General features: G+C 57.1%; 67 protein-coding genes and 3 tRNA genes (1 of these 70 running past the window's edge). 53 read left to right on the forward strand and 17 right to left on the reverse strand.

Annotated features, from left to right (window positions below; genetic code table 11):
- The first annotated feature begins 358 nt into the window (after positions 1 to 358).
- Positions 359 to 547, forward strand: a complete 189-nt coding sequence (locus ACUVSA_RS06925; protein ID WP_445891522.1) for a hypothetical protein — start codon at positions 359 to 361, stop codon at positions 545 to 547.
- Here ACUVSA_RS06925 and nfi read toward each other — a convergent pair.
- A complete protein-coding gene (gene nfi, locus ACUVSA_RS06930; protein ID WP_445891523.1) occupies positions 529 to 1,203 on the reverse strand; it encodes a deoxyribonuclease V in 675 nt (224 codons plus the stop codon). The genes ACUVSA_RS06925 and nfi overlap by 19 nt on opposite strands.
- A gap of 14 nt (positions 1,204 to 1,217) precedes the next feature.
- On the reverse strand, positions 1,218 to 3,425 hold the full coding sequence (locus ACUVSA_RS06935; RefSeq protein WP_445894371.1) for a vitamin B12-dependent ribonucleotide reductase: 2,208 nt from the start codon (positions 3,423 to 3,425) through the stop codon (positions 1,218 to 1,220).
- Positions 3,426 to 3,868: 443 nt separating this feature from the next.
- On the opposite strand from ACUVSA_RS06935, the gene ACUVSA_RS06940 reads away from it, so the two are divergent.
- From ACUVSA_RS06940 to ACUVSA_RS06950, 3 genes are all read left to right on the forward strand, one after another.
- A complete protein-coding gene (locus ACUVSA_RS06940) occupies positions 3,869 to 4,666 on the forward strand; it encodes a TatD family hydrolase (RefSeq protein ID WP_445893257.1) in 798 nt (265 codons plus the stop codon).
- A gap of 164 nt (positions 4,667 to 4,830) precedes the next feature.
- Positions 4,831 to 5,466 carry a Maf family protein gene (locus ACUVSA_RS06945; protein WP_445894276.1) on the forward strand — a complete coding sequence of 212 codons (636 nt, stop codon included), beginning with the start codon at positions 4,831 to 4,833 and terminating at the stop codon, positions 5,464 to 5,466.
- Between the two features lie 264 nt (positions 5,467 to 5,730).
- Positions 5,731 to 6,432, forward strand: a complete 702-nt coding sequence (locus ACUVSA_RS06950) for a YggS family pyridoxal phosphate-dependent enzyme (protein ID WP_445893259.1) — start codon at positions 5,731 to 5,733, stop codon at positions 6,430 to 6,432.
- 602 nt (positions 6,433 to 7,034) lie between these two features.
- Here the strand turns inward: ACUVSA_RS06950 and rlmB are convergent.
- From rlmB to ACUVSA_RS07000, 10 genes are all read right to left on the reverse strand, one after another.
- Positions 7,035 to 7,811 (reverse strand): 23S rRNA (guanosine(2251)-2'-O)-methyltransferase RlmB, encoded by a 777-nt coding sequence (rlmB, locus tag ACUVSA_RS06955; RefSeq protein ID WP_445894277.1) that lies wholly within the window; start codon positions 7,809 to 7,811, stop codon positions 7,035 to 7,037.
- Positions 7,812 to 7,865: 54 nt separating this feature from the next.
- Complete coding sequence (gmk, locus tag ACUVSA_RS06960; RefSeq protein ID WP_445894278.1) at positions 7,866 to 8,483, reverse strand: guanylate kinase; 618 nt, start codon at positions 8,481 to 8,483, stop codon at positions 7,866 to 7,868.
- A gap of 1 nt (position 8,484) precedes the next feature.
- Positions 8,485 to 8,766: an extracellular matrix/biofilm regulator RemA gene (gene remA / locus ACUVSA_RS06965; RefSeq protein WP_445892703.1), complete on the reverse strand. Its 282-nt coding sequence runs from the start codon at positions 8,764 to 8,766 to the stop codon at positions 8,485 to 8,487.
- Between the two features lie 8 nt (positions 8,767 to 8,774).
- A complete protein-coding gene (locus tag ACUVSA_RS06970) occupies positions 8,775 to 9,662 on the reverse strand; it encodes a YicC/YloC family endoribonuclease (protein ID WP_445892704.1) in 888 nt (295 codons plus the stop codon).
- Positions 9,659 to 10,225 (reverse strand): DUF4416 family protein, encoded by a 567-nt coding sequence (locus tag ACUVSA_RS06975; protein WP_445892705.1) that lies wholly within the window; start codon positions 10,223 to 10,225, stop codon positions 9,659 to 9,661. The genes ACUVSA_RS06970 and ACUVSA_RS06975 overlap by 4 nt, the downstream gene beginning before the upstream one ends.
- Positions 10,222 to 11,244 (reverse strand): D-glycero-beta-D-manno-heptose-7-phosphate kinase, encoded by a 1,023-nt coding sequence (rfaE1, locus tag ACUVSA_RS06980; protein ID WP_445894279.1) that lies wholly within the window; start codon positions 11,242 to 11,244, stop codon positions 10,222 to 10,224. Before rfaE1 ends, ACUVSA_RS06975 begins: the two co-directional genes overlap by 4 nt.
- A 19-nt stretch (positions 11,245 to 11,263) precedes the next feature.
- Entirely contained in the window at positions 11,264 to 11,434 is a 171-nt protein-coding gene (locus tag ACUVSA_RS06985) for a Trm112 family protein (RefSeq protein WP_445894280.1), read from the reverse strand.
- Positions 11,435 to 11,447: 13 nt separating this feature from the next.
- Positions 11,448 to 11,945 (reverse strand): DivIVA domain-containing protein, encoded by a 498-nt coding sequence (locus ACUVSA_RS06990; RefSeq protein WP_445894281.1) that lies wholly within the window; start codon positions 11,943 to 11,945, stop codon positions 11,448 to 11,450.
- A 36-nt stretch (positions 11,946 to 11,981) separates the two neighbouring features.
- Positions 11,982 to 12,284 (reverse strand): YggT family protein, encoded by a 303-nt coding sequence (locus ACUVSA_RS06995; protein ID WP_445892709.1) that lies wholly within the window; start codon positions 12,282 to 12,284, stop codon positions 11,982 to 11,984.
- A gap of 263 nt (positions 12,285 to 12,547) precedes the next feature.
- Positions 12,548 to 13,489, reverse strand: a complete 942-nt coding sequence (locus ACUVSA_RS07000; RefSeq protein WP_445894282.1) for a DMT family transporter — start codon at positions 13,487 to 13,489, stop codon at positions 12,548 to 12,550.
- A 419-nt stretch (positions 13,490 to 13,908) separates the two neighbouring features.
- On the opposite strand from ACUVSA_RS07000, the gene ACUVSA_RS07005 reads away from it, so the two are divergent.
- From ACUVSA_RS07005 to rplQ, 47 genes are all read left to right on the forward strand, one after another.
- A tRNA-Thr gene (locus ACUVSA_RS07005) sits at positions 13,909 to 13,983 on the forward strand.
- A 108-nt stretch (positions 13,984 to 14,091) separates the two neighbouring features.
- A tRNA-Tyr gene (locus ACUVSA_RS07010) sits at positions 14,092 to 14,176 on the forward strand.
- Positions 14,177 to 14,286: 110 nt separating this feature from the next.
- A tRNA-Thr gene (locus tag ACUVSA_RS07015) sits at positions 14,287 to 14,363 on the forward strand.
- Between the two features lie 133 nt (positions 14,364 to 14,496).
- A complete protein-coding gene (tuf, locus tag ACUVSA_RS07020) occupies positions 14,497 to 15,690 on the forward strand; it encodes an elongation factor Tu (RefSeq protein ID WP_445894283.1) in 1,194 nt (397 codons plus the stop codon).
- A 44-nt stretch (positions 15,691 to 15,734) separates the two neighbouring features.
- Positions 15,735 to 15,884, forward strand: a complete 150-nt coding sequence (gene rpmG, locus ACUVSA_RS07025; protein ID WP_445892712.1) for a 50S ribosomal protein L33 — start codon at positions 15,735 to 15,737, stop codon at positions 15,882 to 15,884.
- A 68-nt stretch (positions 15,885 to 15,952) separates the two neighbouring features.
- Positions 15,953 to 16,249 (forward strand): preprotein translocase subunit SecE, encoded by a 297-nt coding sequence (gene secE, locus ACUVSA_RS07030; protein WP_445894284.1) that lies wholly within the window; start codon positions 15,953 to 15,955, stop codon positions 16,247 to 16,249.
- 48 nt (positions 16,250 to 16,297) lie between these two features.
- On the forward strand, positions 16,298 to 16,828 hold the full coding sequence (gene nusG, locus ACUVSA_RS07035) for a transcription termination/antitermination protein NusG (protein WP_445892714.1): 531 nt from the start codon (positions 16,298 to 16,300) through the stop codon (positions 16,826 to 16,828).
- Positions 16,829 to 16,912: 84 nt separating this feature from the next.
- Positions 16,913 to 17,335 carry a 50S ribosomal protein L11 gene (rplK, locus tag ACUVSA_RS07040; RefSeq protein ID WP_445892715.1) on the forward strand — a complete coding sequence of 141 codons (423 nt, stop codon included), beginning with the start codon at positions 16,913 to 16,915 and terminating at the stop codon, positions 17,333 to 17,335.
- 54 nt (positions 17,336 to 17,389) lie between these two features.
- Positions 17,390 to 18,094 carry a 50S ribosomal protein L1 gene (gene rplA, locus ACUVSA_RS07045; protein WP_445894285.1) on the forward strand — a complete coding sequence of 235 codons (705 nt, stop codon included), beginning with the start codon at positions 17,390 to 17,392 and terminating at the stop codon, positions 18,092 to 18,094.
- A 214-nt stretch (positions 18,095 to 18,308) separates the two neighbouring features.
- Positions 18,309 to 18,830, forward strand: coding sequence for a 50S ribosomal protein L10 (gene rplJ / locus ACUVSA_RS07050; protein ID WP_445894286.1), 522 nt, complete (start codon positions 18,309 to 18,311; stop codon positions 18,828 to 18,830).
- A 21-nt stretch (positions 18,831 to 18,851) separates the two neighbouring features.
- Positions 18,852 to 19,238, forward strand: coding sequence for a 50S ribosomal protein L7/L12 (gene rplL, locus ACUVSA_RS07055; protein ID WP_445894287.1), 387 nt, complete (start codon positions 18,852 to 18,854; stop codon positions 19,236 to 19,238).
- Positions 19,239 to 19,412: 174 nt separating this feature from the next.
- Positions 19,413 to 23,531 (forward strand): DNA-directed RNA polymerase subunit beta, encoded by a 4,119-nt coding sequence (gene rpoB / locus ACUVSA_RS07060; RefSeq protein WP_445894288.1) that lies wholly within the window; start codon positions 19,413 to 19,415, stop codon positions 23,529 to 23,531.
- Between the two features lie 46 nt (positions 23,532 to 23,577).
- A complete protein-coding gene (gene rpoC, locus ACUVSA_RS07065; protein ID WP_445894289.1) occupies positions 23,578 to 27,699 on the forward strand; it encodes a DNA-directed RNA polymerase subunit beta' in 4,122 nt (1,373 codons plus the stop codon).
- Positions 27,700 to 27,840: 141 nt separating this feature from the next.
- Positions 27,841 to 28,212, forward strand: a complete 372-nt coding sequence (rpsL, locus tag ACUVSA_RS07070) for a 30S ribosomal protein S12 (protein WP_445892721.1) — start codon at positions 27,841 to 27,843, stop codon at positions 28,210 to 28,212.
- 90 nt (positions 28,213 to 28,302) lie between these two features.
- Positions 28,303 to 28,773, forward strand: coding sequence for a 30S ribosomal protein S7 (rpsG, locus tag ACUVSA_RS07075; protein WP_445894290.1), 471 nt, complete (start codon positions 28,303 to 28,305; stop codon positions 28,771 to 28,773).
- 159 nt (positions 28,774 to 28,932) lie between these two features.
- Positions 28,933 to 30,126 (forward strand): elongation factor Tu, encoded by a 1,194-nt coding sequence (tuf, locus tag ACUVSA_RS07080; protein ID WP_445894283.1) that lies wholly within the window; start codon positions 28,933 to 28,935, stop codon positions 30,124 to 30,126.
- Between the two features lie 75 nt (positions 30,127 to 30,201).
- A complete protein-coding gene (rpsJ, locus tag ACUVSA_RS07085) occupies positions 30,202 to 30,510 on the forward strand; it encodes a 30S ribosomal protein S10 (protein ID WP_445894291.1) in 309 nt (102 codons plus the stop codon).
- Between the two features lie 43 nt (positions 30,511 to 30,553).
- Complete coding sequence (gene rplC / locus ACUVSA_RS07090; protein ID WP_445894292.1) at positions 30,554 to 31,186, forward strand: 50S ribosomal protein L3; 633 nt, start codon at positions 30,554 to 30,556, stop codon at positions 31,184 to 31,186.
- A 41-nt stretch (positions 31,187 to 31,227) separates the two neighbouring features.
- A complete protein-coding gene (gene rplD, locus ACUVSA_RS07095) occupies positions 31,228 to 31,848 on the forward strand; it encodes a 50S ribosomal protein L4 (RefSeq protein WP_445892724.1) in 621 nt (206 codons plus the stop codon).
- Positions 31,848 to 32,141: a 50S ribosomal protein L23 gene (locus ACUVSA_RS07100; RefSeq protein WP_445892729.1), complete on the forward strand. Its 294-nt coding sequence runs from the start codon at positions 31,848 to 31,850 to the stop codon at positions 32,139 to 32,141. Before rplD ends, ACUVSA_RS07100 begins: the two co-directional genes overlap by 1 nt.
- A gap of 81 nt (positions 32,142 to 32,222) precedes the next feature.
- On the forward strand, positions 32,223 to 33,044 hold the full coding sequence (gene rplB, locus ACUVSA_RS07105; protein WP_445892725.1) for a 50S ribosomal protein L2: 822 nt from the start codon (positions 32,223 to 32,225) through the stop codon (positions 33,042 to 33,044).
- A gap of 19 nt (positions 33,045 to 33,063) precedes the next feature.
- On the forward strand, positions 33,064 to 33,351 hold the full coding sequence (rpsS, locus tag ACUVSA_RS07110) for a 30S ribosomal protein S19 (protein ID WP_445894293.1): 288 nt from the start codon (positions 33,064 to 33,066) through the stop codon (positions 33,349 to 33,351).
- Positions 33,351 to 33,683, forward strand: a complete 333-nt coding sequence (gene rplV / locus ACUVSA_RS07115) for a 50S ribosomal protein L22 (RefSeq protein WP_445892727.1) — start codon at positions 33,351 to 33,353, stop codon at positions 33,681 to 33,683. Before rpsS ends, rplV begins: the two co-directional genes overlap by 1 nt.
- Before the next feature lie 31 nt (positions 33,684 to 33,714).
- Positions 33,715 to 34,341 (forward strand): 30S ribosomal protein S3, encoded by a 627-nt coding sequence (gene rpsC / locus ACUVSA_RS07120; RefSeq protein ID WP_445894294.1) that lies wholly within the window; start codon positions 33,715 to 33,717, stop codon positions 34,339 to 34,341.
- Positions 34,342 to 34,425: 84 nt separating this feature from the next.
- Complete coding sequence (gene rplP, locus ACUVSA_RS07125) at positions 34,426 to 34,842, forward strand: 50S ribosomal protein L16 (RefSeq protein ID WP_445894295.1); 417 nt, start codon at positions 34,426 to 34,428, stop codon at positions 34,840 to 34,842.
- Positions 34,839 to 35,039, forward strand: coding sequence for a 50S ribosomal protein L29 (gene rpmC, locus ACUVSA_RS07130; protein WP_445894296.1), 201 nt, complete (start codon positions 34,839 to 34,841; stop codon positions 35,037 to 35,039). Before rplP ends, rpmC begins: the two co-directional genes overlap by 4 nt.
- 11 nt (positions 35,040 to 35,050) lie before the next feature.
- On the forward strand, positions 35,051 to 35,314 hold the full coding sequence (gene rpsQ / locus ACUVSA_RS07135; RefSeq protein WP_445894297.1) for a 30S ribosomal protein S17: 264 nt from the start codon (positions 35,051 to 35,053) through the stop codon (positions 35,312 to 35,314).
- A gap of 68 nt (positions 35,315 to 35,382) precedes the next feature.
- Complete coding sequence (gene rplN / locus ACUVSA_RS07140) at positions 35,383 to 35,751, forward strand: 50S ribosomal protein L14 (protein WP_445892758.1); 369 nt, start codon at positions 35,383 to 35,385, stop codon at positions 35,749 to 35,751.
- A 24-nt stretch (positions 35,752 to 35,775) separates the two neighbouring features.
- Positions 35,776 to 36,108 carry a 50S ribosomal protein L24 gene (rplX, locus tag ACUVSA_RS07145; protein WP_445892757.1) on the forward strand — a complete coding sequence of 111 codons (333 nt, stop codon included), beginning with the start codon at positions 35,776 to 35,778 and terminating at the stop codon, positions 36,106 to 36,108.
- Between the two features lie 32 nt (positions 36,109 to 36,140).
- Positions 36,141 to 36,680: a 50S ribosomal protein L5 gene (gene rplE / locus ACUVSA_RS07150; protein ID WP_445892756.1), complete on the forward strand. Its 540-nt coding sequence runs from the start codon at positions 36,141 to 36,143 to the stop codon at positions 36,678 to 36,680.
- 27 nt (positions 36,681 to 36,707) lie between these two features.
- Positions 36,708 to 36,893, forward strand: coding sequence for a type Z 30S ribosomal protein S14 (locus ACUVSA_RS07155; protein WP_445894298.1), 186 nt, complete (start codon positions 36,708 to 36,710; stop codon positions 36,891 to 36,893).
- A gap of 28 nt (positions 36,894 to 36,921) precedes the next feature.
- Positions 36,922 to 37,320, forward strand: coding sequence for a 30S ribosomal protein S8 (gene rpsH, locus ACUVSA_RS07160; protein ID WP_445892754.1), 399 nt, complete (start codon positions 36,922 to 36,924; stop codon positions 37,318 to 37,320).
- A gap of 20 nt (positions 37,321 to 37,340) precedes the next feature.
- Positions 37,341 to 37,886, forward strand: coding sequence for a 50S ribosomal protein L6 (gene rplF, locus ACUVSA_RS07165; protein WP_445894299.1), 546 nt, complete (start codon positions 37,341 to 37,343; stop codon positions 37,884 to 37,886).
- A gap of 14 nt (positions 37,887 to 37,900) precedes the next feature.
- Positions 37,901 to 38,272, forward strand: a complete 372-nt coding sequence (gene rplR, locus ACUVSA_RS07170; protein ID WP_445894300.1) for a 50S ribosomal protein L18 — start codon at positions 37,901 to 37,903, stop codon at positions 38,270 to 38,272.
- 25 nt (positions 38,273 to 38,297) lie between these two features.
- Positions 38,298 to 38,816, forward strand: coding sequence for a 30S ribosomal protein S5 (gene rpsE, locus ACUVSA_RS07175; RefSeq protein WP_445894372.1), 519 nt, complete (start codon positions 38,298 to 38,300; stop codon positions 38,814 to 38,816).
- Between the two features lie 3 nt (positions 38,817 to 38,819).
- On the forward strand, positions 38,820 to 39,002 hold the full coding sequence (rpmD, locus tag ACUVSA_RS07180; protein WP_445892751.1) for a 50S ribosomal protein L30: 183 nt from the start codon (positions 38,820 to 38,822) through the stop codon (positions 39,000 to 39,002).
- 32 nt (positions 39,003 to 39,034) lie between these two features.
- Positions 39,035 to 39,478 carry a 50S ribosomal protein L15 gene (gene rplO / locus ACUVSA_RS07185; protein ID WP_445894301.1) on the forward strand — a complete coding sequence of 148 codons (444 nt, stop codon included), beginning with the start codon at positions 39,035 to 39,037 and terminating at the stop codon, positions 39,476 to 39,478.
- 13 nt (positions 39,479 to 39,491) lie between these two features.
- Positions 39,492 to 40,799: a preprotein translocase subunit SecY gene (gene secY, locus ACUVSA_RS07190; RefSeq protein ID WP_445894302.1), complete on the forward strand. Its 1,308-nt coding sequence runs from the start codon at positions 39,492 to 39,494 to the stop codon at positions 40,797 to 40,799.
- Between the two features lie 108 nt (positions 40,800 to 40,907).
- Positions 40,908 to 41,549 carry an adenylate kinase gene (locus tag ACUVSA_RS07195; protein WP_445894303.1) on the forward strand — a complete coding sequence of 214 codons (642 nt, stop codon included), beginning with the start codon at positions 40,908 to 40,910 and terminating at the stop codon, positions 41,547 to 41,549.
- Positions 41,550 to 41,557: 8 nt separating this feature from the next.
- Positions 41,558 to 42,310, forward strand: coding sequence for a type I methionyl aminopeptidase (map, locus tag ACUVSA_RS07200; RefSeq protein ID WP_445894304.1), 753 nt, complete (start codon positions 41,558 to 41,560; stop codon positions 42,308 to 42,310).
- A gap of 82 nt (positions 42,311 to 42,392) precedes the next feature.
- Positions 42,393 to 42,614: a translation initiation factor IF-1 gene (gene infA / locus ACUVSA_RS07205; protein ID WP_445892746.1), complete on the forward strand. Its 222-nt coding sequence runs from the start codon at positions 42,393 to 42,395 to the stop codon at positions 42,612 to 42,614.
- A gap of 34 nt (positions 42,615 to 42,648) precedes the next feature.
- Positions 42,649 to 42,762 carry a 50S ribosomal protein L36 gene (rpmJ, locus tag ACUVSA_RS07210; protein ID WP_123289415.1) on the forward strand — a complete coding sequence of 38 codons (114 nt, stop codon included), beginning with the start codon at positions 42,649 to 42,651 and terminating at the stop codon, positions 42,760 to 42,762.
- 15 nt (positions 42,763 to 42,777) lie between these two features.
- The gene (rpsM, locus tag ACUVSA_RS07215) at positions 42,778 to 43,149 is read left to right on the forward strand and encodes a 30S ribosomal protein S13 (protein WP_445894305.1); all 372 of its coding nucleotides are present in this window, start codon (positions 42,778 to 42,780) and stop codon (positions 43,147 to 43,149) included.
- 15 nt (positions 43,150 to 43,164) lie between these two features.
- The gene (gene rpsK / locus ACUVSA_RS07220; protein ID WP_445892744.1) at positions 43,165 to 43,557 is read left to right on the forward strand and encodes a 30S ribosomal protein S11; all 393 of its coding nucleotides are present in this window, start codon (positions 43,165 to 43,167) and stop codon (positions 43,555 to 43,557) included.
- A gap of 57 nt (positions 43,558 to 43,614) precedes the next feature.
- The gene (gene rpsD, locus ACUVSA_RS07225; RefSeq protein ID WP_445892743.1) at positions 43,615 to 44,241 is read left to right on the forward strand and encodes a 30S ribosomal protein S4; all 627 of its coding nucleotides are present in this window, start codon (positions 43,615 to 43,617) and stop codon (positions 44,239 to 44,241) included.
- Between the two features lie 128 nt (positions 44,242 to 44,369).
- On the forward strand, positions 44,370 to 45,380 hold the full coding sequence (locus ACUVSA_RS07230; protein ID WP_445894306.1) for a DNA-directed RNA polymerase subunit alpha: 1,011 nt from the start codon (positions 44,370 to 44,372) through the stop codon (positions 45,378 to 45,380).
- Between the two features lie 2 nt (positions 45,381 to 45,382).
- Positions 45,383 to 45,790: a 50S ribosomal protein L17 gene (rplQ, locus tag ACUVSA_RS07235; protein WP_445892741.1), complete on the forward strand. Its 408-nt coding sequence runs from the start codon at positions 45,383 to 45,385 to the stop codon at positions 45,788 to 45,790.
- A gap of 447 nt (positions 45,791 to 46,237) precedes the next feature.
- Here the strand turns inward: rplQ and ACUVSA_RS07240 are convergent, their stop codons facing one another.
- Positions 46,238 to 46,456, reverse strand: coding sequence for a hypothetical protein (locus tag ACUVSA_RS07240; RefSeq protein WP_445894307.1), 219 nt, complete (start codon positions 46,454 to 46,456; stop codon positions 46,238 to 46,240).
- A gap of 114 nt (positions 46,457 to 46,570) precedes the next feature.
- Here ACUVSA_RS07240 and fusA point away from each other — a divergent pair, with 114 nt between their 5' ends.
- Complete coding sequence (gene fusA, locus ACUVSA_RS07245; RefSeq protein ID WP_445892739.1) at positions 46,571 to 48,613, forward strand: elongation factor G; 2,043 nt, start codon at positions 46,571 to 46,573, stop codon at positions 48,611 to 48,613.
- Between the two features lie 167 nt (positions 48,614 to 48,780).
- The gene (locus ACUVSA_RS07250; protein ID WP_445892738.1) at positions 48,781 to 48,972 is read left to right on the forward strand and encodes a 30S ribosomal protein S21; all 192 of its coding nucleotides are present in this window, start codon (positions 48,781 to 48,783) and stop codon (positions 48,970 to 48,972) included.
- Positions 48,973 to 49,197: 225 nt separating this feature from the next.
- Here the strand turns inward: ACUVSA_RS07250 and ACUVSA_RS07255 are convergent, their stop codons facing one another.
- The 4 genes from ACUVSA_RS07255 to ACUVSA_RS07270 form a co-directional block, all read right to left on the reverse strand.
- A complete protein-coding gene (locus ACUVSA_RS07255) occupies positions 49,198 to 50,346 on the reverse strand; it encodes an acyl-CoA dehydrogenase (protein WP_445892737.1) in 1,149 nt (382 codons plus the stop codon).
- Positions 50,347 to 50,369: 23 nt separating this feature from the next.
- Positions 50,370 to 51,161 (reverse strand): enoyl-CoA hydratase/isomerase family protein, encoded by a 792-nt coding sequence (locus tag ACUVSA_RS07260; RefSeq protein WP_445892736.1) that lies wholly within the window; start codon positions 51,159 to 51,161, stop codon positions 50,370 to 50,372.
- A gap of 24 nt (positions 51,162 to 51,185) precedes the next feature.
- Positions 51,186 to 52,364, reverse strand: a complete 1,179-nt coding sequence (locus ACUVSA_RS07265; RefSeq protein WP_445894308.1) for an acetyl-CoA C-acetyltransferase — start codon at positions 52,362 to 52,364, stop codon at positions 51,186 to 51,188.
- Positions 52,365 to 53,208: 844 nt separating this feature from the next.
- Positions 53,209 to 54,194: the 3' portion of a potassium channel family protein gene (locus ACUVSA_RS07270; RefSeq protein WP_445894309.1), read on the reverse strand. Its footprint extends 103 nt past the window's final position; only the last 986 of its 1,089 coding nucleotides appear in the window; the start codon falls outside the window, past its right edge; it ends in the stop codon at positions 53,209 to 53,211.

Below are 54,194 nucleotides of genomic sequence, written 5' to 3' on the forward strand. Positions count from 1 at the left end.
TTCCCCAGCTGTTGCCTTCATGGCGACTCCTCATGCTGTTGAAGAGGGAATCCTCGACGCTCCTGGTAGGCGCAAGACGCATGGCTTTGGCGCTTCTTATTCAACATATAAGAGCTGGCCCGGGAAGTCAAGATGCGAAAAGCTTATCCGCGCTTATCCTGATATTTGCTCGAGACCCTCTTCAGCGGGAGTTGAACACCTTTGGCGGCAACACTTTTTTAAAAAATCTCTCAGGTGATCAGGCTCTCGGCGGATTGTCCGGAAACGGTCGGGTGTTGAGTCTTCCGTGGGAGGCCCTTCGGCGTCCGCGAAGCTTGCGTCATGCGAAAAAGATTGCCTCCTTCAGACGACTTCTCCCATGCGGTTTATCATTGTGCGTCAGGTCTATGGATCGAGAAGGCAGCCTGCGACAGCGGGACGAATCGCCATTCGACGCAGAGCCGTGCGGCTTTCCAAGAAAATGGCAGGCTTCGGCGAAAAGCACACTGTGGAAGCCGTTGTTGTGCAGCCTGTCGAAAGAAAATGGGCTCACCGTCTGAGTCTATGACCCATGAGGCTGTTTCGAAGCTGAGTGGCCGTGTGGTGGGCGGCGCGCAGAGGCTCCGGTAGGCGATATCGGCGGATGCATTGTTCAACGAGCCAAAGGGCGGACTCGCAATCCGCCAAATGGCCGGGTGAAATGTAGAGGGGTTTGACGCCCGTTTTGGAGCGATAGACGTACCCGACCTGGGTACCGTCAAGCCACAGAGCCCGTCGTGCCCCTCGCTCGGCTTCCAAGGGCTCGTGGTCTCCACACAGCCGTGTCTTGGCACATCCCACGGTGGGCTTTTCCAAAAGAACCCCCAAATGGCAGGCCAGGCCGAAGCGCCGAGGATGGGCCAGACCTTGGCCGTCGCACATGAAGATGTCCGGTGGCCGCCGAAGCTGTGTGTAGGCTTTGAGCACAGCGGGGATTTCGCGAAAACTCAACAGTCCCGGCACGTAGGGAAACCGAATGTCCGCTTTCACATGCACGGATTCCAGAGGCTGCAGACTCGGCCATGTAAAGGTGACGATTACGGCGATCAGCTGGTTGGTTTCCTTGATGTACGAGAGATCCGCAGCGCCGAGAACGGAAAAGGCTGCCGGCAGGGGACGCAAAGCCACCCTGCCGGCCAAATGTTCTTGCAACTTGCGCGCTTCCGGTGGGGACAAACGATCCACGAAGCCTCCGCCCCTTACGTACACCGAGAAAAGCCGCAGGCTCGGCACACGATACATCCCCCGTCGTATTCCACCGAAGCCCCGCAGTCTGGGCAGGCTCCCATTTCCTGCAGCGCCGAGGCTACATTGGCCTGCGCATGTCGGTTCAATACCTTGGCAATGGCATCGGTACAGGAAAGGATCTGTTCGCCGTTTTGCCAAACAGGCGATGGGCATCGAATGCCCATGAGCTGCCGAATGATGGCTTCGATGCGCACGCCGGATCGCAGGGCCAAAGAGATGAGGCGGGCCGTTGCTTCAATCTGCGAATAAGCACACCCGCCGGCCTTGCCCATCTGGGCGAACACTTCACAGAAGCCGTATTCATCGCGGTTGATGGTCACATAGAGTTTGCCGCATCCTGTGTTGATCCGTTCCGTGGCCCCAATGGTCTTGTCCGGTCGAGGCCGAGGTTCAACCTGACGGAATTCCGGCTTTTTCTGAATGTTCAACACCTGGATGTCCCGGCTGCCGTCCCGGTAAACGGTCAGGCCCTTGCACCCGAATTTAAAGGCCTGAAAGTAGGCGTCGTAAATGTCTTCCGACGTGGCGCTGTTGGGAAAATTGATGGTCTTGCTGACAGCGTTGTCCGTGTATTTCTGAAAAGCCGCCTGAATGCGAATGTGCCACTCGGGGCTGATGTCGTGGGCCGTGACGAACACACGACGCACATCTTCGGGAATTTCGGAAAAAGTCTGAAGACTTCCTTGGACGGCGATCTTTTTCATGAGGCTCTCGGAAAAGAATTTGCTTTCCTGAGCGACCTTCTGAAAGAGGGGGTGGACTTCCAACAGTTCCTCACCGTCCAGAACCTTGCGGACAAAGGTGATGGCAAACACCGGTTCTACACCGCTGGAACACCCCGCCAAAATGCTGATGGTTCCCGTAGGAGCAATAGTCGTCGTGGTGGCATTCCTCATGTAAGGCCAAACACCGCCCACCTCCGGATCATAAACAGATCCCTTGAAGTTGGGAAAATTGCCCCGCTTCTTAGCCAGGTCGGCGGAAGCTTCTTTGGATTCCCGTTGAATGAAGGCCATGATCTGTTCGGCCGTCGCCACCGCCTCCTCGGCATTGTAAGGAATCCCCAAGGCTATGAGCATGTCGGCAAAGCCCATGACCCCCAAGCCGATTTTGCGATTGGCCAAGGTCATGTCGCGAATGTTGGGCAAAGGGTATTTGTTGACGTCGATCACATTATCAAGAAAATGCACGGCGTGCCACACCACACTTTTCAGGCGCTCGTAGTTCACGCCTCCGTCCTGCACCATGTGCAATAAGTTGATAGAGCCGAGATTGCACGATTCGTAGGGCAGAAGGGGTTGTTCTCCGCAAGGATTGGTGCTCTCGATCTGCCCGACGTGGGGAGTGGGGTTGGACCGGTTGATGGCGTCAATGAAGATGACCCCGGGTTCCCCGTTCTTCCATGCCGACTGCACAATGGCATCGAAAACCTTTCGGGCTGATAAGGTCTTGGTTCGTGCGCCGGTGCGCGGGTTGATGAGGTCGTAGTCCTCGTCGTTTTCCACGGCCCGCATGAAGGCGTCAGTCACCGCCACGGAAATATTGAAGTTGGTGAGCCGGTCGTTGTCATGCTTGCACCTGATGAATTTTTCGATGTCCGGGTGATCGACGCGCAATATGCCCATGTTGGCCCCACGGCGGCGGCCGCCTTGTTTGATGATGTCCGTGGCCGAATCAAAAACGGTCATAAAGCTCACCGGACCGCTGGCCACGCCATTGGTGCTTTTGACCACGTCGCCTTCCGGGCGCAGGCGCGAAAAAGAAAATCCCGTGCCTCCGCCGCTTTGGTGAATCTTGGCGGCATATTTGACCGCTTCAAAGATTTCTTCCAAGGAATCTCCCACAGGGAGCACAAAACACGCTGAAAGCTGGCCCAGTTCGGTTCCGGCGTTCATTAACGTCGGGGAATTGGGAAGAAAGTCCAAAGAGGTCATGAGGCCGTAAAACAGTTCCGCCGTTTCGCGCACCTCCTTTTCCGTCGCCCCATAAAGCGCATCCGCTTCGGCGATGGCTTTGGCCACGCGTCGAAACATCTCTTCGGGCGTTTCCAAAGGTTCGCCCTTGGGCCCCTTTTTTAGGTAGCGCTTTTTCAAAACCACGAGAGCGTTCGGACTCAGCGCAATGGCGCTTCGAGATGCGGAGCGCTTGGGGCGTTTCATGGCAGGTTCCTCAACCGCTGTGGACTTCTGCAAAGCATCTCTGGCCTTTTCCAACACGGCGACATTTTCGGATCGTTCATCCGTCATGGCTTCATAACTCCCTTGAGCGATTCAGAAAAGAAGAGATCCTTTTCCTCAGGAACGGATCCCTCGGGGTTCATGAGCGATGCATTCTAAGCCGGGATTTCTCCGGCGGTAAAGGGAAAGAATTGTTGAATCCCAAAAGGGGTAGGAGCAGCTACTGAGTCTCCCATGGAAAATCCGTTGCCATTTTAGGGGCGTTGCGTTTGTGAAGAAAAAAAGCGACCCGTGCCGCCAATATGACGTCGTCCCGCGGATGGCAAGGCCATTGCGCTCAGGGACGAGCCCAGGTATGTTTAACCTGGGCGTTTGTCGAAAGACGGCATGATCAAAGGTGGATCATACACTGAATGGATGGGCTCATGGATCAGGTTCGACCATCAAGTGCATGGCTTGTGGACACCCACGCGCATTTGGATTTTCCGGAATTAGCCACGGACCTTGAAGGGGTGTTTGCCCGGTGTCGTGCCGCGCAGGTGGCCGTGATCGTCACCATCGGCATTGACGCGGAAACAAGCCGCACGGCTGTGGAACTTAGTGGCCGCTACCCGCACGTGTACGCCACCGTGGGCCTGCATCCTCATGGGGCTCGAAGGCTGAGCGATGATGCATTGCACCACTTTGCCGACTTGGCTACCCAACCCAAGGTGGTGGCCATTGGCGAAATGGGTCTCGACTACTACAGGGACAGGCAGCCTCGGGAACGGCAAAGAGCGTGCCTGGAACAGCAGCTGGAACTTGCCGTCCAATGCCAAAAACCCGGCGTTTTTCATATTCGGGAAGCCCACGAGGATTTTCTATGCATCGTCAGACCCTATGCCGGCCGCTTACGGCCCAGTGTCCTCCATTGTTTTTCCGGAGACTGGAAGATCGCCGTTCGCTGTTTGGATCTGGGATTTTATCTCTCCATTCCAGGAACGGTCACCTACAAGAACGCTCAGGAGCAGCAACGGGTGGTGCGCCTGGCGCCGTTGGACCGTCTTTTGGTGGAAACTGATGCGCCCTATCTGACGCCCATACCCTTTCGAGGAAAACCCAACGAGCCCGCCTACGTACGCTACACGGCGGAAAAGATCGCGGAGTTGCGCCGCTGTTCCTTTGAGGAGGTGGCGGAGGCGACCAGCGGCAATGCACAGAAAGTGTTCGGGTGGACTTTTTGACCTCCTTGGGCTCTGTGGCAGGCCTTGGCGCCTGAGGGCAGGCCGCTGTGCCATGTGCCGCCCTTTCCACCGCCATGCGGCCTTTATGTATGTACCTACAGAGTGTGTTCTCAGGCAAGGCTTTGGGGCGTCAGGCCCTTCAATGCCCTCATGGATGAGCAGAAATGAAAGAAAAACCTACGCCTCTTTACGTGGTGCGCGAGCCTTTCGTGCTCGCGTCCAGATCCCCGAGGCGAAGGGAGCTTCTGGCGCAACTGGGCTTGGATTTTCAGGTGCGTCCCAGCCCAGAAGAGGAACCGTCCATCGGTGCCCGGCCGGACGAAGGAGTTCGACGGGCCGCGCTGTTTAAGGCGCGCACCGTAGCGCAGCAGGAATGGGCATCGTGGGTCCTTGCGGCGGACACCATTGTCGTTTTAGGAGGACATGTTTTCGGTAAACCATCAAGTCCGCAAGAGGCGGAGAGCATGTTACGATCCCTTTCCGGCAGAAGCCACGAGGTTTACAGCGCCGTGTGTCTGGCTCGGGCAGATCGAGGATTTTGCCGGGTGGAAACCGTACTCAGCCGCGTGGATTTTCGCGATGTGACAGAGGCGGAAATTACCGCCTACGTGCGCACTGGTGAACCCATGGACAAAGCCGGCGCCTACGGTATCCAAGGGCTCGGTGGGGCCTTTGTTCGGGCAGTCTACGGCTCCTACACCAACGTGGTGGGTCTGCCCCTTGCAGAAACCCTTGGCATGCTGCAGAAAAACGGAATCATCGCACCGTGCCTCCACCAAGACTCACGGCCCGAAAGCTAGGAGCTTGTTCGAGAATGGCTCTTGGCGACCGTTTTCATTTTATTCGGGGGGCGTTTTCGTTTCATTCAGTAGGAGCGCCGCAAGGCGCGATCCGGCGCCGCGGCTTGCGCCGCTCCTACTGCAGGTGTTTTCGGACGGTCTTCCTGGAAGCCTGCCGGAGAATGGTTTGTTCACTTCTTTCGGCTTGACACTATAGGAACGCCGCAGGGCGCGATAAAGTCTTGCGCTGTGCGCCGCTCTCTCGAGTGTTCAAAGGTTCGAGGTATGAATGACATTAAAGCCAATCTTTCCAGAATCCGTGGACAGATGGAAGAAGCGTGCCGTCGTTCGGGGCGGGACCTGCATAGTGTTCGGCTCATCGGCGTCACCAAGCAGGTTCCCGTGGAACGAATACGCGAAGCCGCGGCGGCGGGACTCAGCAGTTTTGGGGAAAACTATGTTCAGGAGGGCATTCGAAAGATCGAGGCCTTGTTCGACCTCCCTCTTGAATGGCATTTCATCGGGCATTTACAGACCAACAAGGTGAAGCAGGCGGTGCAAAAATTTTCCTGGATTCACACCGTGGACCGTTTGTCCTTAGCCCGGGAAATCGACAAACGTGCCGGAAAGCAAGGCCAGAGGGTTTCCGTGCTCCTGCAGGTGCATCTGGGGGATGAAGAAACCAAAGGGGGCGTGGCTCCCGACGATCTGGAAGCCTTGTTTAAGGCCGTGCAGGCCATGGAATGGCTGAACGTTCGGGGTCTCATGGCTGTGCCGCCCTATTTTGAAGACCCTGAGGCGGTCCGGCCTTTTTTTAGAACCTTGCGTCAATGGCTTGAAAAACTTCGTTCCCAAGCGTTGTATCCCGAAAGACTGACGGAACTTTCCATGGGCATGAGCCACGATTTCCCTGTGGCCATTGCAGAGGGCGCGACAATGATCCGCGTGGGCACGGCCCTCTTTGGCCCTCGAACCTCCAGGATCTGAGGCACCCTTCGCGTGCCGCTGCGTCGCCATTCCTTTGTCCCTTAAACGCGCAGCGTCAGAAGAAGGCCGTGCGGCCCGAAGCCGGTGAGAGAGGCGCCGACGGTCCGTCGAACGTGCAGGACCAGAAGAAGGCCTTCCATCCGTGGTTTGGCCGTCCCTTTTCGGCTTGAGGCTGGAGGAGCGCTGCTAGGCTCGATCAGGAACCGTGGATCGCGGCGCTCCTGCTTTAGGTGTTCTCGTACGTGCTGCGTCGGATCGGATAAATTCCCACATACCTGGTGGCCCACGGCGTTCCTGCTGTAGATGTTCCCGCACGAGCTTAGAAAGAGGTCGCTCGACAATGCCGATGTTGACTAATCATGGCCCCATAGCGACCTGAAAGGGCTCGACCGCCAATGGGTGAAAGCGAGTTCTCGGACCCACTCAGCATGAACTTGTCCGTAAATGGCACCTTTAGCCGACCCGGCCTTCTGACGGATTGAAAGTGCATGGCTGTGAACGAACGCAAACAAGTTCCCAGAAAAGCTCGGGGCAGCAGGCCTGCTGTGGTCGTGACCGAAAGAGGTGCGACGCGGGCTCAGGGGCTAAGCTGTTCTTGAACGTCAGGGGTGAAGAGAAGCGCCGAAGCGCCTTTGCTGGCGGCGTATTTCCGCTAAGGCCACCGCGGCGGCCACAGACGCATTGAGGGATTGCACAGATCCTGTGCCCGGAATTTTAACCAAGAAATCGCATGTCTTTTTCACCAAGGGGCGAAGCCCCGTGGCTTCGCCGCCCACCACCAAACCCACGGGCATGTTGTATTCCAGGTCGTAGATGGACGACGGGCCTTGCACATCCAGCCCCACCATCCAATAGCCGGCGGCTTTGAGCTGTTCCATGGCACGAACCAAATTGGTCACCTGGACCACCGGAAGATACGCCAAGGCTCCGGCGGACGCTTTGTAGACGGCCCCGGTGACAGGAACAGAGCGGTCCTTGGGAAGGATCACGGCGTCGGCTCCCAGAAAACAGGCGCTGCGCACAATGGCTCCCATGTTGTGGGGATCTTGAAGGCCGTCCAGAAAGACCAGAGGCCGTTGGCCCGGTTCCGGGCGTGTGAGCAGGGTTTCCAAGGCCTGGTAACGAAAAGCTTTGAGGCGAGCCGCCATGCCCTGGTGGTCGTCGTGGCCGAGGCGATCGGAAAGGCTGCGGCGATCCACCGTGGACACGGGAATGTTGTGGTCGTGGGCCAGCTGAAGGACGGCTTGAGCCCGCGGATCGTCACGGCCGCAGAAAATTTCCACGATATTTTGCGGGTGCGCTCTCAGGCATTCCCAGACGGGGTTCAGGCCGTAGATCCACAAAGCCTGTTCGCGGATGTCGACCGATGGCTTGCCCAAAGGGCGGCGGCTTTTTGAAAAATTTTTGGCCACGATACATGCCGGCGCAGGATGTTAAAAAAACGCCAAAAAAGGCCCGAGAACGCTGTGAGCGCGAAGCCTGGCGCACCGAGCGGCGCGAATGATGGCCGCCACATCGGCCACGGCCTCTTCGAGGGCATCGTTGACAACGAGGTAATCGTACCAAGGAGCTTCCCGAATTTCCATCTGAGCCGCCTCCAGGCGTCGCTGAATCACGTCCTCGGCATCCGTGGCTCGGCGACGCAGCCGCTCTTCCAAAACATCCATGGATGGGGGCAAGATGAAGAGCGTCGTGGCCTCAGGAACGACGGCGCGGACCTTTCGGGCCCCTTGAACGTCGATTTCCAGCAGAACATCCAGGCCTTGAGCGAGCCACGTTCGCACCAGGTGCCGGTCGGTTCCGTAATAGTTTCCGTAGACCTCGGCCCATTCAAGAAACCGTCCTGCTTCGATGCCCTTTTCAAAGGCTTCGTGGGACAAGAAATAATAATCGACACCATGGGTTTCCCCGGGGCGGGGCGATCGCGTGGTGGAGGAAACCGAAAAGCGCAAACGTCGATCCTGGGCTAGAACGGCCTTGACGATGGTGCTCTTCCCCACGCCGGACGGCGCCGAAAGAATAAACACGTGCCCGGGACCGTTCAACACCATGTCATTTCCCGCTCTTGGGCGATGCCCCATCCTTCTGCCCCTGATCGTGCACAAGCCTTTGGGCGATGGTTTCCGCCTGCACGCCGGACAAAATCACATGGTCACTGTCCGTGATGATGATGGCGCGCGTGCGACGCCCCATGGTAGCGTCAATGAGTTTGTTGGCTTGCTTGGCGTCTTCCTTGAGTCGCTTCATGGGCGCCGAACTGGGCGACACGATGGCGACGATCCGGTTGGCCACCACCGTGTTGCCGAACCCGATGTTAAGCAGCTTAATGTCCATAGGCGGCCTCATTCGATGTTCTGGATCTGTTCCTTAATCTTTCCAATGGCATTTTTCATGCGCACCACGGCTTGGGTCACCTTAAGGTCGGAGGTTTTCGACCCGATCGTGTTAACCTCGCGTAAGAGCTCTTGCGCCATGAAATCCAGCCGACGTCCTTCCACCGCTTCCTCGGCGGCAATCCAGCCGACCATCTGGTCGAGATGACTCTTGAGCCGCACGAGTTCCTCGTTGATGGCCGTTCGATCCAACTGATAGGCCAATTCCTGAAGCAAACGGTTTTCGTCCACCGATCCTTGAAGAGCGGCCAAAATGTCCTGCACCTTGGCGCGAAGCTTTTCTCGCAATTCCGAGGCCACCACCTGAGAGCGTTCCTCCACCACAAGCCGGTCCTGCTGCAGTTCCTGGAGGCTTTGTAAAAGATCGCGGGACAGGGCCTTCCCTTCCACGGAGCGGGCTTCCATGAGTCGATCCAGAGCCTGTTCGGTGGCTTCAGCTACGAGATGGCGGACCTCCTCGGCCTCCGGCACGGTGCTGTCCGTTTCCCAGACACCGGGCAGTTTCAAAAGGTGTTCCAGTTTGGGAGGCTCCGAGCCGGGCAGTTTGAGATGAAGGTGATAGAGCGTGTGCCAGTAGGCACGGGCGGTCTGTTCATGAATGCGTGCCGCCCTAAGCGATGAAGCCAGCGGTTCGATGGCCACATAGCAGTCCACCCGGCCTCTTCGTAACCTCTTGCGCAGGGTCTCGCGAACCACCTCCTCCAAATCCAAGCGTTCCTTGGGCAGGCGAATGAACAAATCCAGGTGCTTTCCGTTGACGCTGCGCATTTCCACGACGACTTGGTAAAGCCCGTTGTTGACGGCGGCCCGGGCGTATCCGGTCATGCTGCAAATCACAACTGCATCTCCTTTGTGCTCTGAGATCGGCGGGGCGCACGGCCCCTTCGGCGAGCCGTGAGGATGCCGCGAAGAAGTCCGAAAAAGCGGCGCGTTGCTTCCTGAGCGTAGTCGGGGTAGGTCCAGGGAAGCGGGCGATAGGCGCCCTCGCGGTAAAGAAGGGTCAGGTCTGCATAGATGCCGTCACGTAGGGGAATGCGATGAGCGGCGTTTTTTCCCGTGGCCAACACCAACCGGTCTTCGCTCAGAAGGCCGGGATCCACATTAATGGTGCGACGTTCACCATTGGCCCATTGCTTTTCCAGGAGATTGGTGCGCTCCTTGATTTCAGGAAGACGCTCGGGATCCACGAGTTCCTCGAAACTTCCAAAAAGGCGCAGGAGGCCCGAGCCCATTTCCTTTTCGTAGAACCGTGTAAAAGTGAAGTCTTGAGGCTGGCTGACGGCGTCCAGAGGCCCAAAGAGTTCGGTCAAGGCGGAAAGCACGCGGGCTTTGACATCCCGGTGAAGATAAAGGAGCCCGAAGACGAGTTTGCAGGGCTCAAAAGCCTTGGGCACACTCATCCTTCGCCGCCTCCACTGTCCTGCAGGGCCGCTCGAAGCCGAGCGTGTTCCACGGCGGCCGTGCCCACTTCTCCCACCACGATGCCCGCGGCCGTATTGGCCACAAGTGCGGCCTCCCGCATGTTCAAGCCGGCGGCGGCGGCCAAGGCTATGGCGGCAATGACGGTGTCTCCGGCACCGGTCACATCGAAGACTTTCTTGGCCACCGTCGGAATGTGCAACGGCGGCGCTCCTGCTTCAAAAAGACTCATGCCTTCAGGTCCGCGTGTGATGAGCACATGCCGGCATTGAAGCTTTTCCAAAAGAAGGCGTCCTACCGCCTCCAAAGAGATGTCCTCCGAGACGGCCACTCCCGCCATGGCCGAGGCTTCCGCGGTGTTCGGGGTCACGAGGGTCACATGGTGATAGAACTCGGCGTGAGGCACCTTGGGATCCACGAACACCGGAATGCCGAATTGTTGCGCCAGAGCCCGCACCGCGTCCATGACTTCAAGGGAAATCACTCCCTTGGCATAGTCGGACACCACCACCGCATCCACGCCACGGACCTGCGTTTCCACCGCGTGCAGAATGGCCAGAAGCCCCTCGGGCTCGACCGGGCGAATGTCCTCCCAGTCCACGCGCACCACCTGTTGATGATGCGCAATGACCCGCGTCTTGACGGTGGTGGGTCGATCATGAACGGTCACCAGGCCAAGGCAGGGAACCTGCGCCTCTTGAAGAAGATTCCGTATTTCCCGACCAAAGGCGTCGTTTCCCACCACGCCCACCATGCGGGCCTTTCCGCCCATGCTCACGATGTTATGCACAACATTACCCGCCCCACCTAAGACGTGGGTTTCCCGGCGCACTTCCACCACCGGAACAGGGGCCTCCGGAGAGATGCGGCGCACATCGCCCCACAGGAACACGTCCAGCATGAGATCGCCCACCACGAGGATGGTGCATTGAGAAAATCGATCCAACCCTTGAAGAAGCCGGTGATAGTGATGGGTATGTGAGCAGGCTGCGGCGGCCATGGATTCTGGAATGCCTCGCTTAGGCCAACGGCTTGGCTTCCTCGGGAAGCATGATCGGAATGCCGTCGCGGATTTCGTACAAAAGCCGGCACCGCTCGCATACCAGGCCATCTTGGGTTTCCGTCAGCTGAAGGTCGCCTTTGCACTGAGGACAGACAAGAATCTCCAGAAGTTCTTGGCTGATGCTCATTTTCATTCCCCCGTCAGCGATTCAGGAAGGTCACCTTGCCGTCAACGCTCTCTTCAGTCTGGTCGTCCTCTCGTTGCGCGTCCAGAAGCTGCCGGTAGGTCTCGATGGTGGATCGCAACTTGGCCTCCAGTTGAATGCGCTGGCGTTTAAGTTCACTGATGTCCCGATGGAGCTGGGCGAGGCGTCGATGAGCACTTTGAAGGATTTTTTCTGCACGAAGTTCCGCGTCGGCGATGAGCAGTTTGGCTTCCTTTTCCGCATTGGCTTTCATGATTTCGGAAGCCTTTTGCACGTTGGTGAGGACGTTGCGAATGGCCTTTTCCCGTTCGCGATGTTCGGAAACCTCTTTTGCCAGGTCCTGCACTTCCCGTTGCAAAGCGGCGTTGTGCGCCTTCACCCTGTCCAGATCGGCCTTCAACTCCTCTATGAAAAGATCTACCTCACGCGGATTGTAGCCTCTCCAGGCACGACGAAACTTTCGTTTGGAAGATTCACCGAGGGACCATTCCATAATGCATCACTTTGTTTTTGCGCCCGTGGAAACACTTTAGGTCCTTAAAACCATTGCCAATTCGCGAAGCGATGACACAAGAAATTTCTGAAGGAAAAGAACCGCCAGAATCACGATCATGGGAGTGAAATCGATGCCGCCGAAAAAGGCGGGTACGCGACGTCGAATGGCGTACAGGACAGGCTCCGTTGCGCCGTAAAGGAAGCGGACAATGGGATTGTAGGGGTCGGGATTGACCCAGGAGAGAACGGCACGGGCAATGATGATCCACATGTAGATGGTCAACACGGTATTAAAAATCTCGGCCACGGCCAGAAGAAGATTGCTGAGAACAAACATGTGTCGCTCCGCTGCACGAGTAAAAAATGGGGCCTTTTGGCTGTTTGGGCCATATGGACGGGCGAAAACTAGCCCTTTTCCGCTTTAGTGTCAACGAGGAAACCCCCTACCAATCCTCACGATACGATCATCACCAAAGCGGTTTGATTGTGTGACAGACAGCAACCTTGCGGAGGAGGAAGGAAGAGGAAGCAAAGTTTTTTAAATACGCGGCGTGAATCGTTTAGGGGGGCACATGACCGTCCTTGCGAGGCTGTGCCGAACTAGCGCGGCGAGGAGCGGAGAGGTGTTGCGGGGCGCCTGGAGGCCGCAAAACCGCTGCCCGCAATGCCTATAGCCAACAGGGCGAGCCCCGACGCGGTAGGAAGTGAGACTGTCTCATGGAAAAGAAGGAACGCCAGGACGGTCGCTCCCAGAGGTTCTCCCAAGGTCAGCACGGCAACGGCTGTCGCGCTCAAATGCTTCAGAGCCCAGGTGAAGCTTGTGTGGCCGACCATTTGGGGAACAGCGGCGAGGAGAATCAGCACGGTGTAGGTCTTCAGGGAGAAGCCGACCAAGGGAGTCTGGCTGATGAGGCACAGCCCCACAAGCACGACGCCGGCAATGCCGTAGGTCCAAAAAATGTAAATGGTCAGGGGTAGGGTGGCTCTGGTATAGCGCCCGGCAAGAAAGTAGCCGGAAGCCATCAATCCGCCCAGGAGGGCAAGCAGGTCTCCAAGAAGGGCATGGGGATCAAGGCGAAAATCCAAACCAGCCACCACGGCGCTACCGGTGACGCACGTGGCGATGGCCCCCCACATCAGAGGCCCGATGCGTTCCTTGAAGAGGAGGGAAGATAAGACGGCGGTGAAAACGGGGCTTGTGCTGACCAAAGTGACCGAACTGGCCACAGAAGTCCCTTGAAGGGATTCGATCCAGAACGCGAAATGCAAGGCCAAAAAACACCCGGAAACCCAGACGGCTTTCCATGGAATGGAACCGGCGGGTTTAGCTTTCAAGGGGAAGCGAAGCGCCCACGGCCCCACACACGCGGCAGCGAGGCTCACGCGATAGGCGGCGATGGCCAGGGATGGCGCCTCGGCAAGTCGGATGAGAATGGAGGCGCTGGAAATGGCCAAGATACCGAATGAGACGATGCTCCAGAGTTTCCAGAGCGGCGGCGATCTGTGGTGGTGCATGAGCGCTTCCGCAACGGGTCTTTTCATGCCGGTGTTTAAAGCGGTTTCCTGAAAAAGGACGCAGATCGGCCCGAAGCCCTGGTTTCTCTAAAAGAATGCCGCACCATGAGGGCGACAAGCCGTTTTCCAAAAGCCTCTCAAGGGCTCGAGCATAGCCAAGGAGGAGGCACAACACAACACCGTTGAGTGTCCGCCGAATGGACAGCCACATTTTGTGCCCAAGAGCCTGTTTGAGAACACCTTCCGTACAAGCGGCGCAAGCCGCGACGCCTTATTGCGCCTTGCGGCGCTCCTGCGGCCTCAGGCTGAAAGCACGCGGCCAAACCATTGCCTAACGGTCTTCCAGAAACCTGCTGGTGCGCTGAAGGGGCACAGTTTGGGTAAGCCGCTCAACACTTCGTTGACCATGTGTCCAAAAGTGTGCTAAAAGAAATAATCCGAATCGAGCTGGCGTAGCTCAACGGTAGAGCAGCTGATTTGTAATCAGCAGGTTGCGGGTTCGAATCCCATCGCCAGCTCCACCATCTCGGTCGACCCGGTGCACTTTTTGCTTGCCTTCGCCCGTTCCCTGTGATAGGGAGGGCTGCTCTCGCACCCGGGTTGAAAAAGCGGGAACGCGGTTTGATTGGGGAGAGGTTCCCGAGTGGCCAAAGGGAGCAGACTGTAAATCTGCCGGCGAAGCCTTCGGAGGTTCGAATCCTCCCCTCTCCACCATCTTTGAGCACATGTAGGAGATAGTGGCAACCGAAGCGGGCCATTGTCGTTCGAACTGCATGTCTAGTCGAGCACAATCCCGTCTCGCATGTCCGCCCTCTGGGGTGTGAGCCCACGTAGCTCAGGAGGTAGAGCACTTCCTTGGTAAGGAAGAGGTTCACCGGTTCGAGCCCGGTCGTGGGCTCCATTTTTTTTGGAGCCGTCAGGGGGTGCCTTTTGCCACAGACTCCGCGCCGTCCGGTTTATGCGTATCACCGTTGAGGCTTGAGGACCAAAGGGTCCAAGACGAAGACCGATCTTTGACGTGAGGAGGAAGTGCGATGGGGAAGAAGAAGTTTGAGCGGACGAAGCCGCACGTGAATGTTGGGACCATTGGTCACATTGACCATGGGAAGACGACGTTGACGGCGGCGATCACGAAGCAGTTATCGCTTCGTGGGATGGCGGAGTTTGTGCCGTTTGATCAGATTGACAAGGCGCCGGAGGAGCGGGAGCGGGGGATCACGATAGCGACGGCGCATGTGGAGTATGAGACGGACAAGCGGCATTATGCGCATGTGGATTGTCCGGGGCATGCGGATTACATCAAGAACATGATCACGGGTGCGGCGCAGATGGACGGGGCCATATTGGTGGTGGCGGCCGATGATGGTCCGATGCCGCAGACGCGGGAGCACATTTTATTGGCGCGTCAGGTGGGTGTGCCGAACATTGTGGTGTTTTTGAACAAGGTGGACATGGTGGATGATCCGGAGCTCATTGAGTTGGTGGAGTTGGAGCTTCGGGAGTTGTTGAGCAAGTATGGTTTTCCTGGGGATGATGTGCCGATCATTAAGGGTTCGGCGTTGAAGGCGTTGGAGTGTGATGATCCGTCGGCGGCGGATGCGGCGCCGATATTTGAGTTGATGGATGCGGTGGACAGTTACATACCGGATCCTGTGCGGGACATTGACAAGCCGTTTTTGATGCCCATTGAGGATGTGTTTTCCATCAGCGGCCGTGGGACGGTGGTGACGGGTCGTGTGGAGCGTGGGGTGATCTCGGTGGGTGATGAAGTGGAGATAGTGGGGTTTCGGCCGACGATGAAGACGGTGTGTACGGGTGTGGAGATGTTTCGCAAGACCTTGGATCGCGGGGAAGCGGGGGACAACATTGGGGTGTTGCTTCGCGGGATCAAGCGAGACGAGGTGGAGCGGGGGCAGGTGGTGGCGAAGCCTGGGAGTATCACGCCGCACACGAAGTTCAAGGCTGAGGTGTATGTGTTGAAGAAGGAGGAGGGGGGGCGGCACACGCCGTTTTTCCCTGGTTATCGGCCGCAGTTTTATTTTCGCACGACGGATGTGACGGGTGTGGTGGCGTTGCCTGAGGGTGTGGAGATGGTGATGCCTGGGGACAACGTGAACATGGAAGTGCATTTGATTGCCCCGGTGGCATTGGAGAAGGAACTTCGGTTTGCGATTCGCGAAGGCGGACGCACCGTGGGCGCCGGCGTGGTCACCGACATCATTGAGTAGGGCGAAGCCCGTGGGGGCTTTGCCAAAACAAAAGGTGAAGGACGATGCGAGTATTGGTCACTTTGGCGTGCCAGGAATGCAAACGGCGCAACTACACGACCACGAAAAACAAAAAGACAACCCCGGATCGTCTGAGTTTTCGCAAGTACTGCAAGTTCTGTAACGCTCATACGGTTCATAAGGAAACCAAGTGAACGTAGCCAAGACGATGAAGGCGCACAGAGTGAATCGCGGCGTGGACGAAGGTGGGCGAAGCTTGAAGATGAACAAGAAAGTCCCGGTGAAAAAAGCGAAAGACGGTTCCGGGGAAGGCAAGGACGCGATGGCCTTGAAAAAAAAGGCACCGCGCAAGGCCGGGCCCGCCGAGCCAAGCCTTTGGAACCGTGTACAGACCTATTTGCGCGAGGTGATCTACGAACTGCGCAAGGTGGTCTGGCCGTCCCCCAAGGAAACCATCGGCTCCACGTCCGTGGTGGTGATCATTGTGATCCTTTGCGGGATCTATTTGGGCTTTGTAGATTTGCTTTTGGCGCGTTTTGTGAGGTTTCTCATCGGCTAAGTCGCCGGGCCCCAGGGGGTGAGGCGCTGAGGGAGTGGGAGAAAAGGCGTGGCAAAGCAGTGGTATATTGTCCATACCTATTCCGGTTTTGAACAAAAGGTTAAGGCGAGTCTGGAAGAGCGCATCAAGGCGGCGGGCAAGTCCGAGTATTTCGGGCAGATCCTTGTGCCCACCGAAAAGGTGGTGGAACTCGTCAAGGGGGAACGCCGCTCTTCTTCGCGAAAGTTCTATCCGGGCTACATCCTGGTCCAGATGGAACTTAACGACGAAACCTGGCATCTGGTGCGCCACACGCCGAGAGTGACCGGCTTTATTGGCAGCCAAGAAAAGCCCATTCCGCTGACCGAAGAAGAAGCCCAAGCCATCCTGCAACAGATGGAAGAAGGGGTGCAAAAGCCTCGACCCAAGTACCAGTTTGAAAAAGGCGACGAAGTGCGCGTGGTGGACGGACCGTTTGCCAGTTTTCACGGTGTCGTGGACCAGGTTATTCCGGAAAAGGGTAAGGTTCGCGTGCTGGTGACCATTTTCGGCCGGTCCACCCCGGTGGAATTGGATTTTGTGCAGGTGAACCGCCTGTAGGCCCTTGGCGGGCGCCTGGGCCGCGGGGTTGGTTCGGCGCGGCGACGCCACGAGGGAAGAAGATCATAGGGGAGTTGAGTTCAGATGGCAAAAAAGGTCAGAGCAAACGTCAAACTGCAGATTCCGGCCGGCCAGGCCAATCCGTCCCCGCCCGTGGGTCCGGCTTTGGGCCAGCATGGCGTCAACATCATGGAATTCTGCAAGGCATTCAATGCCAAGACCCAGGGTCAGGAAGGCATGATCATTCCCGTGATCATCACGGTCTATGGAGATCGATCCTTTACGTTCATCACCAAGACGCCTCCCGCCTCGGTGCTGCTGAAAAAGGCGGCCAAGATCGCCAAGGGGTCCAGCGAGCCCAACCGGGACAAAGTGGGCAAAGTCACCAAGGCACAGGTGGAAGAAATCGCCAAGCTCAAAATGCCCGATCTCAACGCTCGAGACCTGGCGGCGGCCGTCCGCACCATTGAAGGAACGGCTCGCAGCATGGGCATCGTCATCGAATAATCCGTGGCTGTCGCCCCAAGGCGGCGACAGAGTGCGTCGGTTGGAGAGAAGGAAATGCCGAAGCGAGGGAAAAAATATCGCGCTGCGCTTGAAAAAGTGGATCGAACCAAGCGCTACACGTTTGAAGAGGGCCTCAATCTGGCGCTCCAGTGCGCCTACGCATCCTTTGACGAGACGCTGGACATCGCTGTCAGGCTGGGGGTCGATCCCCGCCATGCGGACCAGATGGTTCGCGGCACTGTGGTGCTTCCCAACGGCCTGGGCAGGGTGGTGCGCGTGGCCGTTTTCGCCAAAGGGGAAAAGGTCAAGGAGGCGTTGGACGCGGGAGCTGATGTGGCGGGCGGTGACGAACTCATCGAAAAGATCAAGGAAGGTTGGATGGAGTTCGACAAGGCGGTGGCCACGCCGGACATGATGGGCCAAGTGGGCAAGATCGGAAAGATCCTTGGGCCTCGAGGCCTGATGCCCAATGCCAAGCTGGGCACGGTCACTTTTGATGTGGCCAAGGTGGTCCAGGAAATCAAGGCGGGCAAGGTGGACTTTCGTGTGGAAAAGACCGGCATTGTCCACGCCCCCATGGGCAAGATTTCCTTCGGCCCGGAAAAACTCATGCAAAACATTTCCACCTTTATCGACACCCTGATTCGACTCAAACCCACGGCCGCCAAAGGGACCTATCTGCGAGGCATCGCCATTTCCACCACCATGGGACCGGGCATTCGCATCGACCCCTTGGCCGTGAAAACCATCCTGGGCTAAAGGCCAGGCAAGAAGACACTCACAGAAACTGCCGTTGGGTGCTTTCACGCATCTGAGACCGTAGGTACATCGGGAAGGTGTTTAAATCCGTTCGGGAATCCTGGCGCCGCCGAGCGGGACCTACCGAGGTGGTGAAAAGACCAACGGGATGGAGCCATGCGGACCATGCGTTTGAAGAAAGCACGCCGGCAGAGGAAAGGAGGGATGAGAGAGCTTGGATAGGGTCAAGAAAGAACAATTGGTCGCCGAGCTGCACGAAAAACTGCAGCGAGCCACCGCCGCCATTCTCACCGATTTCAAGGGCTTGAGCGTGGCCGAGATCACGGCGCTTCGCGACAACCTGGCCCAGCAGGGCGTCGAGTTCAAGGTTGTCAAGAACACGCTGATGCGCATTGCCGCCAAGGGCACGGGAGCCGAAGCGGTGGAGCCCATGCTGAAGGGGACCAACGCGGTGGCCATCGCTTACGATGACCCCACCGTGTCAGCCAAGATTCTCAAAGCCTTTGGCAAGACGAACGATAAATTGGTTCTGAAGGGCGGCGTGTTGGGCACCCAAGTGCTCACCGTGGAAGACGTGTTGGCTCTGGCGGACCTGCCCTCCCGCGAAGAACTCTTGGCCAAACTGCTGGGAACGCTGCAGGCCGTCCCCACGGCTCTGGTGCGCGTGCTCAGCGGTGTTCCGCGGGCCTTTGTGGGCGTGCTGGCTGCCATTCAACGGGAAAAAGAAAACGCATAGGACGCAAGGAGGACAAAGCTGATGTCGGAAATTACCAAGGAAGACGTTGTCAAGTTCATTGAAAATATGACCGTGCTGGAGCTGAGCCAGCTGGTGAAAGAGTTGGAAGATCGGTTTGGTGTGAGCGCGGCTGCTCCGGTGGCCGTGGCGGCCGTGGCCGCCGCTCCCGGTGCCGAAGCGGCGCCGGTGGAGGAAAAGACCGAGTTTGACGTGGTGATCACCGCGGTGGGTGACAAGAAGATCAATGTGATCAAGGAAGTGCGGGCGGTGACCAGCCTCGGGCTCAAGGAAGCGAAAGACTTGGTGGAGAACCTTCCCGGCGTGGTCAAGGAAGGCATCCCCAAGGCGGAAGCCGAGGAGATCGCCAAGAAACTCAGGGAAGCCGGAGCCACCGTGGAAATCAAATAAGGCAAGCCGCTGGCCTGCCGTGTATCGGAAGTCCCCCCGCAGGGTGGGGCTTCCGATTTTTGCCTTTATGCATGTCGGTGCCACCAAGGGTTTCGCCGGAGGCGAAATCGCGGTGGCTTTGTCGCCCTTGTGACCGCAAGGCGACGATATTTCTCAAGAGTGGCAGGAGATGTCATGGCAACTGCTTTGAGCCAAGAGTATCGGGTGCGAAAGAGTTTCGGGAAGATCAAGAAGATCGTCGACATTCCGAACCTGATCCAGATGCAGAAAGAGTCTTATGCCGGCTTTCTTCAGATGGACGTGCCTCCCGATCAGCGGTTGAGAAAAGGCCTTCAGGAAGTCTTTGAAAGCGTTTTTCCCATCGAAGACTTCAGTCAAACGGCCTCGCTTCAGTTCGTCCAATACAGCTTTGGTGAAATCAAGTATGACGTGGAAGAGTGTCTGGCCCGCGGTATGACCTACGAGGCACCCCTGAAGATCGTCGTGCGTCTGGCGGTCTTTGACGTGGACAAGGAAACGGGGCATCGCTCCATTCGGGACATCAAGGAGCAAGAAATTTATTTCGGCACCTTGCCCATAATGACCGAAAACGGCACCTTCATTATCAACGGCACCGAGCGGGTCATTGTCAGTCAGTTGCATCGGTCGCCGGGAATCTTTTTCGACCACGATCGCGGCAAGACCCATTCCAGCGGCAAGATCCTGTATTCGGCTCGCATCATTCCTCTGCGAGGTTCCTGGCTGGACTTTGAATTCGACCCTAAGGACATCCTTTACGTGCGCATTGACCGGCGTCGAAAACTTCCTGCCACGGTCTTTTTGAAAGCGTTGGGCTACGCCACCGAGGAACTGCTCAACTACTTTTACCGCACCGAAAAGGTCTTTTTGATTGACCAGGACAACGCGGAAAAGGAGCTCAACAGACAGACGCTTGAAGGCACCAAGGCTTCAGCAGACATCCTGCACCCGGTCACCGGCGAAGTGATCGCCAAGAAAAACCGAAAGCTCGGAAAACAACTTCTGAAGAAGATGGAGGAATTGGGGATCACGCGGTTGCCCATGAAGACCGAGGAGATTGTGGGGCAGGTTCTGGCCCATGACGTCATTGACTACAGCACCGGGGAAATCATTGCGGAGTGCAATGAGGAGATCACGCCGGCCCATCTGCATCTGTTTCTCGAGAAGGGCATCAAGGAGCTGGAGCTTTTGCACCTGCAGGGCCAGGATGTGAGTCCGGCGTTTCGAAACACCTTATTGCAGGACAAGGTAACCAGCCGCAAAGATGCCCTCATGGAAATCTATCGAAAGCTGCGCCCCAGCAATCCGCCCACGGAAGAGGTGGCCACGGAATTTTTCAACAACCTGTTTTTCAACCCCGAACAATACGATCTTTCCGAGGTGGGGCGTCTTAAATTGAACCACCAGCTCGGGTTGCACCATCCCCTGGAACAGCGGACCCTCACGCGGGAAGACATTCTGGAAGCCGTGCGAGGCCTCATTTACCTCAAAGAAACCCAAGGCCCTGTGGACGATATCGACAACCTGGGCAACCGCAGAGTGCGCGCTGTGGGGGAATTGCTGGAGAACCAGTACCGTATCGGGTTGGTGCGAATGGGGCGGGCCATCAAAGAGCGCATGAGCCTTCAAGAAATTGAGGCCCTTATGCCCCACGACCTGATCAACGCCAAACCCGTCTCGGCGGTGGTCAAGGAGTTTTTCGGGACAAGCCAGTTGTCGCAGTTCATGGATCAGACCAATCCGCTCTCGGAGGTCACCCACAAGCGGCGGCTCAGCGCCTTGGGGCCCGGCGGCCTGACGCGGGAAAGAGCAGGCTTTGAAGTGCGCGACGTTCATCCCACACACTACGGCCGCATCTGTCCCATTGAGACGCCGGAAGGTCCTAATATCGGGTTAATCGTTTCTCTGTCCACCTATGCGCGCGTGAACCCTTATGGCTTCATTGAAACGCCCTACCGCAAGGTGCAGGACAAGACCGTCAGCCAAGAGGTAGTATACCTCACGGCCATGGAAGAAAAGGACTACCCCATCGCGCAGGCCAACGCCCCGCTGGATGATGAGGGGCGCTTTATTCGCGATGAGGTGTCGGCGCGGGTGGCCGGGGAATTCATGCTGGTGGCCCCGGAAGAGATTCGCTACATGGACGTGTCGCCCAACCAGCTGGTGAGCGTCTCCGCCTCGCTGATTCCCTTCCTGGAGCACGACGACGCCAACCGGGCCCTCATGGGCTCCAACATGCAACGCCAGGCCGTGCCGCTCATTCAGACGCGCGCCCCTTTGGTGGGCACAGGCATGGAACGCATTGTGGCTCGAGACAGCGGCGTGGTAATTGTGGCCAAAAGGGATGGCATTGTGGAGTACGTGGATGCCACCCGCATCGTGGTGCGAGCCGAGGAGACGGAGAGCAGCCGGGACAGCGGTGTGGACATCTACAAACTCATCAAGTTCAAGAGATCCAACCAAAACACGTGCCTGAACCAAAAACCTTTGGTCCGCGCCGGACAGACCGTGCGCAAAGGCCAGATCATCGCAGACGGAGCGTCCACGGATCACGGCGAATTGGCTTTGGGCCGCAATGTCATGATCGCTTTCATGAGTTGGGGCGGATACAATTTTGAAGACTCCATTTTGGTCAGCGAACGCATCGTTCGAGACGACGTGTTCACGTCGATCCACATCGAAGAATTCGAGGTGTTGGCTCGCGACACCAAACTGGGCAAGGAAGAAATCACTCGGGACATTCCCAACGTGGGCGAGGAAGCCCTAAAGAACTTGGACGAAAGCGGCATTGTGCGGATCGGCGCCTACATTCGCCACAATGACATTCTGGTGGGCAAGGTGACGCCGAAAGGCGAAAGCCAACTCACTCCCGAAGAAAAGCTTCTGCGGGCCATCTTTGGAGAAAAGGCCAGCGACGTTAAAGACACCTCCTTGAGGGTGCCCCCGGGTGTGGAAGGCATCGTCATTGATGCCAAGGTTTTTTCTCGCAAGGGCGTGGACAAGGATGAGCGCACACGCATGATTGAAGATGAAGAGATTGCGCGTCTGGAAAAGGATCAGCGCGATGAGCTGGAGATCATTCGAAAGAGTGTGGCCAAGCGCATCGCCGCTCTTTTTGCCGGAAAGACCTGCGCCAACACGATCAAAGACGGCAAGAAGACGTACGTGAAAAAAGGCGATCCCATCACCGACGAGGTGCTGTTGGATCTGCCCAGCCGGCTATGGAACCAATTGCAGGCCGCGGAAGACCCTGCCCTGACCATGGAAGTGGAGCGCGTCAACCAGCATTATCGACAACAAGTGGAACTGGTGCAGTCCCTTTTTGAGGAAAAGATCAGCAAACTGAGAAAAGGCGACGAGCTCCCGCCCGGTGTCATCAAGATGGTCAAGGTGTATGTGGCCGTCAAACGCAAATTGCAGGTGGGTGACAAGATGGCCGGCCGTCACGGCAACAAGGGCGTGGTTTCCAGGATTCTGCCCATCGAAGACATGCCCTATTTTGCCGATGGGACGCCTGTGGACATCGTGCTCAATCCCCTGGGTGTGCCGTCTCGAATGAATGTGGGCCAAGTCCTGGAAACACATTTGGGGTGGGCGGCCAAGGGCTTGGGCGAACAGTTGGCCCGACTTATTGAAGCCTACAAAGAAAAGGAAACGCTGGAGGAAAAGCTGCGGCGCATTTACAACCAGCTGGAGTTCGACAACTACTTTAAGGACGCGGACCCCACGGATCTGCAGGCGCTCGTTCCACATCTGCGGGAAGGGTTGCATGTGGCGTCCCCCGTCTTTGACGGCGCCGAGGAAGCCGAGATTCGCGATTTCCTCAAGGAAGCAGGACTTCCCGAAACAGGACAGACCATTCTCTATGACGGGCGCACCGGCGAGCCCTTTGACCAACCGGTCACCGTGGGCATCATGTACATGCTCAAGCTGCACCACCTGGTGGACGACAAGATTCATGCTCGATCCATCGGACCATACTCCCTGGTGACCCAGCAGCCCTTGGGGGGCAAGGCCCAGTTTGGCGGCCAAAGACTGGGTGAGATGGAAGTGTGGGCCATGGAAGCCTACGGGGCGGCCTATGCTCTGCAGGAGTTCTTGACAGTGAAGTCGGACGATCTGGCAGGTCGAACGCGCATGTATGAGAAGATCGTCAAGGGGGACAACACGTTGGAGGCCGGGTTGCCGGAGTCCTTCAATGTCCTTGTCAAGGAACTCCAAGCCCTCGCCCTGGACGTGCAGTTGCTCAGCGAAGAGGAAGGCGAGGCAGAATAGATTCGTGTCGGCTCAGGCCCGGAGCACGACGCACAAGGAGGAACCCTTGAAAGAGCTGTATCCTTACTTCATGAAACCCACTGATCCTTTGCACTTTGATGCCGTGAAGATCATGCTCGCGTCTCCGGAAAAGATCCGCGAATGGTCCCACGGTGAAGTGAAAAAGCCGGAAACCATCAATTACCGCACCTTTAAGCCGGAACGGGACGGGCTGTTCTGCGCCAAGATTTTCGGCCCGACCAAGGACTACGAATGCAACTGCGGCAAATACAAAAGAATGAAGCACCGCGGCGTGGTTTGTGAAAAGTGCGGTGTAGAGGTCATTCAGTCCAAGGTTCGTCGTGAACGCATGGGGCACATCGAACTGGCCGCTCCGGTCGCCCATATTTGGTTTCTGCGCAGCCTGCCGAGTAAAATCGGCAATCTGCTGGATTTGACCATGCGGGACCTGGAAAAGGTCCTCTACTTCGACTCCTACATCGTGTTGGATGCCGGAGAGGTTCCTGGACTCAAGAAATATGATCTGCTCAGCGAGGAGAAATATCGCAACCTGGTCCATGATTATGGAGCGGGCTTTCGCGCGGGTATCGGGGCTGAAGCCATTCGGGAATTGCTGGCCGACTTGGACCTGGCGGCGCTGGCGCAGGAACTGCGCGCTGAAATGATGGAAACGGTTTCTGTGGCCAAGCGCAAGAAGCTGGCCAAGCGCCTCAAAGTCATTGAGGCCTTTAAGGATTCCGACAATCAGCCGGAATGGACCATCATGAACGTCATTCCGGTCCTGCCTCCGGACCTGCGTCCCCTCGTGCCGCTGGATGGAGGCCGTTTTGCCACGAGTGACCTGAACGATTTGTACCGTAGAGTGATCAACCGCAACAACCGCCTGAAACGCCTCATGGACCTTAATGCGCCCGACATCATCATTCGCAATGAAAAGCGCATGCTTCAGGAAGCCGTGGATGTGCTTTTTGACAACGGGCGGCGCGGCAAGACCATCACCGGGGCCAACAAGAGACCCCTGAAGTCCCTAAGCGACATGCTCAAAGGTAAGCAAGGCCGGTTTCGGCAGAACCTGCTGGGCAAGCGCGTGGACTATTCGGGCCGTACCGTGATTGTGGTCGGGCCGAACCTCAGACTGCATCAATGCGGCTTGCCCAAAAAAATGGCCCTCGAGCTTTTCAAACCCTTTGTCTACAACAAGCTTGAAGAAAAGGGCCACGTGGGCACCATCAAAGCGGCTAAGAAGATGGTGGAAAAGGAAACCCCGGAGGTCTGGGACACCCTCGATGAAGTGGTGCGGGAATTTCCCGTGATGCTTAACCGAGCGCCGACTTTGCATCGATTGGGCATTCAGGCCTTTGAGCCCATCTTGATCGAAGGTAAGGCCATCCAGTTGCATCCTCTGGTGTGCACGGCTTTCAATGCCGACTTTGACGGAGACCAGATGGCAGTGCACGTGCCGCTGTCTATCGAAGCCCAAACGGAAGCCCGCGTGCTCATGATGTCCACCAACAACATCCTGAGCCCGGCGCATGGGGGTCCGATCATTGTGCCGTCCCAGGATATTGTCCTTGGGCTGTACTACATGACCCGCGAAAGACCCTTTGCCAAAGGTGAAGGGCGCATTTTCTGCGGTGTGGACGAAGTGCGTTGTGCCTATGATGCGGGTGAAGTGCATTTGCATGCTCGAATCCAAGTCCGCCTGCAGGAGCGTCTGGTGCAAACCACTGTGGGCCGGGCGCTGCTGTGGGAGACCATCAGTGGCATTTTGGATGAACCTCTGGCCAAGGACCCCTCCCTCTTTTCCGAGATCTTTGAGCGGATCAACAAGGTCATGACCAAAAAGGCCATTTTGGACCTTATTGATTTCAGCTACCGCAGGGCTGGCGAGAAAGCCACCGTGATTCTGGCGGACCGCCTGAAAGACTTAGGCTATGACCAAGCGACGCGATCGGGATTGTCCATTGCCATTAAGGACATGATCGTGCCGTCGCGCAAATCCGAAATCATCGAAAAGGCTTTTGAAGAAGTTCGAGAGATCGAGCGCCAGTACAATGAAGGATTGATTACCGGCGGTGAAAAATACAACAAGGTCGTGGACATTTGGGCCAAAGCCACGGACAGCGTGGCCGCCGAAATGATGAAAGAGATCGAAACGGAGATCGTGGAGAGCCCTGACGGACAAAAGGCTCAGACCACCTCTTACAATCCCATCTTCATGATGGCGGATTCCGGAGCCCGCGGCAGCAAGGACCAGATGCGGCAGCTGTCGGGCATGCGCGGCTTGATGGCCAAACCTTCGGGGGAAATCATTGAAACCCCCATCACGGCCAATTTCCGTGAAGGCTTGACCGTGCTGCAGTACTTTATTTCCACGCACGGCGCTCGAAAGGGTCTGGCAGACACGGCCCTCAAGACGGCCAACTCGGGCTACCTCACTCGCCGCCTGGTGGACGTGTCCCAGGACGTCATCATCACCGAGCAGGACTGCGGCACCATGGACGGCATCATGGCCGAAGCGCTTCTTGAGGCCGGGGAAATCATTCAGCGGCTGGGCGAGAGAATCCTTGGCCGCGTGGCCTTGGAAGACGTGGTGGATCCCGTCACAGGGGACGTTCTCATTCATGCGGGAGAAGAAATCGACGAGGAAGGCGTCAAGAAAATTGAAGACGCCGGAATCGAAAAGGTTCCCATCCGCTCCATCCTCACGTGCCAGAGCCGCCACGGGGTGTGTGCCACCTGCTACGGTCGGGACCTGGCCCACGGCAAGAGGGTTCAGATCGGGGAAGCCATCGGCATCATCGCCGCGCAGTCTATCGGAGAACCGGGCACGCAGCTCACCATGCGCACCTTTCACATTGGCGGCACGGCGAGCAAGCGCATCGAACAGACATCCATTCAGAACCGTTATCCGGGTCAGGTGAAGTTCATCAACCTGCATACGGTGCTCAACCGTGAAGGCGATCTGGTGGCCATGAATCGCAACGGAGAAATCGCCATCGTCAGTGAAACGGGCCGTGAGCGGGAACGCTACATCATCGTCTATGGGGCCAAGCTCAAAGTGCGAGAGGGCCAATGGGTGGACCCGGAAACCCTTTTGGCCGAATGGGATCCGTATTTCACGCCCATTTTGACCGATGTGCAGGGAACGGTGAAATTCGGGGACATCATCGAAGGATTGACCATGCAGGAAAGGCTGGATCCGGTCACGGGCAAATCCAGCAAGGTGGTGGTGGAAGTGCGCGAAGGGGATATGCGGCCTCGCGTCTCCATCAAGGACGAAAAGGGGAAAACAGCCCGCGTGGGCGATGGCGGCCATGCGCGATACTACATGCCTGTGGGCGCCATTCTCATGGTCAACGAGGGCGATACAGTCTTTCCGGGCGACGTGTTGGCCCGCATTCCTCGGGAAACCACCAAGACCAAAGACATCACCGGCGGTTTGCCTCGAGTGGCCGAGCTCTTTGAAGTGAGAAAGCCCAAGGAGCACGCGGTCATTACGGAAATCGAGGGGGTGGTGAGCTTTGGCAAGGATGCCAAGGGCAAACGCAAAGTTATTGTGACGCCGGAGGTGGGAGAGCCTCGGGAGTACCTCATTCCCAAGGGCAAGCACATCAGTGTTCACGAAGGCGACTATGTGCGGGCCGGCGAACCGCTCATGGATGGATCACCCAACCCCCACGATGTGCTGAACGTGCTGGGCGAAAAGGAATTGGCCAAATATCTGGTCAATGAAGTGCAGCAGGTCTATCGGCTTCAGGGCGTCAAGATCAACGACAAGCACATCGAGGTTATTGTACGCCAGATGCTTCGTCGCGTCCGCATCACGGATCCTGCCGATTCCGACTTCTTGCTCGGGGAACACGTGGAAAAACATGTGTTTGAGGAAGTGAACCGCGCCCTGGAAGCGGAAGGCAAGAGGCCGGCGGCGGCCGAGCCGCTGCTGCTCGGCATCACCAAAGCGTCCCTGAGCACGGAAAGCTTCATTTCCGCAGCGTCTTTTCAGGAGACCACCAAAGTTTTGACCGATGCCGCCGCTGCGGGCAAGTTGGATCGGCTGCGAGGCCTAAAAGAGAATGTCATTATGGGACGCTTGATTCCGGCGGGAACAGGCATGCGGCGCTACCGAAAACTCCACATCGGTGCCGATGCCTTGCAGGAAGCCTGAGGGGAAGGTCGGCCCGAAAAGGCTGAAAAGGCTTGACAAGGTTCAGGTGACTCTGTAGATAGAGGTGTTTCTGAGCCTAGGGGCTCTGAGTCAATAAGTTTTTGAAATCAAAGCGATCTGGACGTGGCGGAGAAAACGAGGATGCCCACGATCAATCAGTTGGTGCGTAAGGGAAGAGAGAAGGTTCGCAGGAAATCGAGCACCCCGGCGCTTCAAGGCTGTCCGCAAAAGCGGGGCGTGTGCGTGCGCGTCTACACCACGACCCCTAAAAAGCCCAACTCGGCTCTGCGTAAAATCGCTCGCGTGCGGCTGACCAACGGCATCGAAGTGACGTCGTACATTCCCGGAATCGGCCACAACCTTCAAGAACACTCCGTGGTCCTGATTCGTGGTGGTCGTGTCAAGGATTTACCCGGTGTGCGATACCACATCATTCGCGGAACTTTGGATGCCCTAGGTGTTGCCAATCGCAAGCAGGGCCGATCCAAGTACGGGGCCAAGCGGCCAAAGTAAGGCGTTCAGAGAAGCCGAGGCGGGCCATGGTCCTGCTGAGGGCCATGGCTTCTCTTTTGCCGTAAACGTCGGACGAGGTTGAGGAAGGCAATGCCACGTAGAAGAGAAGTCGCGAAGCGGGAAGTGCTTCCAGACCCCAAATACAACAGCCGGTTGGTGGCCAAGTTCATTAACAACATCATGCGTCAAGGCAAGAAAAGTGTGGCGGAACGGATTCTTTATGGAGCCTTTGAGGTCATTGAAAGGCGCAGCAAGCAGGATCCGCTGGAAGTTTTTCATAAGGCCATGGAGCACGTGCGGCCCATCATCGAGGTGAAGTCAAGGCGTGTGGGGGGAGCCACCTACCAGGTGCCCGTGGAGGTGCGCAGCGAGCGTCGGGACGCTCTGGCTATGCGTTGGATTATTTCCTACGCCAAGAACCGTTCAGAAAAGACCATGATCGATAAACTGGCCGGCGAACTTTTGGATGCTTCCCAGAACCGGGGCGGCGCGGTCAAAAAGAGGGAAGACACGCACCGCATGGCCGAAGCCAACAAGGCCTTTGCGCATTATCGCTGGTAGGCCGCTACAGGGCCTTTGGCATCTGGGACGACGCCCCGTTGGCACGGCGAAAAGACGCTTGGCCGCCTCATCCGGGCGCGAGAACAGAAGGGCATCCCGATACTTTGGAGAGAAACGGACGCATTCATGGACTTGGTGTGGACGTGAGGAGGAAGTGCGATGGGGAAGAAGAAGTTTGAGCGGACGAAGCCGCACGTGAATGTTGGGACCATTGGTCACATTGACCATGGGAAGACGACGTTGACGGCGGCGATCACGAAGCAGTTATCGCTTCGTGGGATGGCGGAGTTTGTGCCGTTTGATCAGATTGACAAGGCGCCGGAGGAGCGGGAGCGGGGGATCACGATAGCGACGGCGCATGTGGAGTATGAGACGGACAAGCGGCATTATGCGCATGTGGATTGTCCGGGGCATGCGGATTACATCAAGAACATGATCACGGGTGCGGCGCAGATGGACGGGGCCATATTGGTGGTGGCGGCCGATGATGGTCCGATGCCGCAGACGCGGGAGCACATTTTATTGGCGCGTCAGGTGGGTGTGCCGAACATTGTGGTGTTTTTGAACAAGGTGGACATGGTGGATGATCCGGAGCTCATTGAGTTGGTGGAGTTGGAGCTTCGGGAGTTGTTGAGCAAGTATGGTTTTCCTGGGGATGATGTGCCGATCATTAAGGGTTCGGCGTTGAAGGCGTTGGAGTGTGATGATCCGTCGGCGGCGGATGCGGCGCCGATATTTGAGTTGATGGATGCGGTGGACAGTTACATACCGGATCCTGTGCGGGACATTGACAAGCCGTTTTTGATGCCCATTGAGGATGTGTTTTCCATCAGCGGCCGTGGGACGGTGGTGACGGGTCGTGTGGAGCGTGGGGTGATCTCGGTGGGTGATGAAGTGGAGATAGTGGGGTTTCGGCCGACGATGAAGACGGTGTGTACGGGTGTGGAGATGTTTCGCAAGACCTTGGATCGCGGGGAAGCGGGGGACAACATTGGGGTGTTGCTTCGCGGGATCAAGCGAGACGAGGTGGAGCGGGGGCAGGTGGTGGCGAAGCCTGGGAGTATCACGCCGCACACGAAGTTCAAGGCTGAGGTGTATGTGTTGAAGAAGGAGGAGGGGGGGCGGCACACGCCGTTTTTCCCTGGTTATCGGCCGCAGTTTTATTTTCGCACGACGGATGTGACGGGTGTGGTGGCGTTGCCTGAGGGTGTGGAGATGGTGATGCCTGGGGACAACGTGAACATGGAAGTGCATTTGATTGCCCCGGTGGCATTGGAGAAGGAACTTCGGTTTGCGATTCGCGAAGGCGGACGCACCGTGGGCGCCGGCGTGGTCACCGACATCATTGAGTAAAGCCAACGTGACGAAAGCCATGGGGTCTCTGACCGCACAGGTTCGGCAGGGACCCAAATTATGGGAACAGACGCCATGATGAATCAGAGAATACGCATTCGCTTAAAAGCCTACGACCACAAGCTTCTTGACCAAGCGGCCGCAGAAATCGTCAACACGGCAAAGAAGACGGGAGCTCACGTGGCTGGCCCCATTCCTCTGCCGACCAAAATCCATCGTTATACGGTTCTGCGTTCCGTGCACATTGACAAGAAGTCGCGGGAGCAGTTTGAGATCCGTGTCCACAAGCGGTTGGTGGACATCTTGGAGCCGACCCAGCAGACCGTGGATTCGCTCATGAAGCTGGATTTGTCTGCTGGAGTCGATGTGGAAATCAAACTGTGAGGCCGCTTTGAGCGGAAAAGCCTAGCCCAAGAGAGCTGAGAAAATGGTGAAGGCATTACTAGGACGCAAGCTTGGGATGATGCAGGTCTTTGCCGAGGACGGCACAGTGGTGCCTGTCACCGTGGTGCAGGCCGGGCCTTGTGTCGTCACACAGGTCAAAGTTCCCCCACGCGATGGATACAGCGCCGTGCAGATCGGCTTTGGAGAAAAGAAGGAAAAGAAGATCACGCGACCTCTAAAGGGCCATTTGGACAAGGTGGGTAAGGGCTACTTTGCGATGCTGCGAGAGGTGCGTGTGGAGAACCCCGAGGCGTTTGAGCTGGGGCAGGTGTGGGACTCCAGTGTTTTTGCCATCGGAGACCGAGTGGACGTAACGGGGGTCAGCAAAGGAAAGGGGTTTGCCGGCACCGTCCGGCGTTGGGGGTTCAGCCGAGGTCCCGTGACGCACGGATGCAAGAATATTCGAGAGCCAGGCTCCACCGGATGCGCGACCTTTCCGGGGCGCGTCATCAAAGGCAAAAAAATGGCGGGCCAAAAAGGCAACAGGCGGGCGACCATTCTTAACCTGAAGATCATTGACGTGCGGCCCGAAGAAAACCTCATTCTGATTAAGGGGGCCGTTCCGGGAGCTCGGAACGCTTACCTCATGATTCGTAAGACCAATCGGGTTCGATAACGCTCGTGGCCCGCCGGGTGAAGGACGAGAGGAAACACATCATGCCAACGGTGGATATTTTCGACATGAATCGGCAAGTCGTGGGGCAGATGCAACTCCGCGATGACATCTTTGACGTTCCGGCCAACAGACATGTGGTCCACGAAGTGGTGCTGTACCAGCTGGCTAAGCGGCGTCGTGGCACGGCGAAGACCAAGGGCCGAAGCGAAGTCTCAGGTGGAGGCAAAAAGCCGTGGCGCCAGAAAGGCACGGGCCGGGCTCGAGCCGGCACCTCCCGCTCGCCTTTATGGCGGGGCGGTGGCACGGTGCACGGACCGCAACCGAGAACCTATGACCTGAAGGTGCCTAAGAAAGTGCGGCGCCTGGCCGTGAAGGTGGTGCTGAGCCAAAAGCTGCGCGAACAGGCTCTGGTGATCGTGGACCAATTGCAGCTTCCGGAAATCAGGACCAAGCATTTTTACGCCTGGATGCAACGTTTCGGTTTGGAAAAGCCTCTGGTGGTCATTTCGGGCAAGGACGAGATTTTGGAAAAGTCCGCGCGCAACATTCCTGACGTGAAGGTGCTGCGCTGCGAAGGCCTGAACGTTTTTGACATGCTCAAGCATAGAAACCTGGTGCTCACCAAAGACACGGTTTCCAAAATAGAGGAGTCCTTGGGGTGATGCGGGACAAAACCTATGGCATTCTCAAGCGCCCTTTGATCACGGAAAAAAGTACGACAGACAAAGAGCAGCACAACAAGCTGCATTTTGAAGTGGATCGGCGGGCGAACAAGATTGAGATCAAAGAGGCCGTGGAAAAGTTGTTCAAGGTGAACGTGCTGGAAGTGCGGACCTTGACTGTCAAAGGCCACAACAAGCGCGTGGGGCGCCACACGGTGCGCACCAGCGACTGGAAAAAAGCCATTGTGACCATCAAACCCGGCCAGAGGGTCGAATTCTTCGAAGGTGTTTAAGCAGGCGACGGGCGCGCCCAAGAGGGCTGGGCCGTGAAGGGGCGGTGTGAGGCTCGCTCGATCGCCGAATGAGGATGAGCTATGGGGATTAGGAAAGTGAAACCACGTAGCGCCGGAACCCGTTTCGTGACCTATGCCACCTTTGAGGAGATCACGAAAAAGGAGCCGGAACGCAGTCTCTTAGAGCCGCTCAAGAAAAAGGGCGGACGCAACAACTACGGGCGGGTGACGGCGCGGCATCGCGGCGGGGGCCACAAGAGGCTGTATCGCATCATCGACTTCAAGCGCGACAAAGAAAATGTGCCAGCCAAGGTGGCCAGCATCGAATATGACCCGAATCGGTCGGCGCGCATTGCCCTCTTACACTATGTGGACGGCGAGAAGCGTTACATTTTGGCGCCGCTGGGTCTTCAGGTGGGCGACACCGTCATTACGGGGCCGGAAGCGGACGTGAGGCCGGGCAACTGTCTGCCCCTGGAGAACATTCCGCTGGGCACCGTGGTGCACAACGTGGAGCTGATCCCCGGCAAAGGCGGCCAATTGGTACGATCCGCCGGCGCTGCTGCTCAACTCATGGCCAAGGAAGGCCGCTATGCCACCTTGAGGCTGCCTTCCGGAGAGATGCGCATGGTGCTGGCGCGATGCAAAGCCACCGTCGGCCAGGTGGGCAATATCGATCATGAAAACATCAGCCTGGGCAAAGCCGGTCGAAGCCGGTGGCTCGGACGACGGCCCCATGTGCGCGGCGTGGCCATGAACCCCGTGGATCATCCCATGGGCGGTGGAGAAGGTCGCAGCTCGGGGGGTCGGCATCCGTGTACGCCGTGGGGTAAACCGACCAAGGGCTACCGCACCCGCAAGGCCAAGAACAGCGATCGGCTCATCGTGCGACGCCGAAAATAGATGACGTAAGGAGGGTAAGGTGCCTCGCTCGTTAAGAAAGGGACCCTTTGTGGATGAGCACCTGCTGAAGAAGGTGCTGACCGCCAAAGAGACTGGAGATCGCAAGGTGATCAAGACCTGGTCTCGGCGTTCCACCATTCTTCCCGATTTCGTCGGGCTGACCGTTGCCGTGCACAACGGCAAGAAGTTCATTCCCGTTTTTATCACGGAAAACATGGTGGGGCATAAGCTGGGTGAATTTTCGCCCACACGCACCTTCTACGGTCATGCCGGGGATAAGAAATCCAAGGTCACGGGGAAAAAGTGATGGAAGTGAGAGCGGTTTCCAAACACCTGCGCATCTCACCGCGCAAGGCACGACTGGTGGCCGATCTGGTCCGCAGCAAGAACGTGGGGCAAGCATTGACCATCCTGAAGTTCACCCCTAAGAAGGGGGCGCGGCTGCTGAGCAAGACCCTGAGGTCGGCTATGGCCAATGCGGAAAACACCAAGTCCATGGACATGGAAGGGCTCTACATCAAAGAGATTTACGTCAACGAAGGACCCAGACTGAAGCGCTGGAGACCTCGAGCCATGGGCCGGGCCACTCGCATTATCAAGCGCACCAGCCACATCACGGTGGTTCTCGGGGAAAAATAATCCGTACGTCACAAGATCTCGGAGGTGGAGATTGGGACAGAAGGTCAATCCTAAAGGTTTTCGTCTCGGCGTCATACGAACGTGGGATTCCAAGTGGTTTGCCGCCAAGGGATACGCCAAATTGGCCTATGAGGACCGAAAGATTCGCGATTTCATCAAGAAGCGATTGTACCACGCGGGCATTGCCAAAATAGAGATCGAAAGGGCTGCCAACAAGGCCAAGATTCGCATCTTCACGGCACGCCCGGGCATCGTCATCGGTAAGAAGGGCGCGGAAATCGAAGCTTTGAGGAAGGAATTGGAAAGAAAATTTTCCCGGGAGATCCTCATTGACATTCAGGAAGTGCGCCGCCCCGAACTAGACGCTGTCCTCGTGGCCGAAAACATCGCGTTGCAGCTGGAACGCCGCGTGGCCTTTCGCCGAGCCATGAAGCGGGCGGTGACTTCGGCACTTAAATTCGGGGCCAAGGGGATTCGGGTGGCCTGTGCCGGGCGCCTCGGTGGAGCGGAAATGGCGCGGCGGGAATGGTATCGCGAAGGTCGAGTCCCTCTTCACACGCTTCGAGCCGATATCGACTATGCCGTGGCCGTGGCCCGAACCACCTATGGAGTGATTGGGGTCAAGGTGTGGATCTTTAAAGGGGAAGTTCTTCCGTAGGGACGGCCGATCACTGCGGGCTGAAGCGCAGGCACGGCCCGGGAAATGCGCCGTCGGTGCGGGGAAAAGTCGAGGAGACGATCCATGTTAGCGCCCAAGAGAGTCAAATATCGAAAGCAACAAAAGGGCCGCATGAGAGGCATGGCCTCGCGAGGACACCAGCTGAATTTTGGGGACTTCGGGATCAAGGCCCTGGAGCCGGGCCGCATCACATCGAGACAGATCGAGGCGGCTCGTGTGACCATTACGCGTTACGTCAAGCGCGGCGGAAAGCTTTGGATTCGTATCTTTCCGGATAAACCGGTGACGAAAAAGCCAGCAGAAACCCGCATGGGAAAAGGTAAAGGCGCGCCCGAGGGGTGGGTCGCCGTGGTCAAGCCGGGACGAATCCTCTATGAACTCAAAGGCGTCACGGAAGAGATCGCCAAGGAAGCGTGTCGGCTGGCGGGTCATAAACTGCCCGTGGCCACGCGGTTTGTGTCAAGGCAGGATGTGTTATGAAAGCAGCGACCTTGCGGGACATGAGTGTAGACGAATTGAGGCAGAAGCTGGCGGAATTGCGCGAGTCGCTTTTCAGTTTGAAGTTTCAGCACGCGACGGGGCAGTTGGAAAACACGGCCCAACTCAAGCGGCATAAACGCGACATTGCCAGGGTGTTAACCATTTTGCGTGAAAAGCAAAGCGTCGAAAACGCGTAGAGGGCAAGGCCATGGAAGAGCGCACGACCAAAAGGAAGACCCGCGTCGGCACCGTGGTCAGTGACCGCATGAACAAAACGGTGGTCGTCAGCGTGGAGCGGCTGGTCAAGCATCCCAAGTACGGAAAATACATGCGACGCCGCAACAAATTCAAGGCGCACGACGAAGAAAACCAGTGCCGCATAGGGGATCGCGTGTTGATTCAGGAAAGCCGTCCCTTAAGCAAAACGAAGCACTGGGTCGTCCTAAAGATTTTGGAGCGGGCCGCCGTCTAGAAAGCCCGGGACGCGGCCCCGCGGGGCCGGGCTTAGGGTTTGGGTCGAGGCGGTGAAGGGAGGCCATCATGATTCAGGCGGAGACACAGCTGAACGCCGCGGACAATTCGGGTGCTAAGCGGCTGTATTGTATCAAGGTTCTCGGTGGGACTCGCAAACGTTATGCCACGGTGGGAGACATTATCGTGGTTTCGGTCAAGGAGGCCATCCCCAATTCCAAGGTTAAAAAAGGGGATGTCATGAGGGCCGTGGTGGTCAGGACCAGAAAGGAAGTGCGGCGCCCGGACGGGTCGTACATCAAGTTTGACGACAATTCGGCCGTTCTGATCAATGCCGCAAAGGAACCCATCGGAACCCGCATCTTTGGCCCTGTGGCTCGTGAACTGCGTGCGAAGCAGTTTATGAAAATCGTCTCGTTGGCTCCGGAAGTGCTCTAGCGAGGCGGATGGGGAAGGTCGCCAATGGCTGTCAGGAAAAAGTACCATATCAAAAAGAACGACACGGTGATGGTGATTGCCGGCAAAGAAAAGGGCAAATCGGGCAAGGTACTGCGCATATTGACCAAGAAGGATCGAGCCGTTGTGGAAAAGCTCAACATGGTCAAAAGGCACATGCGACCGGGAGCCCACAGTCGGCAAGGGGGAATTGTAGAGAAGGAAGCTCCCATTCACATTTCCAATCTGATGGTGATTTGCAGCAAGTGCACGGATCCGACCCGTGTGGGCTATAAGATCCTCGATGACGGGCGCAAGGCTCGCTTCTGCAAGAAATGCGGGGAGATCATCGACGGGTGACGTCCAGGGCGACGGGCGGAGTGGAGGCGTTCATGGCACGTTTGCGTGAGTTGTATTTTAAAGAAGTGGCCCCGCAATTGGCCCAGAAGTTTCGTTACAAGAGCCCCATGCAGATTCCGAGGCTGAGCAAGATCGTGCTCAACATGGGCCTGGGTGAGGCGATTCAGAACGTGAAAATTCTGGAGACGGCTTCCGAGGAGCTGGCCCAGATCAGCGGCCAAAAGCCCGTGATCACCCGGGCGCGTCAGAGCATCGCGGCTTTTAAGCTGCGTAAGGGCATGCCCATCGGATGTATGGTGACCCTGCGCGGGAATCGCATGTACGAGTTCTACGATAAGCTCGTCAATATCGCCCTGCCGCGCGTGCGCGACTTCCGCGGTGTATCTCCCAAGTCCTTTGACGGACGCGGCAACTACACCTTAGGGGTGCGGGAGCACATCATCTTTCCGGAAATCGACTACGATAAGATCGACAAGATTAAGGGACTCAACATCACCATCGTGACGACGGCCGAAACCGACGACGAAGCTCGAGAGCTGTTGGCCTTGTTGGGAATGCCGTTTCGAAAGTAAGGGGACAGGGGAGAGAAGGAGGCAGCCTTGGCCAAAAAATCCATGATCGCAAAAGCCCAAAGAAAGCCGAAATTCAAGGTGAGAGCCTACAATAGGTGCCCGCTGTGCGGACGGCCACGAGCTTTCCTTCGCAAATTCGGCATGTGCCGTATTTGCTTTCGCAACATGGCCCTCAACGGCGAACTTCCCGGCGTGGTCAAAGCCAGTTGGTAGGAGCCGGAACGAGAAGGAGTGAAGTTGTATGGTGATGACGGATCCCATTGCCGATTTGCTGAATCGCATCAAGAACGCCCACAAGGCGCGCTTTGATAAGGTGGATGTGCCGGCGTCGCGCATGAAAGTTGAAATGGCGCGCATCCTTAAAGAAGAAGGCTACATTAAGCATTTTAAGCTCATCAAGGACAACAAGCAGGGTGTGTTGAGAATCCATTTGAAATACGGGCCGGACCGCGAGCCGGCCATTCGAGACATGCGCCGCATCAGCAAGCCCAGCCGCCGAATCTATGTGGGATTTAAAGAAATTCCGAAGGTTCTTAACGGCCTTGGCATTGCCATTCTGTCCACCTCTCGCGGCATTCTCACCGACAAACAGGCAAGGCAAGAGGGTGTGGGCGGCGAACTGATCTGCAGCGTGTGGTAAAAAGCCAAAGGAGTCGCAAGATGTCGCGCATCGGCAAAAAACCCATTGCCATTCCCAAGGGGGTAGAAGTCACTCTTCAGGGGGACGCCGTTGTTGTCAAAGGCCCAAAAGGTCAATTGAAGAGGGGCGTACCGTCAGAGGTGACGGTAACGGTGGAAAACGGTCAGATTGTGGTTCGCCGGAAGGACGATGAGCGCCGATCCAGGGCGATGCACGGCCTTATGAGGGTTTTACTGCACAATATGGTCACGGGCGTTAGCCAGGGCTTCACCAAGGTGCTTGAGATCCAAGGGGTGGGCTACCGCTGCGATGTGGCCAACAACGTGCTGACCTTGAACCTGGGCCATTCGCATCCAATGAGTTTTGCCTTGCCTCAAGGGGTAAGCGCCTCCGTCGAGAAACAGACGGTGATTCGCCTGCAAGCCGTGGACAAGGAGCTTCTCGGGCAAACGGCGGCCAACATCAAGGCGTTGCGCCCGGTGGAGCCGTACAAGGGCAAGGGTATTCGATACGCCAATCAATGGGTCCGGCGAAAGGCCGGTAAGACGGGCTCCAAGAAGAAATAGGAGAAGGACGGCTTATGGGTTCCAAAATGAATCCCAGCGTCGCGGCGCGCCTGAAGCGAAAACGTCGCATCCGCACCAAGGTGCATGGCACGCCGGAGCGCCCTCGACTGACGGTTTACAAGAGCCTAAAGCACATCTACGCGCAGATCATTGACGATACCACGGGAAGGACCCTGGCGGCCTCATCGACTTTATGCCCGGAGTTTAAGGCCTTTGGCCCTGTGGAAGGCAAGGTCGGGGCGGCGGAAAAAGTCGGGCAGATTGTCGCCAAGAAGGCCCTGGACATGGGGGTCACCAAGGTGGTTTTCGACCGCAACGGGTTCGTTTATCATGGAAGAATCCGGGCGGTGGCGGACGGTGCGCGAGCGGCAGGGCTGGAATTCTGACCTTTATCGGCGGGCAAGGAGGCATATCTTGGCACCTCTCGATTCACAAGATGTTCAATACATCGACAAGATTGTTCATATCAGCCGAGTGGCCAAAGTGGTCAAAGGCGGGCGTCGGTTCTCCTTCAGCGCCATTGTCATTGTGGGTGATGGCAACGGGCGGGTGGGTTTTGCTCTGGGAAAGGCCAACGAAGTGCCGGAAGCCATTCGCAAGGGCCTCGAAGGGGCCAAGCGAGACATGTTTGAGGTCCCCCTGATCCAGGGGACGCTGCCCCATGAAGTTTTGGGCAAGTTCGGAGCCTCCTCCGTGGTGCTCAAACCAGCCTCTCCCGGTACGGGGGTCATTGCTGGTGGGGCCGTACGGGCCATCATGGAAGCGGCTGGAGTGACGGACGTGCTCACCAAGTGCCTGGGATCCCGCAATCCGCACAATGTTGTCAAGGCGACCATAGCGGGACTGAAAGCCCTGCGAAGTGCCGACCACATTGCCAAGAGTCGGGGTGTGGATGTGATGGAGGCGAAGGTTCAAGGAGCCGGGAGGTGATCCATGGCGCAAATGATACGCATCAAACTGGTGCGCAGCCCCATCGGCAGGCCTGAGAAACATCGAAAAATTCTTCAGGCCCTAGGGCTCACGAGACTGCAAAAGGAAGTGACACTTCCCGCGATTCCGCAGGTCGTCGGGGCTGTCAAAAAGGTCTACCATTTGGTTCAGGTTACAGAGGCATAATCTGGACCGGAGCTGACATACAGGTGAACGATATGCGATTGAACGATTTAAAACCGGCGGCGGGTTCCCGCAAGGATAAGAAGCGCATTGGTCGAGGCTCGGGTTCGGGCCTCGGAAAGACCTCGGGAAAGGGTCATAAGGGCCAGAAGGCGCGTGCCGGAGGCGGCGTGGTGCCGTGGTTTGAAGGCGGTCAGATGCCCCTGCAGCGTCGAATTCCCAAGCGGGGCTTTCATAACCTGTTTCGGCGGGCCTACGCGGTGGTGAACGTGAGGGATCTAGACCGTTTTGAGCCGGGAAGCACCGTTGGCCCTGAGGAATTGGCTCGAGCTGGTCTGGCCAAGAAAAAGGCTGACGGCGTTAAGCTTTTGGGAGACGGGGAACTGAAAGGGGCGCTCTCGGTGCGCGTGCATAAGGCGAGCGCCGCAGCCGTGGCCAAGGTGGAAGCGGCCGGGGGGCGGGTGGAAATCCTAAGCTGAGAGGAAGAAGCGGGTGCTCACTGGTTTTCAAAATATCGGGAAAATCCCGGAACTCAAAAGGCGTATCGGCACCACACTGCTGCTGCTGGCGGTGTACCGCATCGGCGTCCATGTGCCAACGCCCGGCATCAACCGGGAGGCCTTGGCGGCTTTTTTTGCCGCGGCCCAAGGCACGCTGCTTGGGCTGTTCAACATGTTTTCGGGCGGCGCCATGAAGCAGCTGTCCGTGTTTTCCCTCGGGATCATGCCCTACATCAGCGCGTCGATCATTTTGCAGCTGTTGACCGTGGTGATCCCTCATCTTGAGCGTCTAAGCAAGGAAGGTGAGGCAGGCCGAAAGAAAATCACTCAGTACACCCGGTACGGCACAGTGGTGCTCAGCATTATCCAAGGCTTTGGGATCTCCTTGGGGCTTGAGGGCATGACCGGGCCCGGCGGTGAACCTGTGGTGTTGGTGCCGGGTTGGGGCTTTCGCATGATCACGGTGATCACGCTGACTGCGGGTACGGCCTTTATCATGTGGCTGGGTGAGCAGATCACCGAGCGCGGGATCGGCAACGGTATCTCGCTGATCATCTTTGCGGGTATCGTGGCCGGCATGCCGGGCGCCGTCGGCAATACGCTGCGTCTCATGCAGACGGGCGAAATGAGCGCTTTTAAGGTGCTGATCCTTCTGGTCATCATGGTAGCCGTGGTGGGGCTGATCGTGCATGTGGAAAGAGGCCAGCGCCGCATCCCTGTGCAGTATGCGAAGAGGGTGGTGGGAAGACGAATGTACGGCGGCCAAACCACCCATTTGCCGCTCAAGATCAATACATCGGGGGTCATTCCGCCCATTTTTGCCTCGTCCATCATCATGTTTCCGGCAACGGTGGCCAATTTCATTCAGGTTCCCTGGATGCAAAAAATTGCTCAAATGCTCATGCCGGGCCACTGGCTGTACTCAGTGCTCTACGTGGGCTTTATCATCTTTTTCTGCTATTTTTATACAGCCATCGTCTTCAACCCCGTGGATGTGGCCGATAACATGAAAAAGTACGGAGGCTTTATTCCGGGGATTCGCCCGGGACGTTCCACGGCCGAATACATCGATCGCGTGCTGAGCCGCATTACCTTAGGGGGAGCCATCTACGTGTCCCTCGTGTGTGTGCTCCCCACCATCTTCATTCAAAACTTCAAAGTGCCATTCTACTTCGGCGGTACGGCCCTCCTGATCGTGGTCGGGGTCGCCATGGACACCGTCGGGCAGATTGAAGCCCACATGCTTACACGGCACTACGAGGGCTTTTTGAAATCCGGACGCATTCGAGGCCGCCGTTAGGAGGGGAAGGGCCGAGGACGTGGCGCCTCATGGCCAAGGGCCGTGGGTCTAGGCATCAGATGTGAGTCGTGGCAACGATGGTGAGGCTGAAGGACAGGGAGGGAGACGATGAACATCATTTTGTTGGGACCCCCGGGTGCTGGAAAGGGAACACAGGCGAAACGCATGATCGAACGCTACGGCATTCCGCAAATCTCGACGGGAGATATGCTGCGGGCGGCGCTGAAGGCGGGAACTCCGCTGGGCCTGGAAGCAAAAAAGTACATGGATCAAGGTGCCTTGGTGCCCGACGTCGTGGTCGTGGGGCTCGTCAAGGAACGTATCCAGCAGCAGGATTGCAAGAAGGGCTATATGCTGGACGGCTTTCCCCGCAATGTCAGCCAAGCCGAGACTCTCGACGGTATGCTCAAAGAGCTGGGGCAAAAAATCGATCATGTGGTATGCATTGACGTGCCGGACCAGGAGCTTGTTCAGCGCCTGACCGGGCGGCGCACGTGCCGGGAATGCGGCGCTGGCTTTCACGTGATCTTTGATCCGCCGAAGAAAGAGGGCGTGTGCGATAAGTGTGGCGGGCAGCTCTATCAGAGGGATGACGACAACGAAGCTACGGTCACATCCCGGCTGAAGGTGTACGCCGACCAAACAAGGCCGCTCATCGATTACTACGAGAAACAGGGCAAACTGCGAAAGATCAACGGGCTGGGTTCCATCGACGAGATTTTTGAGCGCATCAAGATGGTGTTGGGTTAGAGGTCGTTTTGATTATTCTGAAGACGCGAGAAGACGTTGAGAAAATAAGAAAAGCCTGTCTGATCGTGGCGGAGGTCCTGGAGCGACTTCGAGAAGTGGTGGCTCCTGGAGTGAGTACGTGGGATCTCAATGCCATGAGCGAGGAGGAGGCAGAGAAGCGGGGAGCCGTGCCAGCCTTCAAGGGCTATCACGGCTTCCCTTATGCGCTGTGCACGTCCGTCAATAATGAAGTTGTCCACGGGATGCCGAGCAAGAAGCGCATTCTGCAGGAAGGCGACATCGTTAGTGTGGATTTTGGTGTGGTGGTGGAGGGCTTCTACGGGGATGCGGCGTTAACGCTTCCAGTGGGCAAGATATCGGATGAGGCGGAGCGGTTGTGCCGCGTGACACAAGAAGCTCTGGAGCGTGCCATCGCCCAGGCCGTGGTGGGCCATCGGCTTTCGGACATCTCCCACGCCGTGCAGGCCCATGTGGAACAGTTCGGGTATTCGGTGGTGCGGGAATTTGTGGGACACGGCATCGGGCGCAAGCTCCACGAGAGCCCCCAGATTCCCAACTTCGGCCCTCCGGGACGCGGCGTGAAGCTCAAAGCGGGTATGGTGTTTGCCATCGAACCCATGATCAACCAAGGGGTTCCGGACATTCGCATCCTGGAAGATGGGTGGACGGCGGTGACGGCAGATGGAAAGCTTTCGGCCCACTTTGAGCACACGGTGGCTGTGACGGAAAACGGACCGGACGTACTTTCCCTTGGAAGGTAAATCCTCTTTACAGAACCACTACGGGCGTCTATAATTTCTCGCTTCTATGGGTACGGCAAAACCCTGAACTGAGGAATGGTGCATGGTAAAGGAAGAAGCGATTGAGGTGGAAGGCACGGTGATCGAGCCTCTGCCCAACGCCATGTTTCGCGTCGAGCTGGAAAACGGCCATCGAGTCCTTGCACACATCTCAGGCAAGATGCGCATGCATTTCATTCGCATTCTGCCGGGCGACAAGGTGACAGTGGAGCTATCCCCATACGACCTGACCCGAGGGCGCATCATTTACAGAGCCAAGAGCTGACGGGTTGGAGTGCGTGGGGGAGAGGGAGTGAATCATGAAGGTGCGGGCGTCAGTGAAAGTCATCTGCCGCAAATGCAAAATCATTCGTCGGCATGGCCAGGTGCGCGTCATCTGCGAGAATCCGAAGCACAAACAGCGTCAAGGTTAATTGGAGGAAAAGGCATTGGCACGGATTGCAGGCATTGACCTACCCAAAAACAAGCGCATGGAAATCGCCCTGACTTATATTTACGGCATTGGGCGGTCGACGGCTTCCAAGATCTTGGAAGAGGCGAAGGTGGATCCCGGAACGAAGTCGGATGATTTGACGGAGGAACAGATCACAGCCATCCGTCGCATCATCGACACCCAGTACAAGGTGGAGGGGGATCTGCGTGCCGAAGTGTCCATGAACATCAAGCGTCTCATGGATCTGGGATGCTATCGAGGGCTGAGGCACCGCCGCGGGCTGCCCGTCAGGGGGCAGCGCACTCATACCAATGCTCGGACGCGCAAAGGTCCACGTCGAGCGGTTATCGGCAAACGCAAAAAGTAGGAAAGTGGAGGCACAATGGCACGGGGCAGAGGTGGTCCGCGAAAGAAAAAAGAGCGCAAAAACATTCAGAACGGCATTGCCCACATCCGTTCGACCTTTAACAACACTATCGTGACCATCACGGATATGAGCGGCAACACCCTTTCGTGGGCCAGTGGTGGCAACCAGGGTTTTAAAGGTTCGCGAAAGAGCACGCCTTTTGCCGCCCAGACGGCGGCCCAGGCGGCGGCCAAGGCGGCCATGGAGCACGGGTTGCAAAACGTGGAGGTGTACGTGAAGGGGCCGGGGTCTGGCCGCGAGGCGGCGCTGCGGGCGCTGCAGGCAGCAGGATTAAACGTGACGGTCATTCGTGACGTGACACCCATTCCTCACAACGGATGTCGGCCGCCCAAACGGCGCCGCGTGTGATCAGCGAGATGAAGAAGGAGGCCTAAGGGCCTCTGGGGATATAAGGAGGAATCAGTCTTGGCGAGATATACAGGTCCGCAGTGCCGGCTGTGTCGGCGGGAAAGCATGAAATTGTACCTCAAGGGAGATCGCTGCTATTCGGATAAGTGCGCCTTTGAGCGCCGCAATTACGCGCCAGGTCAGCACGGGCAGCGGCGCGCCAAACTGTCCGACTACGGGGTGCAGCTTCGGGAGAAACAAAAGATCAAAAGGATGTACGGCCTGCAAGAAAAGCAGTTCAAGGCCTACTTCAAGGAAGCGGATCGCCAAAAAGGTGTGACCGGAACGAATTTTCTGATCTTGCTGGAGCGCCGTTTAGATAACACAGTTTTTCGGCTGGGGTTTGCCAACTCCCGCTCCCAGGCCCGGCAACTGGTGCGGCACAATCATTTCCTCGTTAACGGGCGCAAGGTCAACATTCCATCCTACCTATTGCGGCCTGGCGACGTAATCAGCGTGCGGGAAAAGAGCCGTCAGTTGGAGGTGATCAACGAGGCTCTGGATGCTCTGCCTCGGCGTGGTTTGGTTCCATGGCTGGAGTTGGAAAAGCAAGCGTATCGAGGCACCTTCAGGAGCCTTCCGGCTCGGGAAGAGATGCCGCTGCCCGTGCAAGAGCACCTGGTGGTGGAATTTTACTCGAAGTAATCAGAAACGTCATTTTCAATGGAGGGCAGAGGGTCTGCCGATGGGGCGGAATCCTCTGTCCGTTTTCTGAGGCCGTGCGTTGTGCCGATGACGCTCATGGGTCGGCCGAAGGTATGATGAGGGCGGGTATGGAGAAAAACTGGCGCGAATTGATTCGACCGAAACCCCTCGCGGTGGAGCCTGGGGAAGACCCGAGGCGCTACGCCAAATTCACTTGTGAACCGTTGGAGCGAGGGTTCGGGACGACTCTTGGAAATGCGCTGCGACGAGTTTTGCTGTCGTCCTTGAGAGGTGCGGCCATCACGTCCGTAAAGATCGAAGGTGTGCTTCATGAATTTTCCTCGGCCCCTGGGGTTGTGGAGGACGTGACGGACATCATTCTCAATCTCAAGGAAGTGCGTCTACGTCTGAACGGGGACGGCCCCAAGCAATTGGTGCTCGAAAAGTCGGGGGAAGGTCCTGTGACGGCCGGCGACATTCGCACGGATTCCTCGGTGACCATACTGAACCCGAACAAGCACATCTGCACCTTGGCACGAGACGGCAAGGTGCGCATGGAACTTGTGGTGGAAGAAGGCAAGGGGTATGTGCCGGCGGAGTGGGATCCGGAAAAGGTGGGAATCATCGGGACCATTCCCATTGATGCCATCTTCACTCCAGTGCGCAAGGTGAGCTACAATGTCAGCCAAGCCCGCGTGGGGCAACGGACCGACTACGACAAGCTGACCATGGAAATCTGGACTGACGGCAGTGTCACGCCCGAAGATGCCCTGGCTTTGGCGGCCAAGATTCTCAAAGACCAGCTCAGTGTCTTCGTCAAGTTTGAAGACGATGAGGCGCCGGCCTTTGCGGAAGAGGAGGCCCAAGAACCGACCTTTAACGAGAACCTGTTTCGCAGCGTGGACGAGTTGGAGCTGTCCGTGCGCAGTGCCAATTGTCTGAAGAACGCGGATATTCGCTACATTGGCGAGCTGGTGCAAAAGACCGAGGCGGAAATGCTTCGAACGAAGAACTTCGGGCGCAAGTCACTCAACGAGATTAAAGAGATTCTTCAAGAGATGGGCTTGACGCTGGGGATGAAACTAGAGAACTTTCCGAGCCGGGAAGAGATCGAACAGAGAAGAAAGGAAGAGGAATAGCCATGCGGCACAGGAAATCGGGTCGCAAGCTGAACCGCACTTCCAGCCACCGAGCGGCCATATTTCGCAATATGGTGACGTCACTGCTGGAGCACGAACGAATCGTGACGACCATTCCGAAGGCCAAGGAAATTCGCCGATGGGCGGATGCCATGATTACTCTGGGCAAGCGCGGTGACTTGCACGCGAGGCGGCAGGCTCTGGCTGTCATTCGCACCAAAGGGGTGGTGCATAAGCTTTTTGCGGAACTGGGACCTCGATACCAGGTGCGTCAAGGGGGCTATACGCGCATCGTCAAGATGGGATTTCGTAAAGGCGATGGCGCCCCCATGTGTCTCATCGAACTCACGGGAGCCGAAATCAAGGCAAAGGCAAAGAAAACGCACGCCAAAGAACAGAGCGCCGTATAGCGCTAGGAGCCTGTCCGAGAGCTCAATTGTCAAAATCAGCGCCCTTCCAATTTCAATCAGTTGCAAGTCTCCATCGGCCAAAAATCGGGATGGTCGAAGGGCTTCTGAAAGGCTGATGGATGGCCCATTTGGACGAGCGGTGCAAGAGTACCGGAGTGGCATCAGGCGCGTGGGGTGATGCTGCACAATGAAGCTAAAGGCAGAGAGGCTCCCGAGCAGCGGGCTCGAATGGCTGGTGAGGCATGGTTCCCTTGGGTTCTCCAGGAGCCATATGCGGCGGGGTTCAATGTCCGCGGCGTGAGATCCGCCCTGTGTGTCCGGGAAGGCGAGGCAACCGGAGACGTCTTGCCCCCAGGGTACTGCACAAGAGCCTGCCGTTGCATCAGAGGGGTAGGGCCATGGGATTCACAGGGGACAGCCCGGCGCCCGAGGCGACGGGCTGTTTTTTTATGCCGTGTTGGCGGGATGCAGGTAAAAGGGGCAATGGGCACAGGTGAAGCCCGTCCAGTGGGCTTTGGCGGCCTTGTCCAGACAGTCGTCATAATGAGGGCAATCGAAGAAGCGCACACCGCGTCCTTCACGGCAGGCGACGGGATGCGGCACGGCCTGCAAGGGTTTCGAGGCGGCGGCATCTGTGGGTTGGGATAAACTCTTGGCTCTAGGCATATACGACCTCCTTTGCCGGACAAAATGCACATACGGTATATGAATAATCACGGGCGCACCGAGAGCAAGGGGGGCCATTCGGGGGTTGCGTGGCGTCCGCAACGAGGTGATGGCATGAAGACGGTTTCGCAGCGTCTCAGAAGGATTCGCAACATCGGCATCATCGCCCATATCGACGCCGGAAAAACGACGGTGAGCGAGCGCATTCTCTACTACACGGGGCGATCCCACAAGATCGGCGAGGTCCATGAAGGCACGGCTGTCATGGATTGGATGGAACAGGAACAGGAACGCGGCATCACCATCACGTCCGCCGTGACCACCTGTGAATGGAAGGGATACCAGATTCAGCTGATCGATACCCCCGGGCATGTGGACTTCACCATCGAGGTGGAACGGTCCCTGCGTGTTCTAGACGGTGCCATTGCCGTGTTTTGCGCCGTGGGTGGCGTGGAACCCCAGTCGGAAACGGTCTGGAGGCAAGCGGACAAGTATAAGGTGCCCAAGATCGCCTTTGTGAACAAGATGGACCGCATCGGTGCCGATTTTCATCAGGTCCTGGAACAAATGAAGGAAAAGCTCCATGTCACGCCCATTCCTGTGCAGATTCCTGTGGGCCGGGAGTCGGATTTTCGCGGCGTGGTGGACCTTCTTCACATGCGCCAGATCGTCTGGAAGGATGAAACCCTCGGTGCGGAATACACCTATGTGCCTCTGGAGGGACAACTCTTGGCCGCCGCATCGGAAGCTCGGGACGCGTTGGTGGCCAAGGTGGCCGAGTGGGACGATGGCCTGATGGAAAAATACCTGGAGGGACAGGAGATCGCTGCAGAAGAGATTGAACGCGTTCTAAGGCGCCTGACCTTGAATCTAAACGCCGTACCGGTGTTATGCGGGGCCGCTTTGCGCAATAAGGGCATTCAGCCGCTCTTGGATGCCGTGGTCCAATTTCTTCCATGCCCTTTGGACATTCCGCCGGTGCAAGGTGTGGATCCCGTCAATCAGGAGACGGTCCAACGATTGGCCGACGATAGCGAACCTCTGGCGGCCTTGGCTTTCAAGATCTTTATGGATCAAGGGCGCAAACTCACTTATGTGCGCGTTTATTCGGGTCAATTGCGCGCCGGAGATACGATCTATAACGCGCGGCAAAAAACGCGGGAAAAATTGTCGCGCATCTTTCGCATGCATGCCAACAAAAGGGAGCGCCTTGAAGAGGCTGGTGCGGGCAGCATAGTTGCCCTAATGGGCCTCAAATCGGCCGCTACCGGCGATACCCTCTGCGATGAAAAACACCCGATTTTGCTTGAGCCCATTGAGGTCTATGAGCCGGTTATGGCCGTGGCCGTAGAACCCAAAACACGGACGGATCAGGAAAAGCTTCCCGATGCTTTGGCCAAGCTGGCTGATGAAGACCCCACGTTTCGTTATAAGGAAGACCCGGACACGGGGCAGTTGGTCATTCGCGGCATGGGAGAGCTGCACCTGGAAATTCTGATCAGCCGCTTGGAACGGGATTACGCCGTCGGGGTCAATGCCGGAAAACCTCAGGTGGTCTATCGCGAAACCATTCAGCAACCGGCTTTGGGCCGCGGCGTTTTTGAGCGGGACATCGGAGGAACCAAACATTTTGCGGCGGTGGAATTGCGTGTGGAACCCAGAGAGCGGGGCAAGGGGAACCGTGTGGTCCATCGTGTTAGGGATGGCTCCATTCCCGAATCGTGGTGGCCCGCCGTGGAAGCGGGTATCCAGGATGCCCTGACCAGCGGAGAACTTATGGGGTATCCCGTGCTGGATGTGGAGGTGGCTGTCATTGGCGGCGAACACCGGGAAGGCATGTCCACGGAATTGGCCTACCGTGTGGCGGCAGGTATGGCCTTTCGAGATGCCTTTACGAAAGGGGAGCCCTTGTTGCTGGAGCCGTACATGCGTGTGGAGGTGCTGACCCCCGACGAATTTCTTGGTGACGTCATTGGGGACTTGAACCTGCGCAGGGCCCGCATCGAAGGCATTACAGCCAAAAAGGGTATTCAGGTGGTGGAAGCCACTGTGGCTCTCTCTAAAATGTTTGGATATTCCACGACGCTGCGATCGGCTAGCCAAGGCCGGGCGACTTTCACCATGCAGTTTTACCGCTATGATGCGCTAAGTTCTTAAAAAGCCGTTGCCTTTGGAAAGATGCTGTGCTAAACAGAACCGCTCCACAGCATGACGGCAGGCTCACGAGGTGATACCCCTCCGCAGCGTGCCGGACGCCGCGGAGGAGGATTCCAACGAAGACCCCGCGAGGGTTTTTTTGTTGCTGAAAGGCAGGTGAAATCTGAATGACCGAACCGGAGGCCAGGGAGAGTTTTGAAAAAAAGATCCGCAAGCTGCGCAAGGATTTTCAAAAGAATGTGCAGCCCGTCCTGCGGCGACACAACTATTATCTCTCCAAAGGTGAGCGCCGCCGTATTAAGCGGAAAAAAGCCATCAAAAGGATTCAACGCCGGATGCGGCGCCTTCAGGGCATGTAAAGGCCCCATGGCGTTGCCGTCGGCATCGTGACTGTGAGGGGGCCACGCAAAGGGCCCTGGTCGATGAGCCTGCAGTTTGCCATAAAAAAACCCCGGATTCGAGCCGGGGTTTTTTATGGCCTATGGTTAAGGGCAGCGACATCGCAGCGCCTTGAAAGACCGCGGGCTGCTCGCCCGCGGTCTGAAATCGGCCCAAGGGAATGCCTTCCTTAAGAAGACGTTGCTTTAGATTTTTCCGAGTATGTTTCGGGAGATGACAAGGCGCATGATTTCGTTGGTGCCTTCATAGATCTGCGTGATCTTGGCATCGCGCATGTGGCGTTCCATAGGATATTCTTTGCAGTAGCCGTACCCGCCGAGAATCTGAACGCCTTCGATGGCGGCCCACATGGCCGTGTCGGAGGCGTACATCTTGGCCATGGCCGCTTCTTTTTCATAACCGCGCTTGTTTTGTTCCAACCACGCCGCTCGAAGTGTCAGCAATTCCGCCGCATCCAACTGGGTGGCCATGTCGGCCAGTTTCCACTGAATAGCCTGAAAGGAGGCGATGGGCCTGCCGAATTGTTCCCGAGTCTTGCTGTAGGCGATGGCTTCTTCCAACACAGCCCGGCCGATGCCGATGGCCTGTGCGGCGATGCCGATGCGGCCGCCGTCCAAGGTGGTGAGCATCTGCTTGAAACCTTCGCCTTCCTTTCCCAAAAGGTTTTCTTTGGGAATGCGGGCGTCTTCAAAAATCAATTCGGCCGTCCCTGAAGCGTTGATGCCTAGCTTCTCTTCCACGCGCCCCACACGAAACCCCGGTGTATTGTGCAGGTCCACCAAAAACGAGCTGATACCCTTGTAGCCTTTTTCCTTGTCGGTGACCGCGGCCAGCACGCAGTACCTGGCCACGTTTCCGTTGGTGATGAACTTCTTTTCGCCGTTGATGACCCATTCGTTGCCGTCCAAGACCGCCGTGGTGCGCATGCGGGCGGGATCGGAACCCGCGCCGGCTTCTGTGAGCCCGTAGCAGCCTAAGTATTGGCCGCTGGCCACAGGAGTCAGGAACTGCTGTTTCTGCTCTTCCGTCCCGTAAGTGTAAACGGGGAAATTATACAGACTGTTGCACACACTCATGATGACGCCGCACGAGGCGCATGCTTTGGAGATTTCGATCATGGCCAACACGTAACAAATGTAGTCCATGCCAGCGCCCCCGTATTCGGGCGGAATGTTGATGCCCATGAGGCCGAGTTCCCCCATCTTCTTGACGATTTCTTCGGGGTGGCGATGCGTGCGGTCCAATTCTGCGGCCACCGGCGCAATTTCCCTTTCGGCAAACTTACGCGCCATGTCTTGGATCATCTTTTGTTCTTCGGTGAGCTCGAAATGCATGGTCGTGTTCCTCCCGGTCCGCTCTAGGCGATGAAAGAGCCCTTGAAGTTGGGTTTTCTCTTTTCCAAAAAGGCGGAAGCCCCTTCCTTGGCGTCTTCGCTGGCGAAGCACAGGCCAAAGGCCTCGACTTCAAGGGTGCATCCGGCCTTGAGGTCCGCATCCACACCCCGGTCGATAACATACTTGATGGCCCGCAGAGCTAAAGCGCTCTTGGAGGCCAGGGTCCTCGCGGTTTTAAGCGTCTCTTCCAAAAGGTTTTCGGCAGGGAAAACCTTCGCCACCAATCCCCATTGTAAAGCGGTGGCCGCGTCGATCATTTCCCCCGTCATGCAGAGTTCTTTGGCCTTGGCCCGTCCCACAAGCCTCGCCAGGCGTTGGGTGCCCCCAAAACCGGGAATAATGCCAAGATTGATTTCCGGCTGACCGAATTTGGCCTTTTCGGACGCGTAGATGAAATCACAGCTCATAGCCAGTTCCAGTCCGCCTCCTAGAGCGAACCCATTGACGCAGGCGATCACGGGTTTTGGCAGCTCCTCCAAGGCGAAAAAGACGTCCTGGCCTTTTTGGGCGAAGAGTCGGGCTTGCAACGGATTCATTTTGGGAAATTCGCTGATGTCCGCTCCGGCCACAAAAGCCTTCTCTCCGGCTCCCGTCAGCACCAGAACACGTAACCCATCGTCTTCGCGCACCTGGTCGACGGCACGCTTGAGTTCATCAAGGGTTTCGGGATTCAGGGCGTTGAGGGACTTGGGGCGATTGAGGGTCACAAGGGCGACCTGATCATGCACGTCGAAAAGAATGTTCTGAAATGCCATGGCGGGACCTCTCCTCTGGAGAAATTAGCGTTCGATCGTCACGGCACAGCCTTGGCCGCCCCCGATACACAAGGTGGCCAGGCCCTTGTGCACCTGACGCCTTTTCATTTCGTAAAGGAGTGTTGTCAGAATGCGCGCGCCCGAGGCGCCAATGGGATGGCCCAGAGCGATGGCTCCCCCGTTGACATTCACGATGTTCGCATTCCATCCCATCGCCTTGTTGACGGCCAGCGCTTGGGCTGCAAAGGCTTCATTGACTTCCACCAACTCCAAGTCTTCGGCGGACCATCCAGCTTTCTGCAAGGCCTTGCGACTGGCGGGAATGGGGCCGGTTCCCATAAGAGCCGGATCGACGCCGGCTGAGGCGTAGGATCGAATGCGACCCAGTGGCGAGAGTCCCATAGAGGCGGCTTTTTTTTCGGACATCACAATGAGAATGGCGGCACCGTCGTTGATGCCGGAAGCGTTTCCGGCCGTCACCGTCCCGTCCTTTCGAAAAGCCGGAGCAAGTTTCGAGAGGGCTTCAAGGGTAGTGCCGAACCGCGGATGTTCGTCGGTATCAAACACCACGGGGGGGCCTTTGCGCTGAGGAATCTCTACAGGGACGATTTCCTCTTTGAAACGACCCGCCTTGATGGCGGCTTCCGCCTTTGTCTGGCTGGCCAAAGCAAAGCGGTCCTGTTCTTCGCGGCTGATGCCGTATTTGACGGCCACGTTTTCCGCTGTAATGCCCATGTGATACCCATTAAAAATATCCCATAGACCGTCGTGAATCATGAGATCCAGAATCTGTCCGTGCCCCATGCGCTGGCCCCACCGGGCCTGCGTGAGAGCGTACGGGGATGCGCTCATGTTTTCGATGCCGCCGGCAACGACGACTTCGGCGTCTCCCAAGGCCACGGCCTGAGCCGCCAGGATCACGGACTTCAACCCGGATGCGCACACTTTGTTGATGGTGTATGCAGGCACCGCATAGGGGATGCCGGCATGCACAGCCACTTGGCGCGCGGGATTTTGCCCCTGAGCCGCCTGAAGGACGTTGCCTAAAATGACTTCGTCCACCTGCTCAGGAGCGAGCCCCACGCGGGCCAGGGCTTCCTTCAGGGCAATGACACCGAGCTGCACAGCGGGGATGTTGGCGAGCGATTTCCCAAAGGAACCGACGGGCGTTCGAACGGCACTGACGATGACAGTTTGTTCCATAGGCACCTCCTGAGCTTGGACTGGCCACGGGCGGCTCAACGATGAATAGACCGCGGCGGCGGATCCATGGTGTGAGCTTCTTACCTGCCGCATCCCATATATGGGATGGCTTTGAGGTTGTCAAACGCAAGAAGAAAAACATTTCCTCATGAAGTCTTTGCGGTTCAGGGTCTAGGAAAGTCCGGGCTTCGGTGGGCGGAGTTCGTCGAAGGGGTCGTTCGGGGGTGCTGTATGAGGGCCCGTGTGTTCGTATCACGGAATTCCAAGCTCCGGTTTCGGAGGATGCCCTTCCGGCTACCCACGAAGGTCCGCAACGGCAGAGGCCGGTCCACTCGAATAAAACGGACCAGGAAGACGCGGTTCCTTTTAAGCGAATCGGGTGAGCGAACCCTTAGGGAGGTGCTGCTACGCGTCCTGGAATGGGCGAACTGAAAAGAAGGTGGTTCCTGCGTTGAGACATGCGGGCCCGCACAAAGGGCAAGGGAAGGCATTGTCGCACAAGCCTCTGTGAAGGAGCGTATCGACCGTAGTTTTGCCGTGCCCTTTCGGCTCGCTTCTGGAGGAGCGGCGTAAGCCGCGACCCCGGGCTGGCCCGCGTTCCGTGGGTCTCCGGGTTGATGTAAAGATCGCGCCTTGCGGCGCTCCTACAGCACAGACCGAAGCAGCCCCAAAAAGCCATCTCGAACACGCTTCTATGAAGGCATTTTGTGGGAGCGACGCCAGCCGAAACAGCTCATCGCGCTTTGCTGGGCTTTCAAAGAAATAGAGGGAAAAGGCCTGCGAAGGAGCCTTCTTTGGCGCGCTCCAAAAGGCTAAGCCGTCACCCTGCAAGTTTCCATGTTTATTAGCCGGATCGTGACGGCGTTTTGCTCTCTGTGTTGTGCCGCCAGGCACGATGAAAGGCAATGGATGGGGATCGGGTGCCGTAGAGCTTTTCCGCAAAGCGGTCCAAGTTGTTGCGCGGGCCGATGGCAATAAGGGTATCTCCGGATTGGAGGATTTCACGGGGTGAGGGGTTATAGATCATGGTGCCCTCCGGTCTTTTGATGGCCACAATGATCAAGTTGAAATCGCTTCGAATTCCGGAATGCATGAGATCCTTGCCGTCCATGTCCGCCCCTTCAGGAATGATCAGCTCTTCCATGGACAGTTCGATCCCTTCGCTGGAAAGAGCCAATTCCAAGAAGTCAGTGACAGTGGGGCGCAGAATGTTCTGGGCGATACGCATGGCCCCCGTGGCGTACGGGGACACCACACGGTCGGCTCCTGCTTTGAGAAGCCTTTTTTCTATGCCGGATGAACCGGCGCGGGCACAAATGAACAGGTTACGGTTGAGGTCGCGAGCGGTCAAAACGATGAACACATTGTCCGTATCGCTGTGCACCACGGCCACGAGCCCCTTGGCCTGAAGGATGCCGGCGGCCATGAGGTTTTCCTCCTCCTTGGCGTCCGCCACCAAGTGGGGGACTCCCAGTTCCTGCAGGTTTCCCACAGCGCCTTCGTCCATCTCAATGACCACCATGGGAATACTGTATCGGAGCAGCTGGTCTACGATGTATTTGCCCATCTGTCCGTAGCCGCAGATGATATAATGATTCTTGATGCCCTGAAGTAGTTTCTTCACACGCCGCCTCCGATACACTTCTAAAATATTACCTTCCACAAGCAGCTGCCCGAAGTAGGCGATGTGGTATGCCACAAGACTGACGCCGCCTCCAATGAGCACGACGGTAAAGAGTCGGCCGGCGGTGTCCAAGGGGCGCACCTCGGTGTAACCGACAGTGGTGAGGGTGATGACGGTCATGTAGAGGGCTTCCACAAAAGTGTAGT

It is taken from the genome of Desulfosoma sp. (assembly GCF_052743555.1).

Excerpts from the sequence above, each read along its gene's own strand:
- rpoB (WP_445894288.1), top strand. The coding sequence starts at position 19,413 with ATGGCAACTGCTTTGAGCCAAGAGTATCGGGTGCGAAAGAGTTTCGGG.
- ACUVSA_RS07260 (WP_445892736.1), bottom strand. The coding sequence starts at position 51,161 with ATGGCATTTCAGAACATTCTTTTCGACGTGCATGATCAGGTCGCCCTT.
- ACUVSA_RS06940 (WP_445893257.1), top strand. The coding sequence starts at position 3,869 with ATGGATCAGGTTCGACCATCAAGTGCATGGCTTGTGGACACCCACGCG.
- ACUVSA_RS06935 (WP_445894371.1), bottom strand. The coding sequence starts at position 3,425 with ATGAAACGCCCCAAGCGCTCCGCATCTCGAAGCGCCATTGCGCTGAGT.
- rplQ (WP_445892741.1), top strand. The coding sequence starts at position 45,383 with ATGCGGCACAGGAAATCGGGTCGCAAGCTGAACCGCACTTCCAGCCAC.
- rplK (WP_445892715.1), top strand. The coding sequence starts at position 16,913 with ATGGCAAAAAAGGTCAGAGCAAACGTCAAACTGCAGATTCCGGCCGGC.
- rpmD (WP_445892751.1), top strand. The coding sequence starts at position 38,820 with ATGGCGCAAATGATACGCATCAAACTGGTGCGCAGCCCCATCGGCAGG.
- rplO (WP_445894301.1), top strand. The coding sequence starts at position 39,035 with ATGCGATTGAACGATTTAAAACCGGCGGCGGGTTCCCGCAAGGATAAG.
- rpsL (WP_445892721.1), top strand. The coding sequence starts at position 27,841 with ATGCCCACGATCAATCAGTTGGTGCGTAAGGGAAGAGAGAAGGTTCGC.
- rpmJ (WP_123289415.1), top strand. The coding sequence starts at position 42,649 with ATGAAGGTGCGGGCGTCAGTGAAAGTCATCTGCCGCAAATGCAAAATC.
- rplC (WP_445894292.1), top strand. The coding sequence starts at position 30,554 with ATGGTGAAGGCATTACTAGGACGCAAGCTTGGGATGATGCAGGTCTTT.
- rplB (WP_445892725.1), top strand. The coding sequence starts at position 32,223 with ATGGGGATTAGGAAAGTGAAACCACGTAGCGCCGGAACCCGTTTCGTG.
- ACUVSA_RS07250 (WP_445892738.1), top strand. The coding sequence starts at position 48,781 with ATGACCGAACCGGAGGCCAGGGAGAGTTTTGAAAAAAAGATCCGCAAG.
- ACUVSA_RS07255 (WP_445892737.1), bottom strand. The coding sequence starts at position 50,346 with ATGCATTTCGAGCTCACCGAAGAACAAAAGATGATCCAAGACATGGCG.
- gmk (WP_445894278.1), bottom strand. The coding sequence starts at position 8,483 with ATGGTGTTGAACGGTCCCGGGCACGTGTTTATTCTTTCGGCGCCGTCC.
- ACUVSA_RS07100 (WP_445892729.1), top strand. The coding sequence starts at position 31,848 with ATGCGGGACAAAACCTATGGCATTCTCAAGCGCCCTTTGATCACGGAA.
- ACUVSA_RS07230 (WP_445894306.1), top strand. The coding sequence starts at position 44,370 with ATGGAGAAAAACTGGCGCGAATTGATTCGACCGAAACCCCTCGCGGTG.
- ACUVSA_RS07240 (WP_445894307.1), bottom strand. The coding sequence starts at position 46,456 with ATGCCTAGAGCCAAGAGTTTATCCCAACCCACAGATGCCGCCGCCTCG.
- ACUVSA_RS07265 (WP_445894308.1), bottom strand. The coding sequence starts at position 52,364 with ATGGAACAAACTGTCATCGTCAGTGCCGTTCGAACGCCCGTCGGTTCC.
- rplE (WP_445892756.1), top strand. The coding sequence starts at position 36,141 with ATGGCACGTTTGCGTGAGTTGTATTTTAAAGAAGTGGCCCCGCAATTG.
- ACUVSA_RS07000 (WP_445894282.1), bottom strand. The coding sequence starts at position 13,489 with ATGAAAAGACCCGTTGCGGAAGCGCTCATGCACCACCACAGATCGCCG.
- rplD (WP_445892724.1), top strand. The coding sequence starts at position 31,228 with ATGCCAACGGTGGATATTTTCGACATGAATCGGCAAGTCGTGGGGCAG.
- ACUVSA_RS06995 (WP_445892709.1), bottom strand. The coding sequence starts at position 12,284 with ATGTTTGTTCTCAGCAATCTTCTTCTGGCCGTGGCCGAGATTTTTAAT.
- ACUVSA_RS06975 (WP_445892705.1), bottom strand. The coding sequence starts at position 10,225 with ATGAGTGTGCCCAAGGCTTTTGAGCCCTGCAAACTCGTCTTCGGGCTC.
- rplA (WP_445894285.1), top strand. The coding sequence starts at position 17,390 with ATGCCGAAGCGAGGGAAAAAATATCGCGCTGCGCTTGAAAAAGTGGAT.
- tuf (WP_445894283.1), top strand. The coding sequence starts at position 14,497 with ATGGGGAAGAAGAAGTTTGAGCGGACGAAGCCGCACGTGAATGTTGGG.
- ACUVSA_RS07195 (WP_445894303.1), top strand. The coding sequence starts at position 40,908 with ATGAACATCATTTTGTTGGGACCCCCGGGTGCTGGAAAGGGAACACAG.
- rplP (WP_445894295.1), top strand. The coding sequence starts at position 34,426 with ATGTTAGCGCCCAAGAGAGTCAAATATCGAAAGCAACAAAAGGGCCGC.
- ACUVSA_RS06925 (WP_445891522.1), top strand. The coding sequence starts at position 359 with ATGCGGTTTATCATTGTGCGTCAGGTCTATGGATCGAGAAGGCAGCCT.
- rpmC (WP_445894296.1), top strand. The coding sequence starts at position 34,839 with ATGAAAGCAGCGACCTTGCGGGACATGAGTGTAGACGAATTGAGGCAG.
- ACUVSA_RS06990 (WP_445894281.1), bottom strand. The coding sequence starts at position 11,945 with ATGGAATGGTCCCTCGGTGAATCTTCCAAACGAAAGTTTCGTCGTGCC.
- rfaE1 (WP_445894279.1), bottom strand. The coding sequence starts at position 11,244 with ATGGCCGCCGCAGCCTGCTCACATACCCATCACTATCACCGGCTTCTT.
- rpmG (WP_445892712.1), top strand. The coding sequence starts at position 15,735 with ATGCGAGTATTGGTCACTTTGGCGTGCCAGGAATGCAAACGGCGCAAC.
- ACUVSA_RS06950 (WP_445893259.1), top strand. The coding sequence starts at position 5,731 with ATGAATGACATTAAAGCCAATCTTTCCAGAATCCGTGGACAGATGGAA.
- rpsG (WP_445894290.1), top strand. The coding sequence starts at position 28,303 with ATGCCACGTAGAAGAGAAGTCGCGAAGCGGGAAGTGCTTCCAGACCCC.
- rplF (WP_445894299.1), top strand. The coding sequence starts at position 37,341 with ATGTCGCGCATCGGCAAAAAACCCATTGCCATTCCCAAGGGGGTAGAA.
- rpsH (WP_445892754.1), top strand. The coding sequence starts at position 36,922 with ATGGTGATGACGGATCCCATTGCCGATTTGCTGAATCGCATCAAGAAC.
- remA (WP_445892703.1), bottom strand. The coding sequence starts at position 8,766 with ATGGACATTAAGCTGCTTAACATCGGGTTCGGCAACACGGTGGTGGCC.
- rplV (WP_445892727.1), top strand. The coding sequence starts at position 33,351 with ATGGAAGTGAGAGCGGTTTCCAAACACCTGCGCATCTCACCGCGCAAG.
- ACUVSA_RS06945 (WP_445894276.1), top strand. The coding sequence starts at position 4,831 with ATGAAAGAAAAACCTACGCCTCTTTACGTGGTGCGCGAGCCTTTCGTG.
- rplX (WP_445892757.1), top strand. The coding sequence starts at position 35,776 with ATGGCTGTCAGGAAAAAGTACCATATCAAAAAGAACGACACGGTGATG.
- rplL (WP_445894287.1), top strand. The coding sequence starts at position 18,852 with ATGTCGGAAATTACCAAGGAAGACGTTGTCAAGTTCATTGAAAATATG.
- fusA (WP_445892739.1), top strand. The coding sequence starts at position 46,571 with ATGAAGACGGTTTCGCAGCGTCTCAGAAGGATTCGCAACATCGGCATC.
- secE (WP_445894284.1), top strand. The coding sequence starts at position 15,953 with ATGAACAAGAAAGTCCCGGTGAAAAAAGCGAAAGACGGTTCCGGGGAA.
- rplN (WP_445892758.1), top strand. The coding sequence starts at position 35,383 with ATGATTCAGGCGGAGACACAGCTGAACGCCGCGGACAATTCGGGTGCT.
- infA (WP_445892746.1), top strand. The coding sequence starts at position 42,393 with ATGGTAAAGGAAGAAGCGATTGAGGTGGAAGGCACGGTGATCGAGCCT.
- rplR (WP_445894300.1), top strand. The coding sequence starts at position 37,901 with ATGGGTTCCAAAATGAATCCCAGCGTCGCGGCGCGCCTGAAGCGAAAA.
- rpsJ (WP_445894291.1), top strand. The coding sequence starts at position 30,202 with ATGATGAATCAGAGAATACGCATTCGCTTAAAAGCCTACGACCACAAG.
- rpsK (WP_445892744.1), top strand. The coding sequence starts at position 43,165 with ATGGCACGGGGCAGAGGTGGTCCGCGAAAGAAAAAAGAGCGCAAAAAC.
- rpsQ (WP_445894297.1), top strand. The coding sequence starts at position 35,051 with ATGGAAGAGCGCACGACCAAAAGGAAGACCCGCGTCGGCACCGTGGTC.
- tuf (WP_445894283.1), top strand. The coding sequence starts at position 28,933 with ATGGGGAAGAAGAAGTTTGAGCGGACGAAGCCGCACGTGAATGTTGGG.
- ACUVSA_RS06985 (WP_445894280.1), bottom strand. The coding sequence starts at position 11,434 with ATGAGCATCAGCCAAGAACTTCTGGAGATTCTTGTCTGTCCTCAGTGC.